The organism is endosymbiont of Galathealinum brachiosum, from assembly GCA_003349885.1.
Taxonomy (GTDB): Bacteria; Pseudomonadota; Gammaproteobacteria; order SZUA-229; family SZUA-229; genus SZUA-229.
On the sequence record QFXC01000011.1, the window covers coordinates 794571 to 852241 of the forward strand.

The 57671-nt window shown below is 39.2% G+C and carries 58 protein-coding genes (2 of these 58 cut by a window edge); 36 read left to right on the plus strand and 22 right to left on the minus strand.

Features of this window, described 5'->3' with window-relative positions:
* Positions 1-338 carry the 5' portion of a type III effector gene (locus DIZ80_12075; GenBank protein RDH82993.1) on the minus strand. Its footprint begins 1 nt before the window's first position, so 338 of the gene's 339 nt are visible here — the first part of the coding sequence; its start codon is at positions 336-338; only part of the stop codon is in view: it crosses the left edge, with 2 bases visible at positions 1-2.
* Positions 339-686: 348 nt separating this feature from the next.
* Here DIZ80_12075 and DIZ80_12080 point away from each other — a divergent pair, with 348 nt between their 5' ends.
* Positions 687-1910: a DUF1015 domain-containing protein gene (locus DIZ80_12080; GenBank protein RDH82994.1), complete on the plus strand. Its 1224-nt coding sequence runs from the start codon at positions 687-689 to the stop codon at positions 1908-1910.
* 124 nt (positions 1911-2034) lie between these two features.
* Here DIZ80_12080 and DIZ80_12085 read toward each other — a convergent pair whose 3' ends face one another.
* On the minus strand, positions 2035-2760 hold the full coding sequence (locus DIZ80_12085; protein ID RDH82995.1) for a DNA alkylation repair protein: 726 nt from the start codon (positions 2758-2760) through the stop codon (positions 2035-2037).
* A gap of 3 nt (positions 2761-2763) precedes the next feature.
* Complete coding sequence (locus DIZ80_12090) at positions 2764-4161, minus strand: U32 family peptidase (GenBank protein ID RDH82996.1); 1398 nt, start codon at positions 4159-4161, stop codon at positions 2764-2766.
* Between the two features lie 77 nt (positions 4162-4238).
* On the opposite strand from DIZ80_12090, the gene DIZ80_12095 reads away from it, so the two are divergent.
* Together DIZ80_12095 and DIZ80_12100 are read left to right on the plus strand one after the other, a co-directional pair.
* Positions 4239-5348 carry a permease gene (locus DIZ80_12095; protein RDH82997.1) on the plus strand — a complete coding sequence of 370 codons (1110 nt, stop codon included), beginning with the start codon at positions 4239-4241 and terminating at the stop codon, positions 5346-5348.
* A 75-nt stretch (positions 5349-5423) separates the two neighbouring features.
* Positions 5424-5834, plus strand: coding sequence for a hypothetical protein (locus tag DIZ80_12100; protein ID RDH82998.1), 411 nt, complete (start codon positions 5424-5426; stop codon positions 5832-5834).
* A gap of 36 nt (positions 5835-5870) precedes the next feature.
* On the opposite strand, the gene DIZ80_12105 is transcribed toward DIZ80_12100, so the two are convergent.
* The 5 genes from DIZ80_12105 to DIZ80_12125 form a co-directional block, all read right to left on the minus strand.
* A complete protein-coding gene (locus tag DIZ80_12105) occupies positions 5871-6470 on the minus strand; it encodes a hypothetical protein (protein RDH82999.1) in 600 nt (199 codons plus the stop codon).
* A 388-nt stretch (positions 6471-6858) separates the two neighbouring features.
* Complete coding sequence (locus tag DIZ80_12110; GenBank protein RDH83000.1) at positions 6859-7278, minus strand: hypothetical protein; 420 nt, start codon at positions 7276-7278, stop codon at positions 6859-6861.
* A gap of 168 nt (positions 7279-7446) precedes the next feature.
* Positions 7447-8628 (minus strand): hypothetical protein, encoded by a 1182-nt coding sequence (locus DIZ80_12115; GenBank protein ID RDH83168.1) that lies wholly within the window; start codon positions 8626-8628, stop codon positions 7447-7449.
* A 328-nt stretch (positions 8629-8956) separates the two neighbouring features.
* Positions 8957-9535, minus strand: coding sequence for a class GN sortase (locus DIZ80_12120; protein ID RDH83001.1), 579 nt, complete (start codon positions 9533-9535; stop codon positions 8957-8959).
* Position 9536: 1 nt separating this feature from the next.
* Complete coding sequence (locus tag DIZ80_12125) at positions 9537-11735, minus strand: marine proteobacterial sortase target protein (protein ID RDH83002.1); 2199 nt, start codon at positions 11733-11735, stop codon at positions 9537-9539.
* Positions 11736-11953: 218 nt separating this feature from the next.
* Between DIZ80_12125 and pdsR the strand changes: the two genes are divergently transcribed.
* From pdsR to DIZ80_12145, 4 genes are all read left to right on the plus strand, one after another.
* Positions 11954-12646: a proteobacterial dedicated sortase system response regulator gene (gene pdsR, locus DIZ80_12130; protein RDH83003.1), complete on the plus strand. Its 693-nt coding sequence runs from the start codon at positions 11954-11956 to the stop codon at positions 12644-12646.
* A complete protein-coding gene (gene pdsS, locus DIZ80_12135; protein RDH83004.1) occupies positions 12585-14765 on the plus strand; it encodes a proteobacterial dedicated sortase system histidine kinase in 2181 nt (726 codons plus the stop codon). The genes pdsR and pdsS overlap by 62 nt, the downstream gene beginning before the upstream one ends.
* Positions 14766-15116: 351 nt before the next feature.
* Positions 15117-15758: a hypothetical protein gene (locus DIZ80_12140; protein RDH83005.1), complete on the plus strand. Its 642-nt coding sequence runs from the start codon at positions 15117-15119 to the stop codon at positions 15756-15758.
* A 177-nt stretch (positions 15759-15935) separates the two neighbouring features.
* Positions 15936-16712, plus strand: coding sequence for a nucleoside triphosphate pyrophosphohydrolase (locus tag DIZ80_12145; protein RDH83006.1), 777 nt, complete (start codon positions 15936-15938; stop codon positions 16710-16712).
* A 15-nt stretch (positions 16713-16727) separates the two neighbouring features.
* Here DIZ80_12145 and DIZ80_12150 read toward each other — a convergent pair whose 3' ends face one another.
* Complete coding sequence (locus DIZ80_12150) at positions 16728-18833, minus strand: membrane-bound lytic murein transglycosylase MltF (protein ID RDH83007.1); 2106 nt, start codon at positions 18831-18833, stop codon at positions 16728-16730.
* Positions 18834-18966: 133 nt separating this feature from the next.
* On the opposite strand from DIZ80_12150, the gene DIZ80_12155 reads away from it, so the two are divergent.
* The 10 genes from DIZ80_12155 (at position 18967) to DIZ80_12200 (ending at position 29837) form a co-directional block, all read left to right on the plus strand.
* Complete coding sequence (locus DIZ80_12155) at positions 18967-20691, plus strand: peptidoglycan-binding protein (protein ID RDH83008.1); 1725 nt, start codon at positions 18967-18969, stop codon at positions 20689-20691.
* Positions 20691-21392 carry a hypothetical protein gene (locus tag DIZ80_12160; protein RDH83009.1) on the plus strand — a complete coding sequence of 234 codons (702 nt, stop codon included), beginning with the start codon at positions 20691-20693 and terminating at the stop codon, positions 21390-21392. Before DIZ80_12155 ends, DIZ80_12160 begins: the two co-directional genes overlap by 1 nt.
* A gap of 192 nt (positions 21393-21584) precedes the next feature.
* On the plus strand, positions 21585-21944 hold the full coding sequence (locus tag DIZ80_12165; GenBank protein ID RDH83010.1) for a two-component system response regulator: 360 nt from the start codon (positions 21585-21587) through the stop codon (positions 21942-21944).
* 122 nt (positions 21945-22066) lie between these two features.
* Positions 22067-22663 carry a hypothetical protein gene (locus tag DIZ80_12170; protein ID RDH83011.1) on the plus strand — a complete coding sequence of 199 codons (597 nt, stop codon included), beginning with the start codon at positions 22067-22069 and terminating at the stop codon, positions 22661-22663.
* A 10-nt stretch (positions 22664-22673) separates the two neighbouring features.
* A complete protein-coding gene (locus tag DIZ80_12175; protein ID RDH83012.1) occupies positions 22674-24629 on the plus strand; it encodes a hypothetical protein in 1956 nt (651 codons plus the stop codon).
* A gap of 264 nt (positions 24630-24893) precedes the next feature.
* Positions 24894-25853, plus strand: a complete 960-nt coding sequence (locus tag DIZ80_12180) for a tRNA dihydrouridine(20/20a) synthase DusA (GenBank protein ID RDH83013.1) — start codon at positions 24894-24896, stop codon at positions 25851-25853.
* 42 nt (positions 25854-25895) lie between these two features.
* Positions 25896-26966, plus strand: coding sequence for a DNA polymerase IV (locus DIZ80_12185; GenBank protein RDH83014.1), 1071 nt, complete (start codon positions 25896-25898; stop codon positions 26964-26966).
* 168 nt (positions 26967-27134) lie between these two features.
* Complete coding sequence (locus DIZ80_12190) at positions 27135-27962, plus strand: mechanosensitive ion channel protein MscS (GenBank protein RDH83015.1); 828 nt, start codon at positions 27135-27137, stop codon at positions 27960-27962.
* 47 nt (positions 27963-28009) lie between these two features.
* Entirely contained in the window at positions 28010-28714 is a 705-nt protein-coding gene (locus tag DIZ80_12195) for a hypothetical protein (protein RDH83016.1), read from the plus strand.
* Between the two features lie 82 nt (positions 28715-28796).
* Complete coding sequence (locus tag DIZ80_12200; protein ID RDH83017.1) at positions 28797-29837, plus strand: phospholipase; 1041 nt, start codon at positions 28797-28799, stop codon at positions 29835-29837.
* A gap of 3 nt (positions 29838-29840) precedes the next feature.
* Here the strand turns inward: DIZ80_12200 and DIZ80_12205 are convergent, their stop codons facing one another.
* Together DIZ80_12205 and DIZ80_12210 are read right to left on the minus strand one after the other, a co-directional pair.
* Positions 29841-30839, minus strand: coding sequence for a hypothetical protein (locus DIZ80_12205; GenBank protein ID RDH83018.1), 999 nt, complete (start codon positions 30837-30839; stop codon positions 29841-29843).
* Between the two features lie 9 nt (positions 30840-30848).
* Positions 30849-31160 (minus strand): cytochrome C, encoded by a 312-nt coding sequence (locus DIZ80_12210; GenBank protein ID RDH83019.1) that lies wholly within the window; start codon positions 31158-31160, stop codon positions 30849-30851.
* Between the two features lie 370 nt (positions 31161-31530).
* On the opposite strand from DIZ80_12210, the gene DIZ80_12215 reads away from it, so the two are divergent.
* The 6 genes from DIZ80_12215 (at position 31531) to DIZ80_12240 (ending at position 37118) form a co-directional block, all read left to right on the plus strand.
* Positions 31531-32217 carry a ribulose-phosphate 3-epimerase gene (locus DIZ80_12215; GenBank protein ID RDH83020.1) on the plus strand — a complete coding sequence of 229 codons (687 nt, stop codon included), beginning with the start codon at positions 31531-31533 and terminating at the stop codon, positions 32215-32217.
* 69 nt (positions 32218-32286) lie between these two features.
* Complete coding sequence (locus DIZ80_12220) at positions 32287-32964, plus strand: phosphoglycolate phosphatase (GenBank protein ID RDH83021.1); 678 nt, start codon at positions 32287-32289, stop codon at positions 32962-32964.
* A 150-nt stretch (positions 32965-33114) separates the two neighbouring features.
* Complete coding sequence (locus tag DIZ80_12225) at positions 33115-34602, plus strand: anthranilate synthase component I (GenBank protein RDH83022.1); 1488 nt, start codon at positions 33115-33117, stop codon at positions 34600-34602.
* 15 nt (positions 34603-34617) lie between these two features.
* Positions 34618-35187, plus strand: coding sequence for an anthranilate/aminodeoxychorismate synthase component II (locus tag DIZ80_12230; GenBank protein RDH83169.1), 570 nt, complete (start codon positions 34618-34620; stop codon positions 35185-35187).
* 37 nt (positions 35188-35224) lie between these two features.
* Entirely contained in the window at positions 35225-36241 is a 1017-nt protein-coding gene (gene trpD, locus DIZ80_12235) for an anthranilate phosphoribosyltransferase (protein RDH83023.1), read from the plus strand.
* A 79-nt stretch (positions 36242-36320) separates the two neighbouring features.
* A complete protein-coding gene (locus DIZ80_12240) occupies positions 36321-37118 on the plus strand; it encodes an indole-3-glycerol phosphate synthase TrpC (GenBank protein RDH83024.1) in 798 nt (265 codons plus the stop codon).
* 32 nt (positions 37119-37150) lie between these two features.
* Here DIZ80_12240 and DIZ80_12245 read toward each other — a convergent pair whose 3' ends face one another.
* Positions 37151-37840 carry a cAMP-activated global transcriptional regulator CRP gene (locus tag DIZ80_12245; GenBank protein RDH83025.1) on the minus strand — a complete coding sequence of 230 codons (690 nt, stop codon included), beginning with the start codon at positions 37838-37840 and terminating at the stop codon, positions 37151-37153.
* 125 nt (positions 37841-37965) lie between these two features.
* Between DIZ80_12245 and DIZ80_12250 the strand changes: the two genes are divergently transcribed.
* From DIZ80_12250 to DIZ80_12260, 3 genes are read left to right on the plus strand one after another with little or no spacing between them, the layout of a single operon-like run.
* Entirely contained in the window at positions 37966-38382 is a 417-nt protein-coding gene (locus tag DIZ80_12250) for an OsmC family protein (GenBank protein RDH83026.1), read from the plus strand.
* Positions 38383-38440: 58 nt separating this feature from the next.
* Positions 38441-40114 carry a hypothetical protein gene (locus DIZ80_12255; protein ID RDH83027.1) on the plus strand — a complete coding sequence of 558 codons (1674 nt, stop codon included), beginning with the start codon at positions 38441-38443 and terminating at the stop codon, positions 40112-40114.
* A 13-nt stretch (positions 40115-40127) separates the two neighbouring features.
* The gene (locus DIZ80_12260) at positions 40128-40580 is read left to right on the plus strand and encodes a hypothetical protein (GenBank protein ID RDH83028.1); all 453 of its coding nucleotides are present in this window, start codon (positions 40128-40130) and stop codon (positions 40578-40580) included.
* A 121-nt stretch (positions 40581-40701) separates the two neighbouring features.
* On the opposite strand, the gene DIZ80_12265 is transcribed toward DIZ80_12260, so the two are convergent.
* Positions 40702-40932: a hypothetical protein gene (locus tag DIZ80_12265; protein RDH83029.1), complete on the minus strand. Its 231-nt coding sequence runs from the start codon at positions 40930-40932 to the stop codon at positions 40702-40704.
* Positions 40933-41194: 262 nt separating this feature from the next.
* Here DIZ80_12265 and DIZ80_12270 point away from each other — a divergent pair, with 262 nt between their 5' ends.
* Positions 41195-41974, plus strand: a complete 780-nt coding sequence (locus tag DIZ80_12270; protein ID RDH83030.1) for a hypothetical protein — start codon at positions 41195-41197, stop codon at positions 41972-41974.
* An 85-nt stretch (positions 41975-42059) separates the two neighbouring features.
* Entirely contained in the window at positions 42060-42917 is an 858-nt protein-coding gene (locus DIZ80_12275) for an MBL fold metallo-hydrolase (GenBank protein RDH83031.1), read from the plus strand.
* A gap of 86 nt (positions 42918-43003) precedes the next feature.
* Here the strand turns inward: DIZ80_12275 and DIZ80_12280 are convergent, their stop codons facing one another.
* The 6 genes from DIZ80_12280 to DIZ80_12305 all read right to left on the minus strand — a co-directional run bounded on the left by DIZ80_12280 (position 43004) and on the right by DIZ80_12305 (position 48262).
* The gene (locus tag DIZ80_12280) at positions 43004-43462 is read right to left on the minus strand and encodes a tRNA-specific adenosine deaminase (protein RDH83170.1); all 459 of its coding nucleotides are present in this window, start codon (positions 43460-43462) and stop codon (positions 43004-43006) included.
* Between the two features lie 28 nt (positions 43463-43490).
* Positions 43491-43793, minus strand: coding sequence for an anti-anti-sigma factor (locus DIZ80_12285; GenBank protein RDH83032.1), 303 nt, complete (start codon positions 43791-43793; stop codon positions 43491-43493).
* An 11-nt stretch (positions 43794-43804) separates the two neighbouring features.
* Positions 43805-44698, minus strand: coding sequence for an Hsp33 family molecular chaperone HslO (locus tag DIZ80_12290; protein RDH83033.1), 894 nt, complete (start codon positions 44696-44698; stop codon positions 43805-43807).
* 136 nt (positions 44699-44834) lie between these two features.
* The gene (gene gatB / locus DIZ80_12295) at positions 44835-46265 is read right to left on the minus strand and encodes an Asp-tRNA(Asn)/Glu-tRNA(Gln) amidotransferase GatCAB subunit B (protein RDH83034.1); all 1431 of its coding nucleotides are present in this window, start codon (positions 46263-46265) and stop codon (positions 44835-44837) included.
* 105 nt (positions 46266-46370) lie between these two features.
* A complete protein-coding gene (locus DIZ80_12300) occupies positions 46371-47828 on the minus strand; it encodes an Asp-tRNA(Asn)/Glu-tRNA(Gln) amidotransferase GatCAB subunit A (protein ID RDH83035.1) in 1458 nt (485 codons plus the stop codon).
* Positions 47829-47974: 146 nt separating this feature from the next.
* The gene (locus DIZ80_12305) at positions 47975-48262 is read right to left on the minus strand and encodes an Asp-tRNA(Asn)/Glu-tRNA(Gln) amidotransferase GatCAB subunit C (protein RDH83036.1); all 288 of its coding nucleotides are present in this window, start codon (positions 48260-48262) and stop codon (positions 47975-47977) included.
* Positions 48263-48528: 266 nt separating this feature from the next.
* Between DIZ80_12305 and DIZ80_12310 the strand changes: the two genes are divergently transcribed.
* The 3 genes from DIZ80_12310 (at position 48529) to mreD (ending at position 51181) form a co-directional block, all read left to right on the plus strand.
* Positions 48529-49578, plus strand: a complete 1050-nt coding sequence (locus DIZ80_12310) for a rod shape-determining protein (GenBank protein RDH83037.1) — start codon at positions 48529-48531, stop codon at positions 49576-49578.
* 227 nt (positions 49579-49805) lie between these two features.
* The gene (locus tag DIZ80_12315) at positions 49806-50690 is read left to right on the plus strand and encodes a rod shape-determining protein MreC (protein ID RDH83038.1); all 885 of its coding nucleotides are present in this window, start codon (positions 49806-49808) and stop codon (positions 50688-50690) included.
* A complete protein-coding gene (gene mreD, locus DIZ80_12320; GenBank protein ID RDH83039.1) occupies positions 50690-51181 on the plus strand; it encodes a rod shape-determining protein MreD in 492 nt (163 codons plus the stop codon). The genes DIZ80_12315 and mreD overlap by 1 nt, the downstream gene beginning before the upstream one ends.
* Positions 51182-51313: 132 nt before the next feature.
* On the opposite strand, the gene DIZ80_12325 is transcribed toward mreD, so the two are convergent.
* Positions 51314-52786: an ATPase gene (locus tag DIZ80_12325; protein RDH83040.1), complete on the minus strand. Its 1473-nt coding sequence runs from the start codon at positions 52784-52786 to the stop codon at positions 51314-51316.
* Positions 52787-53017: 231 nt separating this feature from the next.
* Here DIZ80_12325 and DIZ80_12330 point away from each other — a divergent pair, with 231 nt between their 5' ends.
* The 4 genes from DIZ80_12330 (at position 53018) to DIZ80_12345 (ending at position 55510) form a co-directional block, all read left to right on the plus strand.
* Positions 53018-53869: a hypothetical protein gene (locus DIZ80_12330; GenBank protein ID RDH83041.1), complete on the plus strand. Its 852-nt coding sequence runs from the start codon at positions 53018-53020 to the stop codon at positions 53867-53869.
* Positions 53870-54144: 275 nt separating this feature from the next.
* Positions 54145-54513, plus strand: a complete 369-nt coding sequence (locus tag DIZ80_12335; GenBank protein RDH83042.1) for a hypothetical protein — start codon at positions 54145-54147, stop codon at positions 54511-54513.
* Between the two features lie 14 nt (positions 54514-54527).
* Complete coding sequence (locus DIZ80_12340; protein RDH83043.1) at positions 54528-54908, plus strand: hypothetical protein; 381 nt, start codon at positions 54528-54530, stop codon at positions 54906-54908.
* 86 nt (positions 54909-54994) lie between these two features.
* Positions 54995-55510, plus strand: a complete 516-nt coding sequence (locus DIZ80_12345; GenBank protein RDH83044.1) for a two-component system response regulator — start codon at positions 54995-54997, stop codon at positions 55508-55510.
* 84 nt (positions 55511-55594) lie between these two features.
* Here DIZ80_12345 and DIZ80_12350 read toward each other — a convergent pair whose 3' ends face one another.
* Positions 55595-56233, minus strand: a complete 639-nt coding sequence (locus tag DIZ80_12350; protein RDH83045.1) for a demethoxyubiquinone hydroxylase family protein — start codon at positions 56231-56233, stop codon at positions 55595-55597.
* A gap of 2 nt (positions 56234-56235) precedes the next feature.
* On the minus strand, positions 56236-57525 hold the full coding sequence (locus DIZ80_12355; GenBank protein RDH83046.1) for a hypothetical protein: 1290 nt from the start codon (positions 57523-57525) through the stop codon (positions 56236-56238).
* Here DIZ80_12355 and DIZ80_12360 point away from each other — a divergent pair.
* Positions 57505-57671 carry the 5' portion of a 2Fe-2S ferredoxin gene (locus DIZ80_12360; GenBank protein RDH83047.1) on the plus strand. 145 nt of this gene lie beyond the right edge of the window, so 167 of the gene's 312 nt are visible here — the first part of the coding sequence; the start codon lies at positions 57505-57507; its stop codon lies beyond the right edge, outside the window. The genes DIZ80_12355 and DIZ80_12360 overlap by 21 nt on opposite strands.

Below are 57671 nucleotides of genomic sequence, written 5' to 3' on the forward strand. Positions count from 1 at the left end.
TACTTTTCAGTTAGTGGGTTTGAGTCAAATGAAATGCCAGACCAGCCTGTTTTGATGAAATTGCGAATATTCTGATGATCAGTATTATCAGGGTTTTCAAGCACGTCTTTTCTATAATAGTCGCCAAAACAGTGCAGGGTTTGTGGCTCGGTTAAGTTTTGTAAACGGGCAAAAGCAAATATTTTACAGGAGCCATTATTTTGATTTTCAGCATTAAGTAGATCGCCATTATTGAATTCACAGGGTGAGAAATCATAGTTCTGATCTATGGTAGTTATGGTGTTTTCAAAGCTGTTGTTTTCAGGGTTGCTGGTAATTTGTAAAAGGAAGTTTTTCATATTTGATGAGTTTTGTTAAAAATGAAGATATAAAATAACATAAATTTATATTTAAATTATAAAGAAGTTAGTCTGTATCAAATTTTAATATCATTGAGCTGTTAAGGTGAGTCTCTAATTGGGAAGATGCGTCGCTTTTAGTGATATTTTTTCTGTAGTGTTGTGATCAGGGGATGTTCCACAGCAGAGTGGGTTCCTGTCAGTAAGTTAAACTGTATATAGTTTTATTTTAGATTAAATGGCTGTAGCAAAAATAAATATAAAGTTGCAGGTAATTCACACTACAAAAACCTTAAAAAAAACCTGTATACTAACCACCAATTTCTAGTCTAACTAAATGAGAATGATATGCCTTTAATTCGACCTTTTGCCGGTTTACGCCCTGTTCCTGAACGCGTAGAAGATGTCACGGCCCCCCCCTACGATGTATTAAATAGTGCAGAGGCACGTGAGCGCGCTGCGGGTAAACCGATGAGTTTTCTGCATATATCAAAGGCTGAGATTGATTTGGCAGAAGATATAGATCCATATGATCCTGCTGTATATGCCAAAGCAGCGGAAAACTTGAAGAAGCTGGTTGATGATGGTGTTTTGATTCGTGAAGACCAGCCACGATATTATGTTTATCGCTTAAAAATGGGTGATATTGTGCAAACCGGGTTAGTAGCTGCTGCATCGGTAAAACATTACGATACGAATCGAATTCGTAAACATGAGTTTACCCGCCCAGCAAAAGAAAATGACCGTGTTGCACAGATTGAGGCATTGAATGCGCAAACCGGGCCGGTATTGCTGGCGTATAAGTCTGATAATGAAATTGATGGTTTGTTAAATCAGGTGGCTGAAGGTGCACCACTTTATGATCTGGTTGCTGATGACGGTATAGGCCATACATTCTGGATAGTTGAAGATCAGGCGATTACAGATAAATTATCAGCTGGCTTTGATGCAATGGATGCTATTTACATTGCGGATGGTCATCATCGCTCTGCATCAGCATCACGAGTGGCTAAAACAAAGGGTGGCTCCGATGATGATATGAGTCATTACTTCCTGTCTGTTATTTTTCCTCACAAACAAATGAAAATTTTTGACTATAACCGTGTAGTCACTGACCTTAATGGTTTATCTAAAGATGATTTTTTAGCTAAGGTTAGAGAATGCTTTGATTGTGAGAAAGAATCAGCACCGGTTAAACCTGCAAAATCAAATGAGTTTGGACTGTATTTAGATGGTGAATGGTACAGACTGAATATTAATCCTGAGCTAGTATCTGATGATCCTGTGGCGAGACTGGATGTGAGTCTATTGGCAGATAATCTGCTTGGCCCTGTATTAAATATAACCGACCCGCGCACAGATCCCAGAATTGATTTTGTAGGTGGTATTCGAGGTCTGGAAGGTTTAGAGAAGCGGGTTGATAGTGGTGAAATGGCCGCTGCATTCTCTATGTACGCTACGAGCATGGAAGATCTTATGTCAGTTGCAGATGCAAATGAAGTGATGCCACCCAAGTCAACCTGGTTTGAGCCTAAACTGGCTGATGGTCTGGTTTCTCACGTACTGGATTGATGTTGGGTTTTGTTATGGTGTATCTCCATCGGGGACGGATCGCTGCCTTTTGCGCTCTGTCCCCGATGGATATATACATTAACAGGGCGTAAAATTTGAGTAGGTAATGTCGTTTAGACTTTTACTAAAGATGTCCTTTTAAAATATCCTGCCGTACATCTTTATCTAGTTTTTCAATGGCATAACGTAACATTGTTCGTGGCATTTTTCTGTAATGCTGTTGTAAAAATATCATTAATGTCTGAATGTCTTTTTTACCCACTTCCCTTAACATCCAGCCAACTGCTTTGTGTATTAAGTCGTGTTCATCTTTTATCAAAATTTTACTAATACGTAAGGTGTAGTCGAATTTATGTTCACGAATAAATTGCCATGTGCAGACAATGCTGATGCGCTTTTCCCATAGATGATCAGATTTTGATAAATTAATAAGAATATCTTTCTGTTTTTTATTTTTGTCTAAAAGAAAGCCGCCTACTATGTCACGGCAGCTAACATCAACAAGGTCCCAGTTGTTAATATAATGGGTTTGAGACAGGTAGTAGTTAAAAATAAATTCCTGTTGTAGTTTGTCGTTATCTTTTTTAGCAAAATTGAATTGCTGCATCAAAATAAGTAGTGCAAGCATTCGTTCTTCGTGAATTTTTGAGTGTAATAAGATTTCTAACGAATGAATATCAAGACGTGTAAACTCTTTTGCAAGTTTTCGAAGCATTGGCATGGTAGCACCAATAAATTTATCACCTTCCCCGTAGTCACCTTTGCCCGTTTTAAAAAAACGTAAGGCATGTTTTGCTTTTACAGGATCAGCTAATTTTTTCAGAGCTTTTCTTGCTTTGGCCATGCTCATGAATTAAGTAAAGATGGGGTCGTCTATATAACGCGCAATTAAGCCAAGCTCTGCCATATCTTTGTCCAGTTGAATGCGAACTTTATAACCACCGCCTTTGGCTTCTTCCATTGCATTGCCCTGCATATCTTCCATGCTACCCAGAATGATATTTTCATTACCTGATGGTTTTATTAATTCCAGTTTGTCACCCACCTTCATTTTATTTTTTACGTCTATATCGGCCATACCCGTTTCGCTATTATAAGCGGTTACTTCACCGACAAACTGTTGTTGGCGATTAACGGAATTACCCTGCATATAATTTTGATATTCATGGGTGTGGTGTCGTTGGTAGAAACCATCTGTGTAACCACGGTTTGCCAGATTCTCCAGTACACCGAGTAATTCAGGGTTAAATTCTTTTCCCTGAGAGGCATCCATAATCGCTTCTTTATAACTTTGGGCCGTGCGTGCAACGTAATAATGAGATTTTGTTCGGCCTTCAATCTTCAGGCTATCAATACCAATATCAACCAGTTGTTTTACATGCTCTACTGCACGTAAATCTTTAGAGTTCATGATGTAAGTGCCGTGTTCATCTTCTTCTACCGGCATCATTTCACCGGGGCGATTGGCCTCTTCTAAAAACATAACTTCATCAGCTTTAGGGTTTCGAGCATCGCCCATATCTGAAAATTTAATGGTTTGTTCAGGAATTTCTTTTGGTTTGTATTCGTTATCTGAGATTATATCCTGACCTGAAGAAGAAGTGGGTTTGTATACTCCTTCCGCATTTTTTTCTGAATCGGATGCTTTATAATCCCAGCGACAGGCATTTGTACAGGAGCCCTGATTAGGGTCTCGATGATTAAAGTATCCTGAAAGTAAACAGCGTCCGGAGTAAGCAATGCAAAGTGCACCGTGTACAAACACTTCGAGTTCCATTTCCGGGCATTCCTGTCTGATTTCTTTTATTTCGTCCAGTGATAACTCTCTTGATAAAATAATGCGTTCAACACCAACTGACTTCCAGAATTTCACTGCGGCATAATTTACCGTGTTTGCCTGCACTGATAAATGTACAGGCATTTCAGGCCAGCGTTCTCTTACCATCATGATTAGTCCCGGGTCAGCCATTATTAAAGCATCCGGTTTCATTTGAATGATCGGTTCCATATCTTTTACGTAAGATTTTATTTTACTGTTATGAGGCATCAGGTTTGATGTCAGGTAAAATTTCTTACCCAGATCGTGAGCCTCCTGGATGCCAATGGCCAGATTCTCTTCCATAAAATCATTGTTACGTACGCGTAAGCTATAGCGAGGTTGACCTGCATAAACTGCATCTGCGCCATATGCAAAAGCATAACGCATGTTCTTCAGGGTACCGGCGGGTGAAAGTAACTCAGTCTGTTTCATATATCGGGTCTTAATGTGACGAATAAGGGGGTTAGCGTATTTTACCTTATTTAAGGGGATAGGTTACACTGATAACTATGGGTGATTTAATTCAACAGCTTGGTCAAAATATCTGGGCGGTCTATCTTGATACCGCAATCTGGCTGTTGTTTGGTTTAATAGCCGCGGGCCTGGTAAAAGCCTATGTGCCTGAAGATGCCATGAAAAGGTGGCTGGGCGGGTCAGGTTTCTCAGCCGTGGGGCGTGCAGCCCTGTTTGGTGCGCCTGTACCACTTTGTTCCTGCAGTGTTTTACCCGCGGCTATTGGACTGCATCGAGCTGGAGCATCAAAAGAAGCGACAGTCTCTTTTTTAATTTCTACACCTGAAACCAGTATCGATTCTGTTGCGGTTACTTATGCTTTAATGGGGCCAGTCATGGCAATTTACAGGCCTGTTTCTGCTTTAGTCAGTGCTATTGTGACAGGCATGATGGTGGCATTTGTAAAGGATGAAGATATTAAGCAATCAACCCATACAGTTGATATTAATAAAGATGATGGTAGTTGTAGCGCTGAGTCAGATGTGAGTTCGTGCTGTTCATCTGCTGATAGTGAGCAAAGTACTTGCTGTGAATCATCCCTTAAACATGAAAATGATGGAAAGTTAAAGCGGGCGTTGCGTTATGCTGCAACCGATTTACTGGATGATATATCCAGCTGGATGGCATTTGGTATTGTATTTGCCGGTATTATGATGACGCTTATTCCTGATGGCTGGCTGGCTCAATGGGGGCAGGGCTTAACGGCTATGTTAGTGATGTTACTGGTCGGAATTCCTATGTATATATGTGCAGTTGCATCGACACCCGTTGCTGCAGGTTTGTTAGTGGCGGGAGTTTCCCCCGGTGCAGTGCTGGTGTTTCTTCTGGTGGGGCCGGCTACAAATATTGCAGGAATAATGCTGGTTAAAAAAGAGCTGGGAAATAGAGTGACAATGATATATTTAGCGGGTATCTCTATTGTTAGTTTAGTTATGGGGCTGTTACTGGAATGGGGTTTATCAAGTTTTAGTCTGCAGATAGATACCAGCTTACTGCATCAGCATAATTTTATGCCCTATGAGTTGAGTCTGGCAGGAGCTATTTTATTACTCGCGTTAATCATCCCTAAAATTCGAAATACACTGATCCCTTTTTTTTCTAAATAGTAGCTATATCTGAGTAGAGCTCTTTACAAGTCTTTTTTAGCTGGTATAAATAGGGTTATAAACTTTGAGGCACCTATGATTAACGCTAAAACCCTGAAAAAAACGACACAATTGAGTCGTTATATTATTTTACTTTCGTCCTTGCTGGTATTGCTAGCTTTTACACAAGCTGTATTTGCTGAAGGAATATTTGAAGACAGGAAGAAAGCGCAACATAAATTAACTGGAGCAGATCTTAATCGTATTAAGGCTGAGCATCAGTTGAAATTTGGTCAGACATCAAGTTCTTCGCCTTCATATAAATCAAATAATCCCTGGGAAAAGAAAAAGAAAACGACTCAATCACCGAAAGCCAAAGCGAATTGGGGTGAGTGCCGGGATTATGCTTTACATAAGCGCAATCGTTGTTACCGTGAAGGTCGTGATGCTTACCGTTGTGAGCAGATGTATGAAACACGCTCAAGGCTCTGTGATAACAGTTTGTAGGTTAAAGTTGCTGTAGTTGTTTTGTTCGGATTAAAACTACAAAGCCTGTCTTATTAAATATTGAGATAACTCTAGAGCATTTGACTGCTCCTCGGTTAACTCGTTGTCCTTTTCAGCTTGTGCGGCATTTTCCTTGCTAAGTAATGTTTCCAGCACAGCCGATAAGGCATGAATTCTTTCCTGCGCGATAATCATTTCTAACATACGGCAATATGGCTTTATTAAATCAATGAAGTGAACCGCATCTAAAAGTTTAAGGCAGCGCTGTTCATTGTTTTTAGATGTATAAAATAAAGCAAGACTTTGGTCGCATTGATAATCAGTCTGATCGAAGTCTGCTAATTCCTGTTTGGTCTGCTGAAGACAGCTCAGCAGGCTATTCAGGCAGGATTCAATTTCCATTCGCTCATTATAACTGGTGCGTTGTATAAACTGGTTACGATTCGCTGTAATTGTTAAAAATTGAATTGCCAGTGTGTCAATGGCATGAACGAGTGTTTTAACTGTGTACTCCTGTTCGGAGCCCAGTGTCAGATTAGTGTTAAATCCCAGTTGTTGAAGCTTTATCAGGAGGGCGTTGTTCACAGTTTTTAAGCTGACTAACAGTGAATTAATTGAAGCGATGGACTTTGCCATTTAAGTTATGATCCTTCAGTTGACGCTTTTAGTGTTTTAAGTGGGTCTAACTTTCTGAAGCTATATTTTGTTATCATTTTATGAAGATCTGCTTTCCTGCAGAACAGCTCCCATCCACGCTGTGGATAACTTAACTTAATTAGACTTCCATGTGATGCTTAAATCAATTGACCTACTATATATTGTGGAAATTTTGGGGTCAATAACTATCTACTGTGGATAAGGTTGTTTAAAAAAATAGTATAAGCTGTGGATAAGTCTGTGAATTGCCCGCTGATAAAGGGCTGGAGTGCTGCTCAAAAAACAACCTGAAAATGAAGCTGATTAAATTTCTGACCAGCGGTAGGGGGTAAATTGTTTAATATATTTGAAGAAATTGAGTCTGGTTCTAATAGTTTAGCGCAAGTAGATAAATGGCATAACCTGCACCAGCAAACTGAGAAAGATGGAGCAGGTTTTGTAAATGAGTAAAAGACTGGTGTGTGCGATCGTTAATAATATTGTATTGGTCATCACAGGCTTTCAATAAACCTTTTAAAATATGTGAAAGATTGAAAACATAACTTACTGTAAGAATGGTAAGCATAAGAGTGGCGGTATGATCTTTGATTAGTGCAGCGCATAAACCAGCAATTAAACAAAGAATGGAGTTTAGTCGATACAGACGACGATAGATAAATAAACTGTCGTTAATGTTTTTTTTATTTTTTAAGTGAGTGTTATATAACAGGGTCACCATTAAAAAACTGCCCATACTTGCGCCGGTTAAGGTTGCAGCGATTAATGTGAATAAATGGTAGATATCCATTTATAGAGTGTATCACTGAATTTTATAGTTACACTATATAAAAGAAACAAATTATTTAAGTAGGATGTGATGTGTAGGAATTCAAAAAATAGATTTTCACACTAGAGTAACTGTATCTTAAATTGTCACAGGTGCTCTAGTGTGAAAGTACATTTGATATTTTATTTTCTAATAGTTTTCAAGCATACGTAATTTTGATGGCAGTAATTTTAGATCAACCAGAGAGCTGGAAAGTGCTTTAATAAAAGTAGCTTCATCTTCATGAATGATTCGGTAGTATTGGATTTTCATTGTTAATGCGCTTCCAAATACGATTGAACACAGCGCTAACATTGAGCCAATAGATAACGTAGAAACACCAGTAATGCCCTGTCCGATAGTGCAGCCCATTGCCAGTACGCCACCTGTTCCCATAAGGGCTGCGCCTATTACGTGTTGAAGCATATCAGCGATAGAAGTAAACCATTCAAAACGAAAGCTTCTACTTAAAATAGCATAAACAAAAGACCCTGTGATAATGCCTGCTAAGGCAGCCATACCAAAACTAATTAATGAGGTATTACCTGGAGACATTACGTAGAAAAATGTTTCACCCATCGGGTTTATAAATGTTAATGACTGTGTTGCAACACCGACGGGAATGTCATCCATAAACTCAGCGGTTTCTTTCCATTCGTCCCCAATAGCGCTTCCAGTAAAGTACCAGGCTGCAAGAACAGCGCTGCCTACAATAAAACCACTAAATATGTGTTCATGTTGTTTTCTAAAATCGGCTGATTTAAAAATAACTCCAATCAGGATAGCGGCAAAAATAGCTCCTATAAAATTGCGGCTTATATCTACTTCCTTGCCTGTTACAGCAGAAACTATAGAGCCCAGGTCCTGGCCGCTAATGTTATAAGTGCTGAGATCGATAGTGGTTGCAAGTACCCAGGGGTAAAACAGAACCTCGTAAAATGATGTCTTAGACATGAGATAGGCAAACATACCTGCAATGGTAAGCACGACTATAGACTTCATATTGCCACCACCGATACGGATGAGTGTTTTATTTCCACAGCCTGAAGCTAGCGTCATGCCAATACCAAATATCAGGCCACCAACAATAAAGCGTAACCAGGCGAAACCTTCAGAGCGATAAGGTGGCAGGGTAGAATCAACGCTGATTAAACCCGTTGCTTCGAGTATAAGGACACCGATAAGCGCAACAGTAATTGCAAATAACCATGAACGTAAGCGATTTTTGTCGCCCATGTTTACCCAGTCAGAGACTGCGCCCATGGTGCAAAAATTAGTTTTATTAACAATTGCACCCATAATAAAAGCAATGCAAAAAGCGATAAGTAACATATATGTGGTGATTTCCATCATCATTCCTCTAAATTATTGCTCGGAAAAAACGAACAAATACAATAGATACAGATAACATATCTACATAAAATTAAGGCAAGTGTGCTGATGATGAAAATAGTTACAGGCCAATTATGAGCCTGTGTAAACCTCAAATATGGTGAGGTGTTACGTAATTAGAAACAGGTCAATCTATGTCGACTCTGTATAGTGAAGCGAATGATAACCGGTATAATTGCCTGATTGCAAGTTTCAAGAGAAGCATTTTGATGGTTATATAAGAGTTACGGCCATAAAAAATAATAGTATGTGTTTAAGTTTCATGAATTTAACTTGAACTTGCTCTGGCCGAAACGATATAACGTTGTGAGCCACCAGGTACGATAGAATCAAACGGATAGCAGGTAACTAGATGTATATATTCACCTGACTGGTCATTTAAAAAACGTGCATTATCCATTTCTACAATTTTTGTAGAAATAACTTTAAAAATTATATTGTCAGATTGAGCTGTATCTATGACGATATTGTCATCAGGTTTTAGATATTTTAAAAAATTAAAATGAGTATCACGATGAGCACTGATCAAACTGTTACCTTTGACACCGGGCATTACAGAAGCAAAATTATGGCCTGGACCGAAAGCAAGTGTTCGACCGCTATCTCCGGCTAGTACGATTAAATCAATATCTAATCGGGGCACCTTAAGGCGGGCAATTGGCCAGGTGTCAGCCCATGGCCATGGTTTGCTTTTTGTTTTTCCTGATTTTACATTACTCCACGCCTGTTCAAGTAATTGCTGAGCAACAAATGCTTTTACATGAACATAGGTTCCCTGAGCAATGAACCAGCATCCGGGTATAAATAAAAATATAATTATATATGGTTTTCCGGGTATGTTTTTCATTTTACACCACCTTTTTTTCTGACGAGCCTGAAAGGGTGTTTTCAGTGCTGCGTAATAAAATAGTGAGTGCCAATGCAAGCATTAATAAAGTTATTCCGAATAGTAAATTTAATTCGGCTGATGTTGCCGTTTGCGCTAAACGACCGAAACTCTGTTTAGTGCTTTGACCGTGTGGGAGATTAACTGGAATTTGATGTGTATTGAATTTTGAATGATTCGGTCGTGCGGGTGTTTTATCAACAGCAATAAGACTGGTGTGTTTACTAACTAAATGGTGTGTGAGTGCAATATTGATAATTTCAGAACGCACCCGTTCTTTGTCAGCACCTTCGTGAAGGCTGTCAGATAAAGCACTAATTTTATTGCGTGCCCAGAAAGCGCCTATCCCATTGCTCGGTTTGCTGTTGTTCAACTGTAATTTTGCAGACCAGGGTGAAAGTGCGCGTGTACCACTAACTATTATTTCATTTAATGGTTTGTCTGATCTTATCGCGAGGACAACAGGTTCACCATGGTATAAGTCTGGTATACGATTTGGCCATACTTCAGTTGTTATATTGTCTTCGGTATGTATTTGAATATCTGTCATAACCGGACTTTCAAGTTTAGCGAATAAGGATGACATTTTTTCATGCACCTCATTTACATTGCTTATGTAAGTGAAACTACCACGACCAAACTTTGCTGCTTTACGCATGAAATAGCTGTTGGGCGCAGAGCCGATACCAATTGTAAATAAACGACTATTTCCGAGGCTTTTGTGGATGATGTCGAATAGTGCTGTCTCATTTTCAACACTACCATCGGTAAGGAAAATAACCTGATGAACATAATTTTTTTCATGATTGTTTTTTAAGGCCAGTTTTAATGCTGGAGCCATTTCAGTGCCACCATCTGCATGAAGGTTATTTACATAATTTTTGGCTGATAAAATATTCTGGAAGCTGGCCATCTTCGAATTAGAGAAAAGCTGATCAGTTACTGAGTTGAACTGGATAATGTTGAATTTGTCATGTAAACGTAATCTGTCTAAAGCTATCAGGAGTGATTGTTTAGCCTGGTCCATAGAAACACCATACATGGAACCTGAAGTGTCAATAATATAAGTAACATCTCTCGCTAGTGGTTGTCCGCTAAACTTATCTCCCCCTGGTGGTACTAGCATTACCATTTGAAAATTATTGTTTTTTATCTTTTCATTAAATACAGCCGCTTTTGGGGTATGGTTAGATTCTGGTGTCCATACCAGTTCAAAGTCTCGATCCGAATATGTGTCTCCCTCTGTAAGTGAGATATGAATTATGTCGTTTGTCTGATGTTTGTTGATAGTGTGATAACGGCTAAATAAATTTTCTAAAGGAAATCCAGGCTTTAAATCAATTTTAATAGAAACAGGGTTTATTTTTTGTTTATTGTTATTGATGAAAGGAGTAATGCTCGAAGCATCCGGCACTTGTAGTGTATTGTGTGCCCAGCCAGATTCGGCGAGAGGTATTGTTTCATTGATCGCTTTACCGGGAATATATCGAGGTGTAATTGCCATCGGGAAGCGCAGGCTGAAATTTCCCTGATCATAATGAAGTGTTTGCTGGTATTCAATTTCAATAACAATGGTTTCACCAGGGCCAATATTGGCAACTTGATTAGTGAATAAATTTGGACGCTGTTGTTCAATTAGAGCTGTTTTTTTGCCTTCTTTTTGTGCCTTTTTATACAGGCGTTTTGCCTCCTGCTTTTCTTTGATCTCTCCCTCAATTATGCGATTACCAATACGCATTCTCATATGATCAACAGCAGAATTTTCAGGCAAAGGGAAAACATAAATAGCTTCAATCCAGCTATCATTCGGGTTTTTGAAATATTGCTTTACATGGTTGCGAGATATCATTCCGGATACGTGCATATCAACAACCGTACGTAATAAAGGCATTTGGTGATAAAGGTTTCCATTAGCTGATTTCACTACAAGACTGCCTTCACTTATTTTGTCGAGAGTGATTTGAGGTAGTTCGGAGGTTGCGTTATTTGCGTAAACCTGATTAGTCAGTAACAATAGAAAAAGAGCTAAAGCCAGCAAAAGCACAGTCATGATTAAACGTTGGAACCATATCGCTAACCCTGATTTTTTAGGCTTGTATTTATCATCCAGATACTCGCGACGGGGACGACGTTTAAAAAAATGTTTATTAATTGTTAACATGCAGATCTCCTTTTGATTGAACCATGTTGTTTAATGCTATTTAAAACCATAAGAATGTCATTTAGACGGTTGATATCTGGCATCCTGATGATGAAAAATGACGAATTATGGCAACCGGCTTAAACGTATAAAGGCAGTCTGTTTAATGTGTTAGGGTATAGGCTCTTCTAATGATGGAAGTGATAAAACAACTAGAAAAGTGAAGAGAACTGTTAAAAATGTCACAGCATATAGCGATAGTAGAGGATGAACCTTCAATAAGGGAAAATTATGCCGATGCGTTTAAGCAAATGGGATATGAGGTTTCAATGTATGGGGGCAGGGAAGAAGCGATCAATGCATTTAGTAGTAGATTGCCCGATTTAGCGCTATTAGATATTGGTCTTGAGGATGATGCAGAAGGCGGGTTTGAGGTGTGTAGAGTTTTACGTAACAAATCTGAAACCGTACCCATTATTTTTTTAACTGCTCGTGACAGTGATCTGGATATTATTTCAGGCCTGAGGTTGGGGGCTGATGATTATCTAACTAAAGATATAAGTTTACCTAATCTTTGTGCAAGAGTTGCTGCGCTGTTTAGGCGAATGAATGCAATCACTGCAACACCTTCAGCTGAAGATGTGTTGAAGCGTGGAGCTCTGCATATAGATATGAATAGATTCACAGTAGACTGGAATCAGCAAAGAGTCGATTTAACATTAACTGAATTGTGGGTGGTGCATACGTTAGCACAACATCCAGGGCATGTGAAAAATAGAGATCAGTTAATGGAAGATGCACGTATTGTTGTTGATGATGCGACAATAACATCGCATATAAAACGCATCAGAAATAAATTTATAAAAGTGGATGATAGCTTTAGTTCTATTGAAACTGTTTATGGTATGGGTTATCGCTGGCTTGAAAATTAGAATAACTATTAGAAGTAAATTATTAATTATCTCTGCAGTGTTATTTGTCGTGCCATGGATAGGTGTTCAATATATTCAGGATATGGAAAATTTCTTACGGATTAACCAGGAAGAAAACTTATTAGGTAAAGCACAGATTGTTGCAGCTGTATTGCAGGGGCAGTCAGAGATATTCAAGTCTCGAGAAAATTCAGCTATAAATGGTGGAGACTCTAAAAACAGTGTTAATAACTCATCTCATGTATATGTTCGGCCAATAAAAAGAGCTATCCAGCTTGATGGTTATATGGATGACTGGCTTGATTATGATGGCAAGTCAAAATTAATAAAATCTGAGAATCCTTTGTCATTTCAATATAAGTATTATTTAGCCAGTTACAAAAAATATTTGTATATGGTGTTAGAAGTGAAAGATGATCAGCTGGTTTACAGAAAAGCCAATAGTTTAAGTCTGGATAAAAATGATCACGTAATTATAAAATTGCGAAATAAGGAAGGCGAGTTCAAAACCTATTTTATTGCGACGGAATCACCCGGCTGGATTAATGCACATAGAATGGAGCGATATCAATCTGATGAATGGGTGAGTAAAGCACCAGAATTACGAATTAAGGGAGAATGGCAGGAAACACCCGATGGTTATAATGTTGAAATAAGAGTGCCACTTTCGTTAATAGGTGACGGTTTTTCCTTTTTTGTTGCAGATGTTGATGATGAGAGGAATCGAGGTCTGGTTGAGGTTCTAGGTGAAAGTAAGATTACTGAGGCTCTGGGCTCAATAATTATACCGTCTCCAAAAATAGAGGAAATGTTAAAACGGATAGTAAGGCCTGCTTCGCGTACCTGGGTTATTGATCAGAAATACAGGGTACTAGCTGTTGCAGGGAATATTAGAGAAAATGGTGTATCTAAAAACGAGATAGCTGAAAAAGAGGAAGGGGTACTCAGTAAAGTTGTTAGTGTGATTTATGGTTTATTGCTTAAACAGCCAGCTCATAATTTTAAAGATGAATTATCGAGCGTCTCTTATTTACGGGGTTCAGTCGTTCAGTCGGCATTAGAGGGAGAACCGTCAACAAGTTGGCGTGATACGCCAGATAAGCAGGTAAGGATAATAACAGCAAGTTATCCTGTGGTTGTAAATGGTGAGCCAATAGGTGCGATAGCGATAGAGGAAACCAGTAATGCTATTTTAATTTTACAAAATAGAGCCATGGAAATTTTAATTAATTTAAGTGTGCTTACCTTTCTTATAACCGTTATTGTTTTATTGAGTTATGCAACCCGATTATCGGTACGAATCAGGCGATTAAGGGATGAGACAGAACAGGCAATAACAACTGAAGGCCGTATCGAGAAAACTTTTAAAATAACTAAATCAACAGATGAAATTGGCGATTTGAGTAGAAGTTTTTCAGGTATGTTGTCCCGTCTTGCTGAATATAATCGTTACCTTGAAACGATGGCAGGTAAGTTATCTCATGAACTACGTACGCCAATAACTGTTGTACGCTCATCACTTGAAAATTTACAAATGACAGAATCTGATGAGGCGAGGAGTGTATATATACAAAGAGCCAGTGAAGGCATGGGCCGATTGAGTGATATTTTAACAAGAATGAGTGAGGCGACAAGACTTGAGCAGACGTTACAATCTGAAACTATGCAGGATGTTGATTTATGTGAATTAACTGAAAGTTGTGTTGCCGGTTACCGTATGGCGTATCCTGATGTGGATTTTGTGATGGAGAGTGATTCGATACAGCAATGTTATATTTCAGGTGTTCCTGAGTTGCTGGCGCAGATGTTAGATAAGCTGGTATCTAATGCGGTGGATTTTCATATTGAGTCAACGCCTGTCACTTTGAAAGTAAACATGTATAAAAACAGAATACAATTAAGTGTGGTTAATAAGGGAGAAAACTTACCTGATTCTATGCGTGAAAATTTATTTGAATCGATGGTTTCAGTCAGGAGTAAAAGAGGAGACAGGCCTCATCTTGGATTGGGGTTGTATATTGTTCGGATGATTGTTGAGTTTCATCGTGGGAGTGTGCAGGCGGTGAATCTTGAGGGTGAGTCTGGTGTTATGGTCTTATTGGATTTTCCTTTGAGGTAGTGTTTTATTAAACCCCTGACATCATGGGAATTAGATGTCTGTGTTTTGGTCTGCTAAAGGATTGCTAGCTCTACTCTTTATGGGACGTGAATTCTATGTGGTCGCCAGCGCGGTGATACCATAGAGATCTAATTCCCATGAGGACTGGAGATTGTGATCACACTCAAAGCTGAAATTGTTTAAATAATTTAATTACGAACAAATAAACTGCCATAATTCATAATAATTCACCCGCAATTCAGCATATTTCAGTCATCAGAAAAACACATCACCACTTCATACTTATCCTCAAGTTAACAATAAAACAGATTGTTAATATTTTTAAACCCAAACAAGACCGAGGAAAAAATTATGAAAATTTCAAATAAAAAAATATATCCAGCCGTTATTGCTTTAAGTGTGCCTTTGTTGATATTAGGTGGTTGTGCAGGTGACGATAGAGTGAAATTGACGCCTGATTCTACATTGGCTGTAAATGAAACGTTTGAGCAAAGCGATGAAATTCAGATTAAGCAGGATGAAATCGATAATTTAATAACGGAGCTACCTGCACAGGAAATGAATGAAGTTATCGAGACACCAGAGCCAGTAGAGTCGGCTATTGAACTTGCAATAGAAGAAAAATCAGCAATAGAAGTAATGACGCCAAAACCAGAGGGAGGGATTATTAGTTTTGCATTTGATAAGTCAGTTATAGAAGCCGAATATGGGGAATTGCTTTGGCAACACGCCCAGTATCTCAAGGAGAATAAAAATTTAGTTCTTAATATTAGCGGTCATACTGATAGTTCAGGTGCACGAATATATAACGAAAAATTAAGTAAAGATCGAGCAGATCAGGTGGCGAAAATTCTCATGGACTTTGGTGTGGCAGAAGACAGAATTAAGGTGATTGGAAATGCAAGCGATCTTCCACTGGCAGGTGCTATTCACCATAGGGAGCATCGGAGAGTAGAGCTGGATTATCAGGATCAACAAATGGTTAGCAATTAATACTTAGCAACTGAAAGGAGGGTGCTAGTGAGGTTCATTAATTCGGGTTGGGTTAATGGGCCTTTATGTTTTATATAAGAATTAATACGACGCGTGAATATTGTCGTTGCCTGATAAATCTCTATTGTTTTTAATGTCTGTGTTAAAATTTTGTACATTCAATTTAGTGAGATTCAGATGAAAAAACTTCTTGATATTATGGCGGCATTAAGGAATCCGGAAACAGGCTGCCCGTGGGATATAAAGCAGACTTTTAAAACAGTTGTTCCTTACACTTTAGAAGAGGCCTATGAGGTGGCTGATGCCATTGAAAATGGTGATATGGATGAGCTTAAATCAGAACTTGGTGATTTGCTGTTTCAGGTTGTATTTTATGCGCAGATGGCTAAAGAGCAGGGCGATTTTGATTTTAATGATGTAGTTGATGCGGTAAGTGATAAGTTAATTAACAGACACCCTCATGTTTTTGCGGGTGTTGAATGTAAAGATGAGAAAATTTTACATGAGGCCTGGGAGAAATCTAAGGCGAATGAAAGAGATACTCAGTCATCTGAAAATAAAGCATCTATTCTTGATGGAGTTGCCAGAGCACTACCGGCTTTAAAGAGAGCGCAAAAATTACAGAAACGCGCAGCAAGGGAAGGTTTTGACTGGCCGGATATAGAGCCGGTTTTAGCTAAAATAGAAGAAGAAGTAGGTGAGTTACGCAGTGCGATTAAGGAAGACTCAACAGAAGCTGTTTTTGAAGAGTCAGGGGATGTTTTATTTAGTTGCGTGAACCTGTTAAGGCATTTAAATGTAGATGCAGAGGAGTCTTTAAGAGGCTGCAATCAAAAATTTGAAAAACGTTTTGGTTATATTGAAAGGTCGTTGATTCAGCAGGATAGATCCTTTCAGGAATGCTCACTTGATGAGCTGGAAGGTTTGTGGCAGAAAGCTAAAAACGAAGCTTGAAAAAAACTGCAGAAATCAAGTCTCGTTTGCTATCAGCGTTATATAAGCCTGATAGCGATTACGAATTTCTCTCACGTAAGCAACGGGCTCTCTGCCCCGAACATAACCATGGCGTGATTTTTTGTAGTATTTTTTCTTTGATAAAAGCAGCATTGCTTTTTCTACATTATCAAACCATTTGTTCGGATTTAACCCTTGTTGTCTGGCAAGGCGACGTGCATCTTTTACGTGCCCCTGACCTGCGTTATAGGCAGCTAGTGTAAACCACATTCGGTCCTTAACATTAAGCTCTTCTTCAAACCTGTCTCTAACCCAGTTCAGGTACTGTACACCTGCTTTAATACCGAGTTCGGGGTCTTTAAGGTTGCTTATGCCCATTTCTTTTGCTGTCCTGGGCATTACCTGCATTAGTCCCCGGGCACCTGCCCAGGACTTTGCTTTAGGGTTAAACCGGCTTTCCTGATACATTTGTGCAATAATCATACGCCAGTCAAAATCATGCTTTTGTGCATATTTTTTTATCAGACTGTCATAGGGTGAAAGGGTGCCGTCAGGGTTTAAATCTATGCGTTGAGAACGATATTTTTTTATTTTATGTTTATTTTTAAAATATTTGTCATACGTTATATTGTAAAAAAGTGATTTGTATTGTTTTTTAATATACTGATCGACAGCAGTAATTAATTTTGGATTATTGTCGCGCATAGCCCAGGCATTGTTACGAACATCGCCTAGAACAAGAGCCGCCTGAATGTCATCTCGCCAGGTAAGTTCAATATCTACCAGGTGATTATCAGCAAGTGTAAGATCAAATTCTCCACTTGCGACCTGAGCGATAATTTCTTCTGTTTCCATTGTTTCTGGTGCGCTGAGTAAATTAAATTTCAAACCTGTATTTTGTAATGCCTGAAGTGTTTCCCAATAAGCGCTGGATTTCCGTACATAAATACTGCGCCCTGCCAGATCGTCAACTGATTCAATCGTATTGTCATTTAAACGGCTGACAATAATTTCAGATGTTTTGTGGTGTGCTCTGCTGAAAGCTATACCACGCTTTTTACGTATATCTGTAACGGTTAGGAAGCTTGCAATAATATCGCCCTTGCCCTCCAGTAGCATGGGGATTTGAGCTTCATGACTAGGAGCACTGATTATCTCTAAGCGTAATTTGTGTTGTTTGGCAAAGTTTTTAACAAGCTCATATTCAAAACCCAGTAATTCACCGCGCCAGAGAAAATAGGATGCGGCGTTATTCCGGGTAATAACACGCAGTGTTTTACGTTTTTTTATTCCATCAAAATCATCTGTAAAAATGCTTTCATGTCTTGTTGTTAATTGCTGATGAGTTAGAAACTGGTTAATGGCTTTAAGCAATTCGAGGTTGTCTTTTCGTATTGCCCAGGCCAGAGCCCTGTCTTCACTTAATGCAAGGCTGACTTTAAAGTCGTCCCGGTAGCCTGCCAGAATACCCAGTATATTACTGTCCATAACAGCCAGATCTATTTGTTTGCTGACAAGCTGATCAATAATTTGATCGGTAGAGAGGTGTCCGGGAAGAATTTTGCTTTTAATAAGCGGCTGTTTTTCCTGAAGTTTTTCAACTGTCTCCTGATATGAGGATTTTTCACGATAAGCGATGGTTCTGCCATTGAGGCTTTTGAGAGTGCCTGTTTTTTTATCATCAATTCGGCTTACAATGCGTTCAATACTGTGCTCGAGTGGCACGGTGAAGTTAACCTGCTCTTTACGAGATGATGTAATGGTCAAGTTGGCGGCAATCAAATCACCGTGCCCTTTTTTTAATTCTGGAATTAAATTTTCAAACTTTTCAACATGTACGAATACAGGCTCCAGCCCTAATTGTTCAGCCAGTTTTATCGCCATTTCCTGTTCACTGCTAAAAGAGCTGCCTTTACGGGGTAACCACCTCTCATCCATCGGCATGACTAAAATACGTAACTGGCCATGTTCTTTAATGGCGGAAAGGTCACCGGTTTCCGTATAGCTTTCTATCGCAGGCAGGGTGTTTGTTGTGATATCAGTCGTTTCATCAGAACAGCTGGTAAGTAGAGTAGTGATAAAGAAAAACAGGGGAAGGAATAAACGAGAAATGATAGTCATAATTAATTGCTTACATAAAGCGAACAGGATTATTTTGGATGTATAAGAGCATAACGAAAATAAATGTTGTTCGATACAGGTTATAAGCAATTAATAGGGGTGTCCTGTTAAGGAATAAGTTTATAATAGCCAAATGTATCTCGATCACTTTGGGCTTCTGGAAGCCCCTTTTTCTATTGCCCCTGATCCACGCTATCTCTATATGAGTGAGCGTCACCGTGAGGCGTTGGCGCATCTTTTATATGGGATGGAGTCTGACGGCGCCTTTATTCTACTCACAGGTGATGTGGGAACGGGTAAAACGACGGTGAGTCGGTGTTTGCTGGAGCAGGTGCCGGATGACACTAATCTTGCGTTGGTGCTCAATCCCAAACTAACCTCTATTGAATTGTTGCAGGTTATTTGTGATGAATTGCGTATTTCATATGAAAAAGACGATTTATCGGTTAAATCACTGGTTGATTATATTAATCGTTATTTGCTTGGTGCGCATGCAACGGGCAAAAAAACTGTTGTATTAATTGAAGAAGCCCAGAATCTGGATCTTGATGTATTAGAGCAATTACGCTTATTAACCAATCTTGAAACTAATGAGCGTAAGCTTTTGCAGGTGATTTTACTGGGTCAGCCTGAGTTCCTGGATGTGCTTGATCGTCAGGAATTATCTCAGTTGGCGCAGCGCATAACCGCGCGTTTCCATCTTACGCCTTTAAAATTAAATGAAGTTGAAGAATATATATCACACCGGCTGGCAGTAGCAGGTTGCAGGCGTCCATTGTTTTCTCATTCAGTAACTAAGCAGTTATACCATTACAGCGGTGGTGTGCCGCGCCTGATTAATGTTATCTGTGATAGGGCATTATTAGGCTGTTTTGTTCAAAATCATCATCAGGTTGATAAAACAACGTTGATTAATTCGGCCAGAGAAGTGCTGGGTGATAATAAAGCACAGGCAATTAAGGAAAAGATAACGCCTCGATTTTATAAATTATCTTTAATGATTGCAGCGGTCGTTGTTGCAGCTGTTGCAATTAATTCATATTTTGATATTCAGCTAAAACATCCATCTATAGTTAGTGTAAAAACAGATACTCGAAAAGAACTGAAAGCAGAGCCAGTAACTCAGGTGGATGAAGTTAAGAGAGTAATTTCTCCTCGCGAAATTAAGCCGGATGTCGAGCAACTGAATGATCAGGTTATGGATAGTGTGGCACCTGTTATTAAGAATGAGCCCGTTACTCAGGTTTCAATTCAGTGGCCTGATAGTAATCATCGATTGCGCAGTAACTTACAGTCATATCAGTCTTTATTTAAAAGCTGGGAATTAGATTACAATATATCAACCGATGCGACACCGTGCTTTTATGCGGAAACAAAGGGTTTATCCTGTTTGCATGGGAACGCGGATGTAGACGCGTTAAGGCAGTTAAATCGTCCAGCCGTTTTGACTTTTTATAATGATTTAAATCAGCAGCAATACATAACATTAACAGGTCTGGATGATTCGTCTGCAAGAATAGTGATGGCCGGTAAAGTGCAAATTATTACACTGGAGCAGTTAGGTGATTACTGGAAGGGTGAATTCTCATTATTGTGGCGCGCACCTCCCGGTTATCAGGATTTAATCATGCCGGGAAATGCGGGAAAAGTCGTTTCATGGTTAAGTAAGAGAATGAATGAAATTAATCAGAATCCTGAAAAAACTCAGCATAATTATTATGACAGGGAGTTAGTTGAACAGGTCAAAGCATTTCAGTTACGCCAGGGTCTTAAGAATGATGGTGTAGTAGGTGTAAAAACGCTGATTCAGATTAATCATATCGTTGGTTTAAAAGCGCCGCTACTGGGGGCAGGTTAATGTCGTATATACTAGATGCGCTTAAAAAATCAGATAGTGAGCGTAAACGAGGTGATGTGCCTAATTTACAAACTGTGCATATACCGATTAATGCCGATCAGCCAACCCCGTGGGCATTGTATGGCTTCATATCGGTTTTATTGCTGGTGCTGGCTTTTGTAATTGGTCTGGTAATCTCAGATAAAGAACCGGTAACAATTATTCAGGTTGCTGAAACAGGCAGGCAAATTAAACCTGTATTAAAGCCTGTTTTGAAAGAGGCTAGCAGGGTAAATAAGAATTCTGAATTGCAATATTCGAAAAAAATACCGCAAAAAATCACTGAGCAGAAAACGTCACAGTTAAAAGCAGCAAGAATAGAAGTAACGCAGAAAAGAGCTAAAGAGCCTGTAATTGAGTTGCAGCAAACAAATAGAGTGCAAGTTGAATCAGTCGTAGCACTACCTGATATAAGTAATATTCCATATTTACATGAGTTACCAGAATATCAGCAACAATCTGTGCCTGAAATGCATTTTGCCGGGCATGTGTATTCTACTAGTGCGCAAAGTCGCTCTATTATTATCAATAATTCAGCAATGTCAGAGGGTGATACGGTAGTGCAGGGTATTAATGTGGTAAAAATTACGTCAAGTGGGGTTGTTTTTAGTTTGCATGATAATTACTTCAGAATGGATATTCTGCAGGATTGGTCGTTTTAGTGAAAGACGAATCTGGTATGAGATTCAAAATTGAAATTAAAACGTAAAAAATCTGGTATAGCATTGAAAATATTACTATTATTCCTATAAGGCTTTATTTTTTATAGTTTTAGTCTAATCTTATAAACAATAGAATCGTAAAGAATTCTGTTTATATAAGAGTTTGTTTAACTAGTTTAACTGGAATGATGCATGGCAAAAATATTGGTTGTAGATGATTCACAAACGCAGGTTCAGGCAATTATTAAAATTTTAAATAAAAATGGCCATGAAACCATTACAGCTGAAGATGGTGATTCGGCTGTGGCAGTTGCACGTGATGAACTACCAGATTTAATTTTAATGGATGTGGTTATGCCTGGTCTTAACGGTTTTCAGGCTACACGCCATATTACAAAAACGGAAGGAACGCAGCATATACCGGTTATTATGCTGAGTAGTAAAGATCAGGAAACGGATAAAGTATGGGCTGAAAGACAGGGTGCAAGTGGTTATATTATTAAACCTGCTTCAGAAGATGAATTAATGTCAGCTATTAATAAACTTTTATAGTTTATATGAGTTTTAAATAGACCGGATCGAGTAAGATGATCCATCTGAACATCAGGTCTGATGTTCATCAGTAAGCTGGTTTTAGTCGTGAGTCTATCGTTTTTAAATTTAATGGAGTTAATATGTCAACTGGTAGCATGATCACATTGGGTCTAATTGTTGTTTTTATAATTTACCTGATTGCGATTTATAATAATCTGGTCGCTTTTAGAAATAAATTTAAAAATGGTTTTGCTAATATTGATAATCAACTTCAATTACGCTATGACCTTATACCTAATTTAATAGAAACAGCAAAAGCATATATGAGTCATGAAAAAGAAACACTGACTCGAGTTATTGAAGCGAGAAATAAGGCATCCGCAGTTTCTAAAGAAGCTGCGTTGCATCCGGATGATGCAGTAGCGATGAAAAATCTTGCGGCGGCAGAAACTGCGTTATCAGGTTCTATGTTACAGTTTTTTGCATTAACGGAAAGCTACCCTGATATTAAGGCAAATCAGACAATGGAAAAGTTAATGGAAGAGCTAAGTACAACAGAAAATAAAGTAGCTTTTTCACGTCAACGTTATAATGACGATGTAATGCAATACAATACTTATCGAGAGCAGTTTCCTAATTTTATTATCGCAAATAATGCGGGCTTTAAAGAAGCTGCCTTGTTTGAAATAGAAAATGAAGAATACAAAAAACCTGTTAAGGTCGATTTTAATAATTAAGCTATAAAAAGTGGACTTTTTTTCGCAACAGGAAAAGGCAAAGCGTTATACGAAAATACTTTTGTTATATTTTTTAATTGCAGTCACATTCATTGTAGTGGCTGTAAATGTTGTTATTTATTATTTTTTTATCTTCCTTGAATTCTATCCTTATACACCGCAAGACTGGTTTTCTAGCTCAATGGTGTTTTATGTTTCTATTACAACCTGTTTTTTAATACTATCAGGTAGTTTATTTCGCTGGTTTAAACTTAAATCTGGTGGTCAAGCGGTTGCTTTGATGGTTGGGGCGAAAAAAATTGATCTGCATACCTCAGATATAAAGCAGCGCCAGTTAATTAATGTGGTTGAAGAAATGTCGATTGCATCAGGTGTGCCAGTCCCGGAATTGTATTTATTAGAAAGAGAGTCAGGTATTAATGCATTTGTTGCCGGTTATTTACCAACTGAGGCGGTAATGGTTGTTACTGCAGGCGCAGTTGAAAACTTTACAAGAGAAGAGCTGCAAGGAGTGGTCGCTCACGAATATAGCCACATATTAAATGGTGATATGCAAATTAATATTCACTTATTATCTATGCTTGCAGGTATTTTAATGATCAGCTCTGTTGGTCATCTCTTAATGAATAGTGATAATCATCTGGTTAGAAATCGCAATTTTAGTGCTTTAATGGTGTTAGGTTTTTTGTTGTCATTAATAGGTTATATAGGTGTCTTATCTGGCCGTTTGATAAAGGCTGCTGTTTCCCGACAGAGGGAATACCTTGCGGATGCTGCGGCAGTACAGTTTACACGAAATCCGGGAGGAATAGCATCCGCGTTAAATAAAATACGTAATGTGAAAGCAGGTTCTCGATTGAATAATATTTATTCAGAAGATTTGAGTCATATGTTTTTTGCGCAATCATTAAAAATGAAATTGACTAGTTGGCTGGCAACTCATCCGTCATTAATATTACGCATAAAACGAATTGACCCCGGGTTTGTTGCAAGGATAAAAGCCAGAAAACTTAATGTAAAAAATAAAGAAACAAACTCACAAAAGAATATGGGAGAACTAAACGAACTAGTATCATCAATAGACTCCATAGTGAGTTTTCCTGAGAATATGGAGTCAGTTCCTGCGATTGTTACGGCTCATGAATTTGCAGAATCAGCAGGCAATATTAGTCAGGCGCATATGGAGTTTGCTACTGTGGTTCACCAGTCATTCAGTTTTGAATTAATGCAGGCAGTGCATAAGGTTGAATCGGCAAAGATGTTAGTGCTTAACCTGATTTTAGTTAGGATGAATATTGACTCAGGCTTTGAGTTTTTAAAAAAACACCTGAATAAAAATGAGTTGAATGTTTTAAAAAAATTTAATTCCGAGATAAAGCGGCTCGAAAATTATAAACGATTGCCTTTGTTAGAGTTATTGTTACCAACGCTTAAATTAATGACAGATTCTGAAAAAACAGACTATCTTATTCTATGTGAAAAATTTATTAAAAGTGATGGTCGTTATACATTGTTTGAATTTGTTTTTTTAAGTTTATTAAAGCAGCATCTGGCGTTTGAATCTGGAAAAGAGATAACAGTAAAACATCATTCATATAAGCAGGTTAATAAAGAGTTGCAGTTACTTTTTTCTATTATGTCACATAGCAGTCGATCTCTGTCTGAACTTCGTCATGAGTCTTATAATAAAGTGGTAAAATATTTCCCTATGAGCACTTTAGATAAAACATCTGGTGAGTTATTTAATTTGCTTGATTTTAAGGAAATAACACCCAAAAAAATATCAGCGGCTTTGAAAGCTCTGGCACAGTTGTCGCCATTACTAAAGCGAGGTGTTATAGAAGCGAGTGCAGACATTGCTATGCATGATGGTCAGTTAAAATATACCGAAGCGGAGCTGCTACGCGTCATAGCTGACATACTAGGCTGTCCTTTGCCTCCTCTGTTGCCTCAGGCCGTGAATTAGCTTATTAAGCATGTGGTGCGTTTATTAATACCGTTAGTCATGTCTGTTGTGATAGAAGTCACAGCTAATAAGTCTTTAACTACATAATTAAAGTTTTAGGACGATAATAGAATTACATCCATTATAAAAAGAGAGCAGAGTCATGCAGATTGCACAATATGTACTGATAACAGCAACTTTTTTTGTGTTAATACTCGCTTACGCTATAGGAAATCTCTAAGTTTGGTATAATTGTTCGCCAGAGTCGTTACCAAGCTTAAATAGATGAATCGAAAATTTTCAGTCGCGCCCATGCTGGACTGGACAGACCGGCATGAACGTTTTTTTCTACGCCTTATTAGTCAGCATACCCTTCTTTATACCGAGATGATTACCACCGGTGCTTTGATTCATGGTGATCGTTCGCGTCATCTTGACTTTAATTATGAAGAGCATCCAGTGGCTATTCAGTTAGGCGGCAGTGATCCTGTTGATTTGGCAGAATGCGCAAAAATGTCTGAAGATCATGGCTATGATGAGATCAATCTAAATGTAGGGTGTCCAAGTAATCGAGTTCAGTCTGGTATGTTCGGTGCGTGTTTAATGGCAAAACCGAAACTGGTGGCAGAGTGTGTGGCCGCGATGCAAGATGTGGTGGATATTCCTGTTACAGTAAAGCATCGAATAGGTATTGATGAAAATGAAACAGTTGAAGAGCTATTTGAATTTGTAGAAGTGGTAGCAAAATCCGGTTGCAAATCATTTATAGTGCATGCGAGAAAAGCCTGGTTAAATGGCTTAAGTCCAAAACAAAATCGTGATATTCCACCCTTACGTTACGACGTGGTTCATTTGTTAAAACAAACCATGCCAGAGCTTGAAATTATTATAAATGGGGGTATCTGTGATCTGGATACGGCTGAAAATCAGTTAAAGTATATTGATGGAATTATGATGGGGCGTGAGGTATATCATAATCCGTATATCCTGGCCGAAGTAGACCAGCGTTTTTATCAGTCTGAAACGCCAGTACTTTCAAGGCAGCAAATTATGGAGTTAATGTTCCCATATGTTGAAAAGGAGTTAGCAAAAGGTTTGCGTCTGCATACAATGACACGACATATTCTGGGTTTATATAATGGCTTGCCCGGCGCGAAAAAATGGCGCCGATTTTTATCTGAAAATGCGACAAAACGTGAAGCCGGAATTGATGTGCTGTATAAGTCGCTAGAGTGTCTTGGTTAATTCGCTTGCTTACTAGTGAGTTATCTCGTTTTTTGTGAAAATATGAATCGAAAAATAATTCACATTGATATGGATGCTTTTTTTGCGGCAGTAGAGCAAAGAGATTTTCCAGAACTGAGAGGTCAGCCTGTTGTTGTAGGTGGTAAGCCTGATAGCAGAGGGGTTGTTGCTACTTGTAGTTATGAGGCCCGTAAGTTTGGTATCCATTCAGCCATGCCAGCTTCTCGTGCTTATCAGTTATGCCCGCACGCTAGATTTGTGCCCCCCCGTTTTCCAGCGTACAAACAGGCCTCTGAAGATATTCATAAAGTTTTTCATCAGTACACCGATATAATTGAACCGTTGTCACTGGATGAAGCTTATCTTGATGTAACAGAATCCGATATTTGTAACGGCTCCGCAACCTTAATGGCCAGGGATATAAGAGCTAATATTCACAAAACAATACAGTTAACTGCTTCGGCAGGTATTGCTTATAATAAATTCCTGGCAAAACTGGCTTCTGATCAAAATAAACCTGATGGTCAATATCTAATAAAACCCGGTGAAGCTGAGTTGTATTTAAAAACATTACCAATAGGTCGTTTTTACGGAGTAGGTAAAGTTACTGAGGCTAAGATGCAGGCTTCCGGAATTCAAACAGGTGGCGATTTAAAAAACAAATCGCTGTCTGAATTGCAAAGTCTATTTGGTAACTCAGCAGAGTATTATTATAATATTTCACGTGGTATTGATGATCGTCCTGTCATGTCGACACGGATACGTAAATCTCTAGGTTCTGAGACAACTTTTCAAAGTGATATTTCAGATACAAAAGAAATGTTAGATCATTTGCTGCTGCTGTTAGATGAAGTGCTGAAAAGTATGGAAAAAAGAGAATTATTGGCATATACGATAACAATTAAGGTAAAATACGCCAGCTTTAGGCAGGTAACAAGAAGTTATACCAGTGACGCTGTTATATCTGTGCATGATAAAGCCAGAGAATTGATTCCAGTTCTTCTGGCTAAAACTGAAGTTAATAAAAAGAGTGTTCGTTTACTGGGGCTATCTTTTTCTAATCTAATCAGTTATGAGGATCATACTGATAGTGGTCAGTTACCATTATTTTGATTTCTCCTGATTCTGAAGTTTCAGAATTTTTATATGGATTTGAAAATTTTCTGATGATTTTTATCATAATGTGTTTTTATTTCTGTGTTATATCGGGTTTTGTGAGCGCAGGGTTTCCCATGATATTTGTCAGTATGTAATAAATTAAATGTTTAAAGAGGAATTAATATGTTTGATCAATTATCTGCAGATAACCTGCAAAAACTAATCGAAATTTATGTGATCCCATGGGGGATTAGTGGTGTACAGGCGCTTATTGTGTTTGTGATTGGTAAGTGGCTCGTTACAAAACTTTCAATGCTGGTGGGCAAAACATTACGACATTCAAAAATGGATGAAATGCTAGTTGATTTTGTTGAGTCGTTAATGGGTTGGGCGTTGATGTTAGTTGTCATTATCGCAGCCTTGAGTCAACTGGGTATTGACACCACGTCGTTAATTGCATTGTTGGGTGCAGCAGGTCTGGCAATAGGTTTAGCGCTTAAAGATTCATTAAGTAATTTTGCAGCGGGTGTTATGTTACTAGTGTTTCGCCCGTTCCGTATTAAGGATTATGTGAGTGTTGCGGGTGTTGATGGGACGGTAGAAAAAATACATGTATTTACGACTACAATTCTGACGCCAGATAATAAGGAAAATATTATCCCTAATTCAGCTGTCTATGGCGGTGTTATTACTAATTATTCTGCAAAAGAGACACGTCGTGTCGATATGGTTTTTGGTATTGGTTATGGAGATGACATTAAAAAAGCAAAAGAAGTATTGGTGGATATTGTTACATCACATGAAAAAACATTATCTGATCCGGCTCCTCTAGTTGTTGTTAGTGAGCTTGCCGATAGTAGTGTTAATTTTACAGTGAGAGCATGGAGTAAGACAGCTGATTACTGGGCAGTTTACTTTGATTGCCAGGAACAGGTAAAAATTGCTTTTGATGCAGCTAATATCAGTATCCCATATCCGCAAATGGATATTCATACTGATAAGGTAGCTTAATAAAATTTAGTATCAATAATTAAAAATAATAAAATTCAGGATTTAAAATGTTAAATAATAAAATATTTTCTCTGTTATTGTTAAGTGCAGTAGCATCTTCAACGGTATGTGCGGGTGAATGGACAGGTGAAGGTGAGTTTGGTTTTACTTCGACATCAGGTAACACTGACTCTAAGAACCTAAATGCAAAATTAGGTATTGGTAAGAAACATGATAAGTGGGAGCATAATGCCAAACTTGAGTTATTGAAAGCTTCAGCTGATGGAGCTGATAGCGCAGATAGTATGGTGCTTACTGAAAAATCTGAATACAGATTTGTAGAAAAAACCTTTGCCTATGGTAAGTTAAGGCATGAAGAAGATGAGTTCAGTGGTTTTGATCATCAGTCTGTTATTTCATTTGGTGCAGGGCATGTCTTCATTGACGGTGGGAAACATAATCTTGAAGGATCAGTCGGTATTGGTTATCGAGATCTTGAAACCGATGCGGGTACTGAAGAGCAGGAGGCTATCATTGATGGTGAGCTCAAATATGCATATAAAATTAGTGAAACATCAGAGTTTAATCAAAATTTTTATATTGAGTCGGGTGATTCCAATACATATTCAAAATCAGAAACTTTTTTGAAACTGGTTATCGTAGGTAATCTGGGTGCAAAGTTTGGCTATGAAGTTAAACGTAATTCAGATGTGCCTGTGGGGACAGATAAGACGGATACGATAACTACTGTTACTCTGGTTTACACGTTTTAATTAATTTAGAATGAGTCTAGTCAGTTAATAAATTTCGACTATATTAAAAAGCTGGCACTGTGTTTTTTTGAAATAGGTGATTATGCTTTTTATAAATATGCTAAATAAAAACCAATATGAACTTTTTTTAAAGTTCGTGTTAGTTTTAGCTTTATTTATAAATGTAGTTCATGCATCAGATTTATCAGTTTACGAAGAGTGCGTATTAAGCAAGACATTAAATGCTGATTCTGACAAGCTGATTTCTGAAATAGTTAAATTTTGTAAAAGTTCAGACGATGAAATATTATCTAATACCGGGTTATCTGATAAAATCTCTTTTTTAGATGCACGACTAAATATTGATCGAAGTAATCAGTTTAAGCCATTTACATTAATGGCATTCAAACCTAATTATATTATTCCAGTTGCTTATAATCATGCAGGATATGATTCAAGTTTATACCAGCAAATTCCTGGCGAAGAAGACGTATCTTTTGATAAAACTGAAGCGCAGTTTCAAATCAGTATAAAAACACCGCTAGCAGTTAATTTATTTAATAGAGATATTAGTCTTTATACGGGTTATACGAATCGTTCTTTCTGGCAGGTTTATAATGATAAAATATCCAGACCGTTCAGGGAAACTAATCACGAACCGGAGCTCTGGTTGCAATCTATTAGTAGTATTGATCTTTTAGGTTTTGATAATCGTATAAATATGCTTGGTGTTTCACACCAGTCTAATGGACGCAGTAACACATTATCCAGAAGTTGGAACAGGCTTTATGCAAAATTTGCTTTTGAAAAAGAATCATTTGTTTTTGTTGTTAAACTCTGGAGTCGTTTTCATGAGAGTTCAGTTACAGATGATAATCCAGATATAACCGATTACATGGGTCATGGCGAGTTTCGTGTGATTTTTAAAAATGAAAATCATACATTTAACTTTATGTCGCGAAATAATATTGAATCAAAATTTGAGCGAGGAGCTACAGAATTAAGCTGGAGTTTTCCGATTGGTAAAAGGAAAGACTTGAGGGCTTATATTCAGGTGTTTTCAGGGTATGGAGAAAGTCTGATTGATTATAACCAGTCTGTAAATCGAGTTGGTTTTGGTATTTCACTATCTGACTGGTTGTAATGGTTATAAATAAATCCACCAGCTAATATTAAAGTTTACATCTGGTGATGAGCCTTCTTTGATATCTTCTGCAATTGCAAAATCGAGTTTTTGTTTGCTGTTAATAGTGTAGCTTCCACCAAACGTAAGTTGTATTACCTGATTTAAAAAATCAAGTTTAGAGTCATAAAGAGCGCTATGAACATCGAGTTGCGCTTTTAGTTCTATCTCATTCCAGAGCTGAAATTTAATACCGGCATTAGCAAAACCTGCCCAGTTTTTATGAATATCTGTAAAAACGTCGCTATCACCCATATATAACAAACCACCCTGTCCGTAAAGCCAGCGTGTGTCAGTTAACCTGTAACTCATCGATGCCCAGCTTGCTACATCCGTCGCGCCGCTGCCGGTAAGTTTGTCTTCATTGCCGGTGGGTAACTTAATGCTGAGCCAGTAACTAAGAGCGCTTCGATTTGTTAAATGAGCCTGCCATGCGAGCTGAAATGAAATGTCACCTAATGCATTCTGGCGGCTATTTATGTTTACCTGATTTTGATTGTTGAGGTTGTAATCAATATTAATCTGCTCATGTGGAAAATCAGGGCGAATATTTTCAGGCAAACCGAGTGCCTGATGATATGAGTCTATGGGTGAATCAAGAAAACCGCCGCTATGAACAATATAGGGTAGTTGTACTCTGAGCATCCAGTTTTCTTTAAGATTAGTGTCGTATAAAAAATTAACGTGCCAGGTTTCAATATCAATGAACAGGTTTTCACTATTGCTGGTTTGAGAATTTATGGTATTGCTGATGTTGAATGAGCTAATCCAGCGTGACTGGTTGTTTTCCAGTAGTTTTGCAGGGCTTGCTAAGGGTAATCCGTAAATGAGTGAGAAAGGGCTTTCATTACGGGTTGAAAAAGGGGAGGGGTGCTGCGCGAAGCTATTATTGCTTAATGTAAAAAAAAGAAGCAAAAAAAACCCGCTAATTTTGCAATCAGCAGGTTTTTTGGTATTACGCATTAACAGGTCTTACTTCATACCTGCATAGTATGCCGCAATATTAGCCATGTCCGCATCAGTCAGAGGCTTAGACATTGCGTTCATAGTAGGGTCTTTACGAGTACCTGATTTGAATGCTTTAAGCTGCTTAACAACATAAGCTGCTTTCTGGCCTTTCAGATTTGGATAAGTTGGTACAGCGCTTATACCTGCTTGGCCATGACATGCCGCACAGCTAGCTGCTTTTGTTTTGCCTTTAGCTGCATCGCCAGCTGCCATAGCTGAAGAAGCTGATACTGCTAGTACAGACGCAGCCAGCATAGTTAATACTTGCTTTCTCATTGATTATCTCCAGGTCGTGTTAATACACGATTATTAAATTAGCAGCGGAATTTTCTCAGAGCGTGGGCTTAATGTAAATCAAGATTTTCTGATATTGGGCATTATGTAGCTTATAATGTGAAATAGTTTAGAAAATTCAAAGGTTTGCATCGATTTATATGTGAGTAAAATTAGTTAATTTGATATTTTTGGTCATAAATCAGGGTCATAATTATTATTAAACAGGGCGAAATTAATGAAAATCAGACTAATTTTGAATAATAGTTGCTGTAAACCGGCTGAATCAGCTGAAAATCATGTCATATTCGGGTAAAGTGTGCGGCTTATTTAACTTGGCACCTATTTACACGCTACTGGTGAGGAAACAAACATGGCTGATTTTAAAATTGCACCATCTATTCTATCTGCTGACTTTGCACGCTTAGGCGAAGAAGTTGACAATGTACTTAAATCTGGCGCGGATATCGTGCATTTTGACGTAATGGATAACCATTATGTGCCTAACTTAACAATAGGCCCCCTGGTATGTGATGCATTACGTAAACATGGCGTAACAGCTGAAATCGACGTTCACCTAATGGTAAAGCCTGTTGATCGTATCATTCCTGATTTTGCTGAAGCTGGTGCAAGTTATATTACTTTTCATCCAGAAGCATCTGAGCACGTAGATCGCACATTACAGATGATTCGTGAATTGGGTTGTAAGTCGGGTTTAGTATTTAACCCAGCAACACCTTTAGATTGTTTAAAGCATGTAATGGATAAAGTTGACGTTATTTTATTAATGTCAGTTAATCCTGGTTTTGGTGGTCAGTCATTTATTCCTGAAACACTGAATAAATTACGTGAAGCTCGTAAATTAATTGATGAGTCTGGTTTTGATATACGTTTAGAAATTGACGGTGGCGTAAAAGTAGATAACATCCGTGAAATAGCTGAAGCCGGTGCAGATATGTTTGTTGCAGGTTCTGCAATCTTTGGTGCTAAGAATGAATCTGATGCAAATGTATATGACACAGTAGTTGGCAAGATGCGTGATGAGCTAGCGAAAGCTTAATCATATTTTAAAATAGGTCAGTTGTATCTGGCCTATTTTAAATAGTTATAGAAAACCCTCATAGGATTTATGATGATACAAAAACCAAAAATGGTACTAATCGATGTTGATGGTACATTAGTTGATAGTGTGCCAGATTTGGCTTATTGCGTTGATGAGATGATGAAGCAGCTTGGCATGCCAGAACACGGTGAAACCAGGGTACGTAATTGGGTAGGAAATGGTGTAGAGCGTTTAACTCGCCGTGCATTAATTGGCCAGTTAGATGGTGAACCAGATGATGCTTTATTTGAAAAAGCCTATCCAATATTTTTAGATTTATATGATAAAAATGTATGTGAGCGTAGCTGTTTATATGATGGTGTACGTGAAGCATTAGATTTTTTAAAATCTACCGATGTTAAAATCGGTTGTGTAACCAATAAAAATGCACAGTTTACTTTGCCTATTTTAGAAAAATTAGGTATTAAAGATGATTTTGAAATCATTGTTTGTGGTGATACATTAACCAAAAAGAAACCTGACCCTTTACCGCTGTTACATTCGGCTGAGCAATTAGGTGTTAAACCTGAAGAATCATTAATGTTAGGTGATTCTATGTCAGATGTTAAGGCTGCTCGTGCAGCTGAATTTAACATTATCTGCATGTCGTATGGTTATAATCATGGGGAAGATATTCGTGATTACAACCCTGATGCAGTTGTTGATTCAATGGCAGAGATTAAAACAATAATAGATTGGGGTTAACCCTTAAATCCCCCTTAATCTCAAGGGGGAGGAATATGTAAAATATGAGAGTTTTCAGATCAACAGATAAAGTTTTATATACCTATTGGCGATGGTAGCTATCCATCTTTGTATACGCATATATAAAATTAAATTGTCTGGAAAATAATCATGACATTAGAAGAATTTGAAAAACTTAAAAGTAAAAACCACACTCATATCCCATTAGTACGTGAAGTACTAGCTGATCTTGATACCCCTTTAAGTGCCTACCTGAAATTGGCCAATGCGCCCTATAGCTATCTATTTGAGTCCGTTCATGGCGGAGAAAAATGGGGACGATATTCTATTATTGGCTTACCTTGTATCAAGCGTATAAAGATTTCAGGTAAAAAAATCACAATAGAAAATGGTTACGAAAATTCTGAAATACTTGAAGTGGAAGATCCACTGGCATGGATTGAAGAATATCAGCAATCATTTAATGTTGCAGAAATAGATGGCTTACCAAAATTTACTGGTGGTTTAGTCGGATATTTTGGTTATGAAACAATTCGTTATATAGAGCCAAAATTGGCAGGCGTTGAAAAGCCAGATATTTTGGAAACACCAGATATACTATTAATGGTGTCTGAAGAAGTAGTTGTGTTTGATAATTTAAGTGGAAAATTATATTTTATTGTATTGGTTGATCCAGATAAAACAGATGCATATGAGTTCGGTCAGAAACGATTAAAATCATTAGAGCGACAGTTACATCAGACTGTTCCTACGTATCATCCATCAGAAAAAAGTGTAAAAGTTAAAGAAGAAGATTTTGTTTCTGGTTTTACTGAGGCAGGTTATAAAGAAGCTGTTGCTAAAGCCAAACAATATATTGTTGATGGTGATGTTATGCAGGTTGTGTTGTCGCAGCGCATGAGTATTCCGTTTAGTGCTGAACCTTTAGATTTATATCGCTCGTTGCGCAGCTTAAACCCTTCCCCTTATATGTATTTCTTAAACCTGGATGATCATCATGTGGTGGGCTCTTCTCCAGAAATTTTAGTGCGTTTAGAGGATGACGAAGTAACTGTAAGGCCTATTGCTGGAACTCGACCCAGGGGCGCAACTGAAACGGAAGATATTGCTTTAGAAAAAGAGTTATTAGCAGATCCTAAAGAATTAGCAGAACATTTGATGTTAATTGACCTGGGTAGAAATGATGCGGGCCGAGTTAGTAAGATTGGTACAGTTGAATTAACCGATAAAATGATTGTTGAACGTTATTCACATGTAATGCACATAGTTTCGAATGTGACGGGTGAATTAAAAGATAAACTTTCTGCGATGGATGTATTAAGAGCAACATTCCCCGCAGGTACCGTAAGTGGGGCGCCAAAAATACGTGCCATGGAAATTATTGATGAATTAGAGCCGGTTAAACGTGGTATTTATTCAGGTGCGGTAGGTTATCTTTCGTGGAACGGCAATATGGATACAGCTATTGCTATACGTACTGCTGTAATCAAAAATAAAACATTAAATATTCAGGCAGGAGCGGGCATTGTTTATGATTCTATTCCACAAAGTGAGTGGGATGAAACCATGAATAAAGGGCGTGCGGTCTTCCGCGCAGTGGCAATGGCGGAAGCCGGTTTAGACGGCTCGCATAGGTAAGTTAAAATGATGTTAATGATAGATAACTATGATTCGTTTACCTATAATCTGGTGCAATATTTAGGTGAACTTGGTGCTGATGTACAAGTGCTTAGGAATGATCAAATTAACTTGCAGGAAATTGAAAGTTTAAAACCTGAAAGAATAATGATATCACCTGGGCCATGCACACCGAATGAGGCAGGCGTTTCTATGCAAACGATTGAAAAGTTTGCTGGTAAATTACCTATCTTAGGTGTGTGTTTAGGGCATCAGAGTATTGGTCAGGTATTTGGTGGGAAAATCATCCATGCTAAAAAAATCATGCATGGTAAAACATCAATGATTCATCATAATAATAAGGGTGTTTTCTCTGGTCTTACTAATCCATATGAAGCAACACGTTATCACTCCTTGGTTATAGAAAAAGAAAGTTTGCCTGATTGTTTAGAGATAACGGCATGGACAGAAAATGATGATGGCAGTATCGATGAAATAATGGGCGTTCGTCATAAAGAATATAATATTGAAGGTGTGCAATTTCACCCTGAGTCTATATTGACTGAACACGGGCATGATTTGTTGAAAAACTTTTTAGAGAGCTAAAGGTTCATTCGTTACGAATGTAAAAGGTATTAATCTTATGGACATGCAATCCGCAATAAAAGCAGTAACCGAAAAACAAAACCTAAGTCGTGATGAAATGACGCAGGTAATGAATTTAATCATGACCGGTCAAGCCACAGATTCTCAAATTGGTGGTTTCTTAATTGGTTTACGTATGAAAGGTGAGTCGATTGATGAGGTGACAGCTGCCGCTTCTGTGATGCGTGAACTCTCTACTAAAGTTGAAGTGCCCGATGAATACCTGGTTGATACTTGCGGTACTGGTGGAGACTCATCTGGTAGTTTTAATATATCTACTGCTTCTGTTTTTGTAACAGCCGCCGCTGGTGCACATGTAGCCAAACATGGCAATCGAAGTGTCTCAAGTAAATCTGGAAGTGCAGATGTATTAGAAACTGCTGGTGTTAATCTGGATATTACACCAGAGCAAGTTTCTGAATGCATTAAAAATATTGGCGCAGGTTTTTTGTTTGCTATAAAACATCATGGCGCAATGAAGCATGCCATTGGTCCAAGAAAAGAAATGGCGGTACGCACAATTTTTAATGTGCTCGGTCCTTTAACAAATCCTGCCTCTGCGCCTAATCAGGTTATTGGTGTGTTTAGTAAAGACTGGGTTGAGCCTTTAGCCCAGGTTTTAAAGCAGTTAGGTAGCCATCATGTAATGATAGTGCATGCAGATGATGGTATGGATGAGATAAGTATTGCTAGTGCGACTTCAGTTGCTGAATTAAAAGATGGTGAAATTACAACTTATAGTATTAAGCCTGAAGATTTCTCGATGCAACGAGCTGAATTGACAAGCATAAAAGCCAGGGATTCAGAGGATAGTTTAACTATCATTAAATCTGTATTTGAGAATCAGGAAGGCCCGGCTAAAGACATTGTTTGTTTGAATGCAGGTGCAGCAATTTATGTGTCCGGGCTTGCCGGTTCATTGGCGGAAGGTATAGAGAAGGCTCAAGCAGCTGTGGCTGAAGGCAAAGCGAAAGAGAAGTTCGAAGCGCTGATTTCTTATAGTAATAATTTTTAAAATGAATTGAACGAGCCTGAATTTATTCATCATTAGCTTTAGCTGATGATGAGGAAGGTAAAAATTAAATAGTGATTTTATGAGTAATACACCAGATATACTAAAAAAAATTCTAAAACGTAAAGTTGAAGAAATTACTGAAGCTGCAGCAAAAGAATCATTGGTTGATTTAAGTGAACGAGCAGAACTTGCGTTGCCTGTACGTGGTTTTATTCAGTCAATTGAAGATAAAATAACTGCGGGTGAAGCAGCTGTTATAGCGGAAATAAAAAAAGCATCCCCTAGTAAAGGTGTAATGCGTGAGAACTTTATTCCAGCTGAAATAGCAAAAAGTTATGAAAAAGGCGGTGCAGCATGCCTATCGATTTTAACTGACCGTGATTACTTTCAGGGTTCACCTGAGTTTTTAATGCAAGCGCGTGAATCTGTGAGTCTCCCTGTTATTCGTAAAGATTTTATTATTGATCCATATCAGGTCTATGAAGCCAGAGCGATGAATGCAGACTGTATTTTATTGATTGTCTCGGCTTTGGGTGATGCCATGTTGAATGAGCTTTTAGTGTTGGCGCATCATTTGCAAATGGATGTATTAATGGAAGTGCATGATAGAGAAGAAATGCAGCGTGCAATTCAAAGTGGTGCAAGGTTAATAGGTGTGAACAATCGTAATTTACGCACCTTCGAAATGGATCTTCAAACTACATTGGGTATGCTGGATATGTTGCCTGAAGATCGAATTCTGGTAACAGAAAGTGGCATCCATACACCAGACCATGTAAAACTGATGCGTGACAATGATGTGAATAGTTTTCTGGTGGGTGAGGCTTTTATGCGCGCTGATGAGCCAGGTGAAAAACTGGCTGAGTTATTTGGTTGATGTTAAACGCTTCCTGTCAGGAAGCGTTATAATTATTCAGGTGATTCAGCTTTGGCTTCTTTCTCTGCTTTATGTTTGGCTATATGTTCTTCATCATGTACCACAATGGTTTTACCATGTGCATAAATGAGTTTGTCTTCCTCAAGTTCTTTTAATACGCGTCCTGCCATTTCACGGGAGCAACCAACAATTTTAGCAATATCCTGACGTGTGATTTTAATTTGCATGCCATCGGGATGAGTCATTGCATCCGGTTGTTCGCTAAGTTCCAGTAGTGTCCTTGCAATACGGCCAGATACATCGAGAAATATCAGGTCGCGTACTTTCTGACTGGTCCTAATTAGACGATCAAATATCTGTCCGGATAACATAAATAGAATTTCAGGGTCTTCACTTACCAGTTTTCTAAACTGGGTATATGAAATTTCAGCAATTTCGCAGGCCGATTTAGCTACAATCTTTGCACTGCGTTCAAGATCATCCTTAAAAAGACCTGCTTCACCAAAAAAATCACCTGCATTGAGATACGCCAGGATTATTTCTGACCCATCTTCGTTTTCTGCGAGTACGCTAACCGAGCCCTTAATGATATAGTAGAGGCTGTGTGGCTTATCACCTTCGTGAATGATATTCTTTTTAGCCGGGTACGTCTTACGGTGGCAGTGATTTAGAAATAAATCTAGCGAAGGGTTTGAATTGTCTACTTTAGGTAACAGGCTCATAGTTTCCGTATCATTTTTGATGGGAGCTTTTGAATTATAGACGATTTTTACGTGAGCCCGTATATATATTCTGTTAATTAACACAATATATGAAATATTAAGCAAATAATTTTTAGGTGAAAAGCATGAAAGCCAGAGTTAAATGGTTAGATAATATGTCATTTGTAGGAGAAACGGGCAGTGGCCACTCGGTTGTGATGGATGGTGCTCCGGAATCTGGTGGCAGAAATCTGGCTGCCAGACCAATGGAAATGGTGTTAATCGGCATGGGTGGTTGTACTGCTTTTGATGTGGTCATGATACTCCAGAAAGCACGTCAGCCAATAAATGACTGTATTGTTGAGCTGAGCGCTGAACGATCAGAAGAAATTCCCAAGGTTTTTACAAAAATACATGCCCATTATATTGTTAAAGGTAGTGGTTTAAGTGAAAAACAGGTAGAAAAAGCAGTGAATCTGACGGCAGAAAAATACTGTTCGGTATCTATTATGCTTGCTGCTACTGCTGAGGTTACCCACGACTTTGAAATAATAGACGGCTAAATGCTGGTTATTGATCACATGGTTTTTGAATTTTAATTTAATTGTTAGAAATAAATAAATGCTAAATAATACAACGCAGGAAACTTTCAATAGCCTGCAAGAACAATACTATAGTGCCTGGTTTCGTTTTCACCCTGAGATGGCTGTTCATATTGGTGTGAGTGGATATGAAGAATATTTGACACCATTTAGTGATGAAGAGATTGGTGCTTTAATTTCTTTAAATAAGAAAATTATTTTCTCTTTAGAAGAGTTGACCATATCTGAGCTGACAATTAATCAGCAAATGGATTACAGTATTTTATATAATGCGGCAAGTATAGAGCTGCATGAGCTTATCGAACGTGACTGGCGTTTTTTGATGCCGCAAAAATACCTTCCTTTAGAAGCGATCCATCAATTAATTAATCGGCCAGTAGATAATCTCCATCAGGCCATGAAACGTCGTTTGAAAAGCGTGCCTGAGTATCTACGCTCAGCAAAAAACTACCTGTTACAGCAGCCGGAAAACATACCTGAAAATTGGGTGCTGGATGCAATTTCAGGAGCAAATGCAGGTGCTATTTATTTTCGAGATCTGGCTCGTAATCCAGAAATAATACATAAATTTAAAAATCCAGCACGTTTACAGCCTGTGTTTGATGAGGCTGCACATGCTATGGAAGAGTTTGAAAGATTCCTGCGTAAAGATATTCAGCCAGTGGCGAAGGGCTCTTTTTCCTGTGGTAAAAATCACTTTAATACACTGTTAAATAACTGGCATTGTCTGGGTGTGGATGCAGAAAAATTATATGAATTTGGAGAGTCTCTGTTTAATCAGACTCAACAGGAATTAAAGGAACTATGTAAATCATTACCCGGTTCTGACGATATAGAAGAGCAGCTGGCAAGAATTCGTCATCAGCATCCTGATGCTAAAGGAGAGCATTTGATGAATGCTTATCGCAGTCGAATGAAAGCTGCTTATAACTTTGTAGTTGAGCAGGGTTTAGTTGCAGTGCCTGAAACTCAGGCGTTAAAAGTAGTGGAAACCCCTGTTTTTCTTCGTCATGAAATTCCGTTTGCTGCATATGATGAGCCTTCATATAAAGACCCTCAGCAAAAAGGTTATTATTATGTGACTCCCGTCCGTTCTGACGGGCATTTGCTGGAGCATAACTGGACTTCAATTGACCTTACCTGTGTTCATGAGGCTTTTCCCGGGCATCACTTACAGTTTGTTACCGCAAATAAAAATCCGGAGAACAGTTTACCCAGACTGTTGAATACATCAGCAACATTTTATGAAGGCTGGGCATTGTATTGTGAAGACATGATGCAGGAGCAGGGTTTTCTCGATCAACCCGAGCACTACTTTATGATGTTACGTGATCGTTTGTGGCGTGCACTTCGAGTGATGCTTGACGTTGAGTTGCATACACAAAATTTAAGTATTGATAAAGCTGCACAGCGCATGTGTGATGTGCTCGGTTTTAGCATTGACCAGGCGAAAGCCGATTTAAGCTGGTATTCACAGTCACCTACAGTACCGATGGGTTATGCCACGGGCTGGGCTTTAATGAAGGCGCTAAGGGATGAGGAATCGAAGAAGGAAGATTTTAATTTAAAGAACTTTCATGGCCGTTTATTGTCTGTAGGGTCATGTGCATTATCATTAGTCATTAAAAATGAGTTTGGCGAACAGGCCTGGATTAATGCTAGAAACAAGGTGTTTAATTTAACAGGTAAATAATAGATGTTCTTTTATGCTTAAAAAAATACAGTCTTTTTTTGAAAAAAACTTTATGGCGGATAGTGTTAATTCCGTTCCTGATGCACATCAGTTAAATCTGGCAGCATCGGCTCTGTTAATCGAAATGGTGTTACAGGACGATCATATTGATGAGAAAGAAGTAGTCGTGGTAAAAAAGCTACTAACGGATCAATTTGATTTATCTATAGAAGAGGCTGATAACCTGTATGTGCTTGCAGAAGAAGAAAAACATCAGGCTACTGATTATCATCAATTTACAAAATTAATTGCTGATCACTATACGCAACCACAAAAAGTGCAGTTAATAGAGTCTCTCTGGCGTGTGGCATTTGCTGATCAGGTGCTGGATAAATACGAAGAGCATATGATCCGTAGAATTTCTGATTTGATTCATGTCTCGCATAAAGATTTTATTATGACAAAACATCGGGTTGAGAGTGAGTAAACGCTAATAAAATAAATATTCATCCTCAAAGCTATGGCAGATGTTCAGATACAGGCATAAAAAAACCTCCATCTAATAACTTAGAAGGAGGTTTTATATCTCGGGGGAGATGGGATATGAGCTAGCGTAGAATTGACTGCTTAGTATCACGATTTGCATCCCAGGCTTCATGTACCTGATCAATTGCATTTTTGATGTGATTTTCAGTAATCTGAACAGTATCGCCATTGTCATCTACGATCATGCCGCCTTTGAAACCGGTTTGAGTGATAGCATAAGCGTATTTACCGCATTCGGCATTTTTTGCTGAGTTAGACATTAAAGTCTCCATATAAAGTAATAAATTCTGCATTTCTAACAGCCCCTTTTATTATTTTTTTTGGCAGGCTGTTACAGATAAAGAATTAATCGGGGTAGATATTATCTCTATCTATCTCGATCAGGCGCGCGATTATATATTATTTTTATGCAGCAATAAAACCCCTAAGGAGAATTATTTATGAATTAATTTTTCTTATTTAAGCAAAACATGAAATTCGATTTGTTTATTTATGCTATCTTGTTGAAATGTATAGTATTAATGTGTTTATTGAAATATTTTAAAAGAGAAGTAAATGAAGGGAAATTTTAAAACACAATCGAGAAAAGTTCAGTTCAAAGGTTTTGATGGCAGCTTTCTGGAAGGTAATCTGGACTTTCCTTCAGATAAAATGCCGGAGTTGTACGTCATTGTGAGCCATTGTTTTACTTGTACTAAACAGGTGTTAACTACCGCAAGAATTAGCAGAGGGTTAGCAAAGGCAGGTTATGCTGTATTGTCGTTTGATTTTACCGGTTTAGGTAATAGTGAAGGTGAGTTTGCTAATACGCATTTTCGCAGCATGGTAAATGATATTGAATGTGCTGCTGCCTGGTTATCAGAGCATTATGAACCTGCAAGTGTTCTTATCGGGCATAGTATGGGCGGGACAGCCAGTCTGGCGGCAGCACAGGATAGTTGTTCATCTCTTACCCATATAGAAAAAATAATTACGCTGGCATCTCCGGCATACCCCGCTCATGTATTACATCATTTTGGTTCTGCTATGGAGAGTCTGGAAAGAGGTGAGAATGCTGAGATACAGGTTGCTGGCCAGTCATACTCTGTTAAACCGTCTTTTATAGAAGATGTGCGTTCATTTGATATGGAGGCGCAGATGCGGGGTTGTGATATACCCATTATGGCGGTTCGGGCTGGTGATGATGTTTTGATTGGCCCGGAGGCTGCAGAGCATATATTGCAGTATACGGAGGCCGAAAAGAAACTCTACCAAATAGAGGGTGCCGATCATTTATTTAGTGATAGAAGTCATGCCGAGCAGCTTTTAACAGAAGTATTAATCTGGCTGGATTAAGCACCCTGTACAGTGATAAAAAACCACTGTTTAATGTCTATACTTATTAGTTGTCTTTTGTTGATTTCAGTATCAGGTAATTTCCATGGTAGAAGTAAAAACATTTTTTGATAAACAGACGTTTACCTTCACACATCTGGTATTCGATCCTGCGAGTAAAGATGCGGTCGTATTCGATCCTGTCCTGGATCTGGATACCGTTGGTTGGCGTACTTATAACGATAGCCTGCAGGAACTTGATAGTTTTATTAGTGAGCATCAGTTAAATCTGCGTTATGTTTTAGATACCCATATACATGCAGATCATCTTAGTGGTATGCAGCATTTGAAAGAAAAATATAAAGCACCTCTGGTTATTAATTCGGCCATCACAGTTGTACAGGAAACATTTAAACAGGTATTTAATTTAGGCGATGATTTTAATACCAGTGGCTGTGATTATGATGTGCTGGTAAAAGATGGTGAACAGCTAAATGCGGGATCAATTAAAATTGATGTATTACATACACCGGGGCATACGCCCGCATGTACAACGTATAAAATAGATAATAATCTGTTTACGGGAGATGCGTTATTTGTACCGAGCATTGGGACGGGGCGATGTGATTTTCCAAAGGGAAGTGCAAAAGATTTATATCATTCAGTAACAAAAAAACTGTATACGCAGCCCGATGAAGCCAGAGTGTTTCCCGGTCATGATTACCCCGGTAACAGAGAGCTTCAAACATTTACGACAATCGGTGAAAGTAAAAAGTCGAATGTGGACTTGCCTGAAAACCGAAGTGAAGCCGAGTATATTGAATTTATGGAAAACAGGGATAGTAAATTACCCTTACCAAGATTAATTTATCAGGGTGTACAGGTTAATTTAACCGCGGGTCAGTTGCCGAAAAAAGAATCAAATGGGCAAAGTTATCTGAAAATACCGATTTATAATGATTAGGTGTTTTTCTACAGTGGCGCAGAGGCTTTTATTGAAATTAAATAACCTCTGTGTTCTCGGCATCTTGGTGGCAGAATCTTTTAAAATTAATATTCTTCGCGGCTATTATTCGAAAGCCACTCTTCAAAACTTTTATTCGCATCATCATGTTTAGAGTGTTTAATTGAGATACGTCTTTGTGCATATGGCTTAGATAACTCATCATAAATAAACTGATCATCAAAGCCAGCTTTTTGAGCGTCTTTAGCGGTTGCGGCATAAACTAGTTCGGGAATGCGTGCCCAGTAAATAGCAGACATGCACATAGGGCACGGTTCGCAACTGGAGTAAATAATACAATCGTTTAACTGGTGATTATTTACGTTTTTACAGGCCTCGCGAATAGCGATGATTTCAGCATGAGCAGACGGGTCACAGTTCTCTGTAACCTGGTTATGCCCCTTACCAATTACGTGGCCATTTTTAACAACTACAGCGCCGAAAGGGCCACCAGTATTTTTTGCAGACTGAATAGCGAGATCTATCGCCTGCTGTAGAAAATCCATATCAGACTGATTTTTTTCAGACATAAAATCAGGTGATATTAAATTTTAATTCGAAGTTGGCAATATTTAAAACCTGCTTAATATAATCAGAGCAGTTAATTATATTAATTCGCTGGTCGCTAAAATGCTCATCTAGTAATAACAGCATACCTAAAGCAGATGAGTCCATATATTCTGTGTTGGCCAGATCAACTGAAACATTCAAGTTTTTATCGGGCTCTATATCTCTATATGAATCTCTGAAGCCGGGGTGTTCGGAAAAATTAAATGAACCAGTTATGCTGATTACAAGGTTGTTATTATTACGATCAAGTTTCTGTGTTACAGACATAAGTTTTGTCTCTAATGATGGATAGTTGAATTGTTAGTCTGGCTATTCGATGCAAATAAATTTTCTACATCTACACTATCGAAATTATATTGTGCATTACAAAACTCACAATCGACCTGAATTTTTCCCTGTTCTGAAACAATATCATGAGCTTCTTTCAGGCCTAACGAAAGAATCATTTTTGCAATACGTTCATTTGAACAGCCGCATCGAAAGCTAAGTGGGGATGGTTCAAATAAACGAATATCATCTTCATGAAATAACCGATGAAGGACTTCTTTTGTTGATAAGCTTAACAGTTCTTCTTTGCTAAGTGTATTACCTAAAACTTCAGCATGTTCCCAGTCGTGGTGGTCTTCCCCCAGGTTGCTAGGGCTAATGTCCTGTGTTTCAGGAAGTTCCTGCAGTAAAAACCCCGTGCAGGTTTCGCTATTGGCCGCTAGCCATAATCGAGTGTTTAATTGTTCAGACTGTTTGAAGTAGTTTTCAATAGCATCCTGAATATGTTCGCCTTCCAGAGCGATTATACCCTGATAGGGTTCGCCTGTTGCTGGCTCGATAGTGATGACCATTGAGCCGGAGCCAAATATATTTCTCAGGTTGTGATCAGGGACGTCGCTGCTCCAGCGAGCCAGGCCGCGTAAGGTGCCCTCTGATGTTACCTGTACGACCAGTAAGTGCAACGGTCCGTCGCCACGAATCTGTAAGATTAGCGAACCATCATATTTTATGGTGGCCGATAATAATGCGCAGGCAGCAAAAGCCTCACCCAGAATGCGCTGCACATTCTCAGGGTATTCATAACGATCTAGTGCAGCTTTCCAGGTAGCGTTAAGGTGTACCATTTCGCCTCGTACCCGAGTGTTTTCAATAATAAATCGATGGAGTGAATCGTTGTCGGGCATAGGGTTTATATCGCTGCTTTATTGTTGTCATACTTCGCCGAGATATAAAGCTGGTGCCTACATTTAAGAATGTCCATGTAGGTGCTGGCTATATATCTCGTGGAGTGATGAAAATACCTGATTTGAACTCGTTCTATTATTTTAGTTTATCTTTAAGCATTTTATTTACCTGACCCGGGTTGGCTTTACCCTGTGAGGCTTTCATTACCTGACCAACAAAATAACCGAACAGTTTGTCCTTGCCAGAACGATACTGTTCTAGCTGGTTAGGGCTGTTAGTAATCACTTCATCTATAATGGCTTCGATGGCAGAATCATCGGTGATTTGCTTTAAGCCTTTCTTTTCGATAACAGTATCTGCATCGCCTTCACCATTCCACATGCCATTAAATACGTCTTTGGCAATTTTTCCTGAGATGGTATTGTCGCCAATTCGTTTTAACATGCCGGCTAGATGTATAGCGGTTACCGGGCACTCAGTAATAGTTAAGTCTTCTTTATTTAAACGCGCAGAAACATCACCGATCATCCAGTTAGCAGCAAGTTTGGCATCAACAGATTCATTGATAACAATTTCAAAAAAATCTGCCAGTTCGCGAGATGTTGTTAAAATGCCTGCATCATATTCGCTAAGCCCTAAGTCGCTAACAAAACGCGCTGTTTTTTCATCGGGTAATTCTGGAAGCGTTTTGCGGATTTCTTCAATGTAATTATCATCAAAAACCACGGGTAATAAATCAGGGTCAGGAAAATAACGATAATCGTTGGCTTCTTCCTTTGAGCGCATAGAACGAGTTTCATGTTTGTCTGCATCATACAGACGGGTTTCCTGAGTAACTTTACCGCCGTCTTCTATTACGTCAATTTGACGTTCAACTTCGAGGTTGATAGCGCGTTCAACAAAACGGAATGAGTTAATGTTTTTTAACTCTGCGCGTGTTCCATACTCTTTCTGACCTTTCGGGCGTACTGAAACATTCGCATCACAACGAAAAGATCCTTCCGCCATATTGCCATCACTGATTTCTATGTACTGCACCAGAGAATGAATTTTTTTCATGTAAGCAACTGCTTCTTTAGCTGAGCGCATATCAGGCTCTGAAACAATTTCCAGTAAAGGTGTGCCTGCACGATTTAAATCAATCCCAGTCATGCCATGATAATCTTCGTGTAAAGATTTTCCTGCATCTTCTTCCAGGTGTGCTCTGGTAATGCCGATGGTTTTTTTTGTGCCATCTTCTAACTCTATATCTATAGAGCCTACGCCAACGATGGGTAGTTCCATTTGCGAGATTTGATAACCTTTTGGAGAGTCCGGATAAAAATAATTTTTACGTGCAAATACGGAGTTTTTGCAAATCTCCGAACCAGTTGCCAGGCCGAATTTTGTTGCCATACGAATGGCTTCTGCATTAACGACAGGTAGTACGCCCGGTAAACCCAGGTCAACTGCACAGGCCTGTGTATTCGGCTCGGCGCCAAATGCGGTAGATGCAGATGAAAATATTTTACTTTTCGTACGCAGTTGCGTATGTATTTCTAAACCGATTACGGTTTCCCATTCCATATTAGAATGCCTCTTTTATAAAAGATTTGCCACGCAGGCACGGAGATTATAGAGAATTATTCTTAAATTAAATCTCTGTGCACTCTGTGTCTCTGCGGCTAAAAATTATTTAAACTCTTCTGGTATTTGTGTATGCCAGTCTGTTTGCTGCTGGTATTGATGAGCTACATTAAGTAAGCGGCTTTCATCAAAATGGTTTGCAATAATTTGTAAACCAACCGGCATTTTGTTACTGAAACCTGCTGGCACACTCATGCCAGGTAAGCCGGCCAGATTAACTGCAATGGTGTAAATGTCTGACAGGTACATAGAAATTGGATCGTCAGATTTTTCACCAATATTAAAAGCTGTTTCAGGTGATGCCGGCCCCATAATAACGTCTACTTTTTCAAATGCTTTTGTGAAATCATCTGAAATCATACGGCGTAATTGTTGGGCTTTTATGTAGTATGCATCGTAGTAACCTGCAGACAGTGCGTAGGTGCCAACTAAAATTCTACGTTTTACTTCTTCACCAAAACCTTCACCGCGAGAACGTTTGTATAAATCCTCAAGGTCTTTAGGTTCTTCGCAGCGATGACCAAAACGAACGCCATCAAAACGTGATAAATTAGATGAGCATTCTGCTGGCGCTACAACATAGTAAACCGGTACGGCCAGATGTGTATTTGGTAGACTGATATCAATTATTTCAGCCCCCATTGCTTTGTATTCTTCAATCGCTTTTTGTACGATTTCATTTGTGCCTTCGCTCAATCCTTCACCAAAATATTCTTTTGGCAGACCAATTTTTAAACCATCAAGTGGTTTGTTTAAATCAGCCGTGTAATCCGGCACATCTTTTTCCAGAGATGTTGAATCTCTTGTGTCAAACCCTGACATGGCATTTAAAAGTAAAGCGCAGTCTTCTGCGCTTTGAGCCATCGGTCCTGCCTGATCCAGACTTGATGCAAACGCGATCATTCCATAACGGGATACGCGGCCATAAGTTGGCTTTAAGCCGGTGATACCACAAAGAGATGCGGGTTGGCGAATTGACCCACCCGTATCTGTACCTGTTGCAGCGGGGGTTAAGCGCGCTGCAACAGAGGATGCAGATCCACCAGACGACCCACCGGGTACGGCCTTAGTGTTCCACGGGTTTTTAACCGGACCGAAATAGCTGGTTTCATTAGATGAACCCATAGCAAATTCATCCATATTGGTTTTACCCAGCATAATCACACCAGCCTGCTGCATTTTTTCTACTACAGTTGCATCGTAGGGTGATTCAAAGTTATCTAGCATCTTTGAGCCGCAGGTGGTTTTTACGCCTTTAGTGCAAAAGATATCTTTATGAGCAAAAGGAATACCGGTTAATGGCCCGGCATTGCCTGATTTTCGCTTTTCATCAGCAGCGGTTGCTGATTCCAGTGCCTGTTCTGCAGTAACAGTGATAAAACTGTTCAGTTCTGCATCGTGATCTTTGATGCGTTGTAGAAAATGCTCAGTAAGTTGCACTGAGGTGACCTCACCTGCTTCAAGCATGGCGGATAACTCACTCAATGTTTTAGTGTGGTACATAGCTTATCTCTAGTTTTGTTTTTCTTTAAAAAATTTGCAACAGAGGCGCCGAGTGCTCAGAGGTATTTGAAGTTGTTGCACCTGCGGAGCAGTAACTAAAACTGTTTTTCTCGGTGTTTTCTGTCGCTTTGTGGCGAAAAAATATCTTACTCAATTACCTGTGGCACAAGATAAAGGCCATCTTCGGTTTTAGGTGCGACTTTCTGAAAAGTTTCACGTTGATTTTCTTCAAGCACTTCATCCATACGCAGGCGTTGAGAAACATCCATGGGATGAGCCATGGGTTTTACGCCGGTGGTGTCCACGGCATTCATTTCTTCCACCAGTCCTAATATGCTGGACAGGTTTTTTGCATATTCCTCGATATTTTTTTCATCAATTTCGAGTCGCGCCAGATGCGCGATGCCTTTCACATCATCGGATCCCAATGACATATATTTCTCCGCTTTTTTAATGCCTGTTAGTGACATTAATATCGATTTGATTTGATGTAATTTCAAACTTTGCAATCAGAAAACATCAAATGCGTTAAAAACCGCGCAAAATTAGCATATTATGCGTGTTTAAGCCACTGCTATGCTTGCTCTGAACGGTGCTCGTTGATAGAGTACCGCTAAATCTATAGTAGAGTCTAAAGTAATGCTTCAAATTGAAGTTCTAGGCTTTAATAAATCTTACAAAATAATGAGTTAATACACGAATGTTTCTTAAACGCTTTCGCGGCATGTTTTCAAATGACTTATCAATCGACCTTGGTACGGCAAACACCCTGATTTATGCACGGGGTAACGGTATTGTTCTAGATGAACCCTCAGTAGTTGCTATTCGACAGGATCGAAATGGTAATGGAGCTAAAGCAATTGAAGCTTACGGCCATGAGGCTAAACGTATGCTGGGTCGTACACCACAAAATATTACGGCTATACGCCCAATGCGTGATGGTGTAATTGCTGATTTTCATATTACAGAGAAAATGTTGCAGCATTTTATACGTAAAGTGCACGAAAGCGCTTTGTTACGTCCCAGTCCAAGAGTATTGATCTGTGTGCCCTGTGGTGCAACTCAGGTTGAGCGTCGAGCCATTAAAGAATCTGCTGCAGGTGCAGGCGCGCGTAAGGTATACCTAATTGAAGAGCCAATGGCTGCGGCTATTGGAGCGGGTATGCCCGTCGATGAGCCTCGTGGTTCAATGGTACTTGATATCGGTGGTGGTACATCTGAAGTGGCGGTCATCTCTTTAAATGGTATCGTTTATTCTGCTTCTGTTCGTATTGGTGGTGATACATTTGATGAAGGTATTATTTCTTATGTGCGTAGAAATTACGGTACCTTAATTGGTGAGGCTACGGCCGAGCGTATTAAGCATCAAATTGGTTCAGCTTATCCCGGTAAAGATCTGTTAGAAATTGAGGTGAAAGGCCGCAACCTGTCTGAAGGTATTCCCCGTAGCTTTACCCTAAACAGTAATGAAATTCTTGAAGCCTTGCAGGAACCTCTGCATGGTATTGTGAGCGCAGTCAAAACCGCATTAGAACAGACACCACCTGAGTTGGGTGCTGATGTTGCAGAGCGTGGAATCGTTCTGACCGGTGGTGGTTCGCTGTTGCGTGATCTTGATCGTCTTCTGATGGAGGAAACCGGGCTGCCAGTGATTATGGCAGAAGAGCCGTTGACCTGTGTTGCCCGTGGTGGTGGTCGAGTGCTTGAATTAATTGACGAGCATGGTGGGGATTTCTTCGCAATCGAATAAATTATTGCTCATATCACCTCTGTGTGTCCCCAGCTCTTCGTTAGAAAATGGACATTTACATTTGTAAACTTACATTTTCTGCCTTGATCTGGGAACACACAGAGGCAATCTGGGCAATAATTACCATTGTTCAGGTTGTTGTTGGATTACAAAATGAAAAACGAATTTTTGATTCGTTTTTTTTTAAATGAATTTTTATTTTTAAACTTCGGGCTTAATGCGGTTTTATGCAGCCATTATTTTTACAGGGTCCATCGGTAACGTTACGCACCATTTTACTGGTGATAGTCTCTATTGTCGTTATGGTGGCAGATCATCGCTGGCATGCACTGGAAACTGTGCGTAGTGCTATTGAAAGTTACGTTGTTTATCCTATTCGTTACACCATAAACCTTCCTTCACGTTTTGTAGAGTGGGGGGATGAATCTTTAAGCTCCCATCAGGAGTTACTTGACGGTAATCGTAAGTTACAGGAACAGCAATTGCGTGCTCAGGTGAGTTTGCAAAAACTCAGTGTGCTGGAAAAAGAAAACGATCGTTTAAGAAAGATGTTGAGTGCCCAGCCTAAAGTGGGTGAGCTGGTGCTGGTTGCTGAAATTTTAGCGATCGATCTGGATCCTTATAAACAACAGGTCATACTGAATAAGGGACGGAATAAAGATGTGTATATTGGTCAGCCTATAATCGATGCCTGGGGTGTGATGGGGCAGGTGGTTCACATGGGCTCCTTTTCCTCAACGGCACTTCTTATATCTGATCCAAGTCATGCTATACCCGTGCAGGTGAGTCGCAGTGGCTTACGTAGTACGGCGTTTGGTACCGGTAACTCTCAATTGCTGGAGTTGCGTTATATTCCCCATAATGCAGATATTGAAATAGGTGATGTCATTACAACTTCAGGACTGGGTGGGCGTTTCCCGCCTAATTATCCGGTTGGCCGAATTATTTCAGTGGAACGAGCCGCGGGTGAGTCTTTTGCGACTGTACTGGCTGAGCCTGTTGCGCACCTGGACAGGAGTCGAGAAGTTCTGTTGGTATGGCATAAGTTGCAGGTAAAGGATGTGGAAATGACTAATTCATCCTCCGCTGTTATTGAAGGTAAGGGAAAATAATGCGCTCGCAAAATTGTTTTCGTATCGTTATTCCTACCTTGATTGTTGCGCTCATGCTTCACATGTGGCCTTTACCTGACTGGCTGGATTACGCACGCCCCGAGTGGGCGGTGTTAGTGCTTATGTACTGGGCTCTGGCGATGCCTGAACAAATAGGTGTAACGGTTGCTTTTGTTGTCGGTTTATTACTTGATGTGACTCAAGGTGCAATTCTGGGGCAGCATGCGGTAGGTCTGGTGCTGGTTGTATTTGTCATTAATATGCAGTATCAGCGTATTCGAGTGTTTTCACTTGCTCAGCAGGCGTTAGTGGTGCTGTTATTATTGATTATCAAATCAGTACTGGTGCTTTGGGTTAGCGGTATAGTGGGGCAGGCCCCAGATATTGATTTATATTTTTTACCGGCGTTAACGGGTGCGATTATCTGGCCGTGGTTGTTTATTTTGCTTCGAGATCTTCGACGGCGGTTTACCGTATCACGTAGTTTTTAATCAGGTGTGGTGGATCTCTCTCAAGGAGTAGCACGGAATCGTCTGCTAATCTGATCGGAATTACCACAGGGGGCAGACTTTAAAAAACAAAACCTGACCCAGGGCAAAGTAATCTGGCGTGAAGTGAGCCATCTAATCAACTGGCACGGTTCGCTCACTGGCCCAATCTCGCAAATCCTGAATCTGTTCTGACATAACAATAGATAGAGGGCGTGTATCTTTTATTTCCTGTAGCATTATGTCTGTGTTTATTGTTGCTTCGGAGTTATGGCTGGCATAGATAGCTGAAACGACAGCCTGTTCAATTTCAGAACCTGAGAAACCCTCACAGGCTTCGGATATCTGATCAAAATTAATCTGCGAAGTATCAATGTTTCTTTTATCAAAGTGAATTTTAAAAATATTAGACCGAGTTTCCGTACCAGGTAAATCAACAAAGAATATCTCATCTAATCTGCCTTTTCTGATTAGCTCTGGAGGTAGAGCATCTATCTGATTCGCAGTGGCGACAATAAAAACACGGGATTTTTTTTCGGCCATCCAGGTGAGTAGTGTGCCGAGTAAACGTTTAGACGTGCCCTGATCATCATTGCCTGATGAGATACCTTTTTCTAGTTCGTCTATCCATAATACACAGGGTGACATTACCTCAGCTGTCTGTAATGCCAGGCGTAAATTTTTTTCTGTTTCTCCTACGTACTTATCATATAAACGGCCAAAATCCAGACGTAATAAAGGAGTGCCCCAGATGCCAGCAACTGCTTTTGCGGCAAGACTTTTGCCGCAGCCCTGTACTCCAAGCAATAAAATACCTTTAGGTATATCGACAGAAGTTTCTGTTTTTTGTGTAAAAATAGACTGGCGTTGTTTAAGCCAGCTTTTTAGTTTTTTCATGCCGCCCAGTTCTGATAAATGAGCCGTTTCAAATTCAAAAGAAAGAGTATCGTCCTTGTTAAGTAATTTATATTTTGCCTGCATTACTTCAGGTAAATCAGATTCTGTTATTGCACCGTCATCAATAATTGCGTTTCGAATTAAACGTGTTGCATCTCGATGAGTTAATCCAGACAGGTTTTGTATGAGTCTGTTTAACGTTTCTCTGTCTGTACGTACTCGTTGGTTTTCAGATGTTTGCCATTTTTGAGCTTCATCTCTAATTAATTTTTCCAGTACTTTTGTAGAAGGTAAATTTAGAGAAAAATTAGAAGAGAGTGCGTGCAGATTTCCAGGTAGGGACAACTGATGGCTGAGTAAAATCAGTTTGCCCTTATTTCCATCAAACATCATGGCTATTTCTTTTAGCAGACGAATGTTAACCGGGTCTTTAAGATAAGGTTCGAAATCTAACAGTATATAAATGCCCTGTAATGCAGATGATTTAATATGTTTTAAACCATCCTGAGGGTCAGATACGTGACGTTGTGGATCCAGACTTAAATCCAGTCGTTGCAGTCCATCGGTTACAGTCCATTTGAAAGTGGGTAAGTAATTTTTATATGAAGCCCTGACAATTAAATCTAAAGCGCGATTCTCTTCATGAGTTTCAATGGTGATGATGGGCACATGTCCATGAATTAAAAGCTCAAGATCGCGACTATCCGGCATAGGTCTGTCCGTTATAATTTTTATGTGATTCGATAGTAGCTGAATATGATGGGGATAATCAAAAAGTTTGTTTAAAAGATAATTCAGCTTAAGCGCATTTCCATCGGGGAAGGGCGCAAAAACCGCGACCTTTCCCCGATGGAGATGTTCCTGAGCAGAGTAAGTTTGCGTTCAATTACATTTTCTTTTATGTTTAGGGTAAATATCGGAATAAGAAATAGTCGAAATAATATGTATCCACTTAAACCCCTTCTCTCACAAAATGGTTTCACTTCAAGTGAAAGCTATGATCACGCCGTGCAGTGTTTCTTAAGTAATCCGACAGATCATATTCGTTGTATGCATGTTGATGGTGATTGTGGCCGTAAACGCACGGCATTTGCACATGCATTGGCAAATGCATTGTGTGCTTCGCAGATTATGTATTATGAGTTTGGAAAAGATAAATCAATTCCACAAATTATACGTATACAGGAAGGTGAGGAAATCATTGAAGAGCCACCGGTCGAGGCTCTGGATCGAATTCTTACGGAAGCCTGTGCTCAGAGCGAGGCAGAGCAGACAGTACTCATACTGGATCAATTACATAAAACCCAGTTCTTAAATCACATTCGTTTATATGAGTTTTTGCAAACCGGTTTGTGGCGTTATAGTGATGTGCAGTATCAGGCAAATTTATCCAATTTAAGTGTTTATCTAATATCAGATGAGCCTCTTTATCACTCTCTACAAAGCTGTTCTTTTCGTTTGTGGATCAGTGAGGTAAATCGGGCTGTGATTACAGTTTCAGCTGAGGACCTGGGTTTAAATGAGCAAAATTGCCAGTGGCTCTTACCTGTGCAGAAGCTTCTGGGAAAAATAAATCTTTCGCCAACGCTGGAAGAATATCAACGCCTGGCGTTTGATATTGAGCAGCACGTGCATAATAAACAACAACTTAAAGTGTCATTATTTGGTTGGCTGGAAAATATAGATCGCATAAAACTGGAAAGCGAAGAGTTGCAAACTTATCTCGATGAAGTGCTAGAAGCTATATTGATGGGTAAGGGGGTAGGGGAGGAAATTGAAATATCAGGTGTTTGATGATTAGGAACCGGTAATCTGAAAGTGATAGTTTTTTTCTTCTTAACCTTAATATATCGGCGGTTTTAACGTATCATGCAGTTGTCTGAGTTAAATTTGACCGTTTGTCAGAAAAAAATGGGCTTTGTTAGCAAAGTCCTTGATTAAACAGGAAAAAATATCTACATATTAACAAATGATTAAATTTAACCCTTTTTGTGAACCGATTAACAGTGATCATTCAAGTCAGGCACTAGACTAGTGTCTATTGATTGAGGTATTTGGTGGTATTTTACATGCAGAGTAATGCGCAACTTCAGGAAGAGCCTTTATATCAACGGAATGTGAGTAGCACGGCTAAGCTTTTCAGCTTTAATCGATCCGTATTTATGACGGATAGAGTATGGGAAGATTGTGTCGAGTTAGCAGGCGTTAATGGTAGAAGTGTTGATGAGCTGGCTGTTTTGCAGCGTCTAAGACATGTCCTTTTTATGGCCTCTAGTGCATTGCATGGGCGTGTAGCAGATCTGGAATGCGAGTTTAGTATTCATCGTGTTCCGAATGATGGTGAAACGTGTCGTCCTGAACAGACGATTCTTAAGCTTGTTGCGAGTACAAGTGATCAAGATCAGCCGCAGATAATAATCAAACACCCTTGTGAGTAGACGACGTGGTAGCTATGTTTACAGACGAAAATATACAATTAAATTATGATCAGAGCCCTGATCTTCGAGATGTGACTAGCACAGCTCGCCTGTTTAACTTCAGGCGTCCTGTATTCATGTCAACCCAGGTATGGGATGACTGTGTTGAGCTAATGGCAGAAGAAGGTCGTTCTTATGATGAACTTGCTGTATTACAACGTTTGAGGCATGTCTTATTTATGGCGGCTAGCGCTCTACACGGGCGTGTTGAAGATCTTGAGTATGACTTCAGAGTTTATCGGGTGGCTAATGATGCCCTGCATGGTCAACGTCAGCCTGAGCCGGTAAACCTGCATCTTCGTGCTCATAAAGATGAACATAATAGACCAGTTATAACGATTGGTTTTCCAGAATAGTAAAAAAACTTTAATTTCTGTCTTTGCAATAATGGATTAATTACTCTTAAGTGTTTAAGGGTTAAATGTAAATTGAGTTCCCAAAAATGAAAAATAAACTACTTAATCGCTGGTTTGGTCACGCTGCCAGTGCCAGTGCAGCATCACAGGTAAAACTTCGTGATGGTCTCACAATTCTTATCGTTGATGATTCACGTACCCAGCTTTTTGCTCTGGAAAAACTACTTAAAGCTGAAGGTGTAAAAACCTGTACGGCAGAAAATGGTAAGCAGGGAATTCTGATGGCAAGGCACGTTAAGCCTGATTTAATACTAATGGATATAGTTATGCCGGAAATCAACGGTTTTCAGGCTACTCGTTATTTGAGTCGTCAGAAAGATACTGGTCATATTCCAATTATTATTATCAGTGGCTCAAATGAACAATCAGATAAAACCTGGGGATTAAAACTGGGTGCAAAAGATTATTTACAAAAACCGGTTGATAAAAACTTATTATTGAAAAAAATCAGTCACTGGACTGCAGAAGTTGGCGTAGAAAAACCTGTGCCAGTTGAGCGTGGTAAAGGTGATCATGGTTCAACTTGGGTGGAAGCAGGGTAGTTTCTATTTAAGGCGTATTCTTCGGTGGGGTGTTGCTTCAGAAAGTAATATCTAACCCCGAGAAAATGAATCTGTTTATATTGTTTAAATATAGTAAGCCGAGGTTGTCATTACCTTGGACATAGCAGCCATTAATTTTTTAACCGGCCATGGCAACTCTGCACCGCCACCTTCAAGAGCCACAGTTGCATGGTGTGCTTCATCCACTTTCATCTGTTTTAATACCGCTTCACTGCGTAAATCGTTTTTAGGCAGCTTTTCCAGATGTTCGTCCAGATGTCTAATAACCTGATGCTCTGTTTCAGCAACAAATCCAAGGCTCCATTTATCTCCCAGTAAACCTGCAATTGCACCAATGGCAAATGAACCGCAATACCAGACTGGATTTAGAATGCTTTTCTGGCTGGAGAGTTCTCTCAGGCGTTGTTCAGTCCATGCGAGGTGGTCATTTTCTTCCAGAGCTGCACGTTTCATGCTCTCCCGTACTTTATCTAATCGAGCGGTTAATGCCTGGCCCTGATAAAGCGCCTGTGCAGAGACTTCGCCCGAGTGGTTAACTCGCATTAAGCCAGAGGATAGTTTTCGCTCTGTATCATTGAGTGGGCTTTCGGATGTGTCATTAGAGGGGTTTTTGCGCTCAGTTGTGACCGGGTTGCCAAAAATGGTGCGTAGAGCATGGTCAGATTGCACGATAAGCTGGTCAATCGGGTTTAAGTGTCGCATTGTTATTTCTTCTCGTTACTGATTAGCTGGCTTGCCAGATAACTGATCGGGTGCATTACTTTAATATCAGGATTATACCCGGTTATTGCTGTTTTTATATGTAAGCTACAGCCAATATTGTCGCTAATGAATATATTGGTTTGCATTAAATCAAAACTTTTTAATTTTCCCTGTAATAGAGCCTGTGCCTGCTGAGGGTAGTTGATTGACTGAAGACCTCCGGCGCCACAACAAAGAGATGGATCACTGGACTCAATAATCTGTATCCCTGGTATGCAATTTAACAGCTCGGTATTTAATGTTTTTAAGCGAAGCATATTTCGGTGGCTACAGCTTTCGTGTAGTGCAACGGGCTGTTTCTGTGTGGAAAAATTTAATGGCTGATGTCGCAATGCTTCGAGTATAAATGTTCGAGCGTCTTTTATGGCGATATTTTCAGCTTGTTTTAAGCTGGCACCACAGGCGGGGCTAAAAAATAAAATAACCGAAGACTTCTGTTGCTCAAGCTGTGCCCGGTTTTTATTAAGGAGAGTTTTAGCTGTTTCGAGCTGCCCATTATGCTGGTGCATAGCACCGCAACAAGTTTGTTGTTCGGGAATATTTACATCAAAACCAAGCTGGTTGAGTATAAATGTGGCATCTTTAATACTGCGATAGTCGGATGACTTTCCGATGCAGCCTGTAAATAATGATACTTCACCTCGACACTCTTCCTGACTGTTATATGTGCCTGCATAAAAAGATTTCAAATGAGTCGGTTCAACGGTTAATGTATTTTTTGGCAGATCTGTAAAAGTAGAACCTAATTTTATGAGTTGTTTTAACACCGGTTTGTTGATTATGGATGTTAATGCGTGCAGCCCATCAGGTTTTGCAGCCTGTTTTAGAATAAGTTTAGTTAACCAGGGTTTTCTGACTGACTGGTTATACTGATTTCTGAATTCATCAATCAGTTGGCCGTAAGGTACCCTGGAAGGGCAGATGGTTTCGCAGTTAAGGCAGCCCAGGCAGTGATCAATATGTAACAGTGCTTTAGAGTTGATATTGATCTTCTGCTGATTAATGGCCTGCATCAGGGCAACTCTGCCTCTTGGTGATTCAGTTTCTGTTTGGTATAACTGGTATGTAGGGCACTGAGGCAGGCACATGCCGCACATTACACATAAATCAGTATCCGAGAGTTTGTTGGCCTTTTTCATCGCGGCTAATCTTAACTTATAACGGTGAAATTTATCATTGTATAATGTGCCTAAATTTAAGGGTTTAAAAACATGAGTTACTATCAGCATCATATCTTTTTCTGCACTAATCAACGTGAAGACGGGCGAAGATGTTGTGAGCAGGCAGGCGCGAGTAAGTTACGCGCCTATGCTAAAGCTAAAATAAAATCACTGGGTATGTCGGGGAAAGGGCGTATTAGAGTTAATACTGCAGGTTG

Coding starts and splice junctions, on each gene's coding strand:
- DIZ80_12345 (RDH83044.1), top strand. CDS start 54,995: ATGAAAAATAAACTACTTAATCGCTGGTTTGGTCACGCTGCCAGTGCC.
- gatB (RDH83034.1), bottom strand. CDS start 46,265: ATGGAATGGGAAACCGTAATCGGTTTAGAAATACATACGCAACTGCGT.
- DIZ80_12225 (RDH83022.1), top strand. CDS start 33,115: ATGACATTAGAAGAATTTGAAAAACTTAAAAGTAAAAACCACACTCAT.
- trpD (RDH83023.1), top strand. CDS start 35,225: ATGGACATGCAATCCGCAATAAAAGCAGTAACCGAAAAACAAAACCTA.
- DIZ80_12335 (RDH83042.1), top strand. CDS start 54,145: ATGCAGAGTAATGCGCAACTTCAGGAAGAGCCTTTATATCAACGGAAT.
- DIZ80_12140 (RDH83005.1), top strand. CDS start 15,117: ATGAAAATTTCAAATAAAAAAATATATCCAGCCGTTATTGCTTTAAGT.
- DIZ80_12330 (RDH83041.1), top strand. CDS start 53,018: ATGTATCCACTTAAACCCCTTCTCTCACAAAATGGTTTCACTTCAAGT.
- DIZ80_12155 (RDH83008.1), top strand. CDS start 18,967: ATGTATCTCGATCACTTTGGGCTTCTGGAAGCCCCTTTTTCTATTGCC.
- DIZ80_12325 (RDH83040.1), bottom strand. CDS start 52,786: ATGCCGGATAGTCGCGATCTTGAGCTTTTAATTCATGGACATGTGCCC.
- DIZ80_12280 (RDH83170.1), bottom strand. CDS start 43,462: ATGGATTTTCTACAGCAGGCGATAGATCTCGCTATTCAGTCTGCAAAA.
- DIZ80_12120 (RDH83001.1), bottom strand. CDS start 9,535: ATGAAAAACATACCCGGAAAACCATATATAATTATATTTTTATTTATA.
- DIZ80_12090 (RDH82996.1), bottom strand. CDS start 4,161: ATGAAACAGACTGAGTTACTTTCACCCGCCGGTACCCTGAAGAACATG.
- DIZ80_12315 (RDH83038.1), top strand. CDS start 49,806: ATGCAGCCATTATTTTTACAGGGTCCATCGGTAACGTTACGCACCATT.
- pdsR (RDH83003.1), top strand. CDS start 11,954: ATGTCACAGCATATAGCGATAGTAGAGGATGAACCTTCAATAAGGGAA.
- DIZ80_12110 (RDH83000.1), bottom strand. CDS start 7,278: ATGGATATCTACCATTTATTCACATTAATCGCTGCAACCTTAACCGGC.
- DIZ80_12195 (RDH83016.1), top strand. CDS start 28,010: ATGTTAAATAATAAAATATTTTCTCTGTTATTGTTAAGTGCAGTAGCA.
- DIZ80_12275 (RDH83031.1), top strand. CDS start 42,060: ATGGTAGAAGTAAAAACATTTTTTGATAAACAGACGTTTACCTTCACA.
- DIZ80_12210 (RDH83019.1), bottom strand. CDS start 31,160: ATGAGAAAGCAAGTATTAACTATGCTGGCTGCGTCTGTACTAGCAGTA.
- DIZ80_12250 (RDH83026.1), top strand. CDS start 37,966: ATGAAAGCCAGAGTTAAATGGTTAGATAATATGTCATTTGTAGGAGAA.
- pdsS (RDH83004.1), top strand. CDS start 12,585: ATGATAGCTTTAGTTCTATTGAAACTGTTTATGGTATGGGTTATCGCT.
- DIZ80_12260 (RDH83028.1), top strand. CDS start 40,128: ATGCTTAAAAAAATACAGTCTTTTTTTGAAAAAAACTTTATGGCGGAT.
- DIZ80_12305 (RDH83036.1), bottom strand. CDS start 48,262: ATGTCATTGGGATCCGATGATGTGAAAGGCATCGCGCATCTGGCGCGA.
- DIZ80_12350 (RDH83045.1), bottom strand. CDS start 56,233: ATGCGACACTTAAACCCGATTGACCAGCTTATCGTGCAATCTGACCAT.
- DIZ80_12220 (RDH83021.1), top strand. CDS start 32,287: ATGATGATACAAAAACCAAAAATGGTACTAATCGATGTTGATGGTACA.
- DIZ80_12190 (RDH83015.1), top strand. CDS start 27,135: ATGTTTGATCAATTATCTGCAGATAACCTGCAAAAACTAATCGAAATT.
- mreD (RDH83039.1), top strand. CDS start 50,690: ATGCGCTCGCAAAATTGTTTTCGTATCGTTATTCCTACCTTGATTGTT.
- DIZ80_12180 (RDH83013.1), top strand. CDS start 24,894: ATGAATCGAAAATTTTCAGTCGCGCCCATGCTGGACTGGACAGACCGG.
- DIZ80_12095 (RDH82997.1), top strand. CDS start 4,239: ATGGGTGATTTAATTCAACAGCTTGGTCAAAATATCTGGGCGGTCTAT.
- DIZ80_12355 (RDH83046.1), bottom strand. CDS start 57,525: ATGATGCTGATAGTAACTCATGTTTTTAAACCCTTAAATTTAGGCACA.
- DIZ80_12240 (RDH83024.1), top strand. CDS start 36,321: ATGAGTAATACACCAGATATACTAAAAAAAATTCTAAAACGTAAAGTT.
- DIZ80_12245 (RDH83025.1), bottom strand. CDS start 37,840: ATGAGCCTGTTACCTAAAGTAGACAATTCAAACCCTTCGCTAGATTTA.
- DIZ80_12310 (RDH83037.1), top strand. CDS start 48,529: ATGTTTCTTAAACGCTTTCGCGGCATGTTTTCAAATGACTTATCAATC.
- DIZ80_12170 (RDH83011.1), top strand. CDS start 22,067: ATGTCAACTGGTAGCATGATCACATTGGGTCTAATTGTTGTTTTTATA.
- DIZ80_12285 (RDH83032.1), bottom strand. CDS start 43,793: ATGTCTGTAACACAGAAACTTGATCGTAATAATAACAACCTTGTAATC.
- DIZ80_12205 (RDH83018.1), bottom strand. CDS start 30,839: ATGCGTAATACCAAAAAACCTGCTGATTGCAAAATTAGCGGGTTTTTT.
- DIZ80_12265 (RDH83029.1), bottom strand. CDS start 40,932: ATGCAGAATTTATTACTTTATATGGAGACTTTAATGTCTAACTCAGCA.
- DIZ80_12255 (RDH83027.1), top strand. CDS start 38,441: ATGCTAAATAATACAACGCAGGAAACTTTCAATAGCCTGCAAGAACAA.
- DIZ80_12165 (RDH83010.1), top strand. CDS start 21,585: ATGGCAAAAATATTGGTTGTAGATGATTCACAAACGCAGGTTCAGGCA.
- DIZ80_12080 (RDH82994.1), top strand. CDS start 687: ATGCCTTTAATTCGACCTTTTGCCGGTTTACGCCCTGTTCCTGAACGC.
- DIZ80_12115 (RDH83168.1), bottom strand. CDS start 8,628: ATGTTACTTATCGCTTTTTGCATTGCTTTTATTATGGGTGCAATTGTT.
- DIZ80_12200 (RDH83017.1), top strand. CDS start 28,797: ATGCTTTTTATAAATATGCTAAATAAAAACCAATATGAACTTTTTTTA.
- DIZ80_12085 (RDH82995.1), bottom strand. CDS start 2,760: ATGAGCATGGCCAAAGCAAGAAAAGCTCTGAAAAAATTAGCTGATCCT.
- DIZ80_12150 (RDH83007.1), bottom strand. CDS start 18,833: ATGACTATCATTTCTCGTTTATTCCTTCCCCTGTTTTTCTTTATCACT.
- DIZ80_12160 (RDH83009.1), top strand. CDS start 20,691: ATGTCGTATATACTAGATGCGCTTAAAAAATCAGATAGTGAGCGTAAA.
- DIZ80_12300 (RDH83035.1), bottom strand. CDS start 47,828: ATGTACCACACTAAAACATTGAGTGAGTTATCCGCCATGCTTGAAGCA.
- DIZ80_12105 (RDH82999.1), bottom strand. CDS start 6,470: ATGGCAAAGTCCATCGCTTCAATTAATTCACTGTTAGTCAGCTTAAAA.
- DIZ80_12185 (RDH83014.1), top strand. CDS start 25,896: ATGAATCGAAAAATAATTCACATTGATATGGATGCTTTTTTTGCGGCA.
- DIZ80_12145 (RDH83006.1), top strand. CDS start 15,936: ATGAAAAAACTTCTTGATATTATGGCGGCATTAAGGAATCCGGAAACA.
- DIZ80_12100 (RDH82998.1), top strand. CDS start 5,424: ATGATTAACGCTAAAACCCTGAAAAAAACGACACAATTGAGTCGTTAT.
- DIZ80_12290 (RDH83033.1), bottom strand. CDS start 44,698: ATGCCCGACAACGATTCACTCCATCGATTTATTATTGAAAACACTCGG.
- DIZ80_12340 (RDH83043.1), top strand. CDS start 54,528: ATGTTTACAGACGAAAATATACAATTAAATTATGATCAGAGCCCTGAT.
- DIZ80_12270 (RDH83030.1), top strand. CDS start 41,195: ATGAAGGGAAATTTTAAAACACAATCGAGAAAAGTTCAGTTCAAAGGT.
- DIZ80_12125 (RDH83002.1), bottom strand. CDS start 11,735: ATGTTAACAATTAATAAACATTTTTTTAAACGTCGTCCCCGTCGCGAG.
- DIZ80_12230 (RDH83169.1), top strand. CDS start 34,618: ATGATAGATAACTATGATTCGTTTACCTATAATCTGGTGCAATATTTA.
- DIZ80_12215 (RDH83020.1), top strand. CDS start 31,531: ATGGCTGATTTTAAAATTGCACCATCTATTCTATCTGCTGACTTTGCA.